This window comes from Paenibacillus macquariensis, from assembly GCF_900156375.1.
Lineage (GTDB): Bacteria > Bacillota > Bacilli > Paenibacillales > Paenibacillaceae > Paenibacillus_AQ > Paenibacillus_AQ macquariensis.
The window spans coordinates 1-57,671 of the sequence record NZ_FTNK01000022.1 but is presented as its reverse complement, the minus strand read 5'-3'; the positions used below and the strand labels follow the sequence as shown (position 1 = coordinate 57,671).

At 42.2% G+C, this 57,671-nt stretch carries 57 protein-coding genes, 1 rRNA gene and 1 riboswitch; of the genes, 57 read left to right on the top strand and 1 reads right to left on the bottom strand.

Annotated features, from left to right (window positions below):
• The first annotated feature begins 80 nt into the window (after positions 1 to 80).
• The 7 genes from BW961_RS25460 (at position 81) to rsmI (ending at position 5,069) form a co-directional block, all read left to right on the top strand.
• Positions 81 to 410, top strand: coding sequence for a cyclic-di-AMP receptor (locus BW961_RS25460; RefSeq protein ID WP_068592382.1), 330 nt, complete (start codon positions 81 to 83; stop codon positions 408 to 410).
• A gap of 74 nt (positions 411 to 484) precedes the next feature.
• Positions 485 to 928 (top strand): YaaR family protein, encoded by a 444-nt coding sequence (locus BW961_RS25455; RefSeq protein WP_068592380.1) that lies wholly within the window; start codon positions 485 to 487, stop codon positions 926 to 928.
• A 134-nt stretch (positions 929 to 1,062) separates the two neighbouring features.
• Entirely contained in the window at positions 1,063 to 2,037 is a 975-nt protein-coding gene (gene holB / locus BW961_RS25450; RefSeq protein WP_068592378.1) for a DNA polymerase III subunit delta', read from the top strand.
• 61 nt (positions 2,038 to 2,098) lie between these two features.
• A complete protein-coding gene (locus BW961_RS25445) occupies positions 2,099 to 2,899 on the top strand; it encodes a PSP1 domain-containing protein (protein WP_068592376.1) in 801 nt (266 codons plus the stop codon).
• A 30-nt stretch (positions 2,900 to 2,929) separates the two neighbouring features.
• Complete coding sequence (yabA, locus tag BW961_RS25440) at positions 2,930 to 3,289, top strand: DNA replication initiation control protein YabA (RefSeq protein ID WP_068592374.1); 360 nt, start codon at positions 2,930 to 2,932, stop codon at positions 3,287 to 3,289.
• Between the two features lie 120 nt (positions 3,290 to 3,409).
• Positions 3,410 to 4,177 (top strand): tRNA1(Val) (adenine(37)-N6)-methyltransferase, encoded by a 768-nt coding sequence (locus BW961_RS25435; protein ID WP_139331749.1) that lies wholly within the window; start codon positions 3,410 to 3,412, stop codon positions 4,175 to 4,177.
• Between the two features lie 13 nt (positions 4,178 to 4,190).
• On the top strand, positions 4,191 to 5,069 hold the full coding sequence (rsmI, locus tag BW961_RS25430) for a 16S rRNA (cytidine(1402)-2'-O)-methyltransferase (RefSeq protein ID WP_068592372.1): 879 nt from the start codon (positions 4,191 to 4,193) through the stop codon (positions 5,067 to 5,069).
• Positions 5,070 to 5,239: 170 nt separating this feature from the next.
• Here rsmI and BW961_RS25425 read toward each other — a convergent pair whose 3' ends face one another.
• Positions 5,240 to 5,494, bottom strand: coding sequence for an AbrB/MazE/SpoVT family DNA-binding domain-containing protein (locus BW961_RS25425; RefSeq protein ID WP_068592370.1), 255 nt, complete (start codon positions 5,492 to 5,494; stop codon positions 5,240 to 5,242).
• Between the two features lie 294 nt (positions 5,495 to 5,788).
• Here BW961_RS25425 and BW961_RS25420 point away from each other — a divergent pair, with 294 nt between their 5' ends.
• The 50 genes from BW961_RS25420 to BW961_RS25175 all read left to right on the top strand — a co-directional run.
• On the top strand, positions 5,789 to 7,075 hold the full coding sequence (locus tag BW961_RS25420) for an HD domain-containing protein (protein ID WP_068592368.1): 1,287 nt from the start codon (positions 5,789 to 5,791) through the stop codon (positions 7,073 to 7,075).
• Positions 7,076 to 7,117: 42 nt separating this feature from the next.
• Entirely contained in the window at positions 7,118 to 7,888 is a 771-nt protein-coding gene (locus BW961_RS25415) for a TatD family hydrolase (protein ID WP_170878611.1), read from the top strand.
• 201 nt (positions 7,889 to 8,089) lie between these two features.
• Positions 8,090 to 8,304, top strand: a riboswitch (cyclic di-AMP (ydaO/yuaA leader).
• Between the two features lie 276 nt (positions 8,305 to 8,580).
• The gene (locus BW961_RS25410) at positions 8,581 to 9,750 is read left to right on the top strand and encodes a resuscitation-promoting factor (RefSeq protein WP_068592366.1); all 1,170 of its coding nucleotides are present in this window, start codon (positions 8,581 to 8,583) and stop codon (positions 9,748 to 9,750) included.
• A 123-nt stretch (positions 9,751 to 9,873) separates the two neighbouring features.
• Entirely contained in the window at positions 9,874 to 10,416 is a 543-nt protein-coding gene (gene rnmV, locus BW961_RS25405; RefSeq protein WP_068592364.1) for a ribonuclease M5, read from the top strand.
• Positions 10,417 to 10,422: 6 nt separating this feature from the next.
• Positions 10,423 to 11,307: a 16S rRNA (adenine(1518)-N(6)/adenine(1519)-N(6))-dimethyltransferase RsmA gene (gene rsmA, locus BW961_RS25400; protein WP_068592363.1), complete on the top strand. Its 885-nt coding sequence runs from the start codon at positions 10,423 to 10,425 to the stop codon at positions 11,305 to 11,307.
• A gap of 77 nt (positions 11,308 to 11,384) precedes the next feature.
• Positions 11,385 to 12,281, top strand: a complete 897-nt coding sequence (gene yabG, locus BW961_RS25395) for a sporulation peptidase YabG (RefSeq protein ID WP_068592361.1) — start codon at positions 11,385 to 11,387, stop codon at positions 12,279 to 12,281.
• Positions 12,282 to 12,554: 273 nt separating this feature from the next.
• Positions 12,555 to 12,830: a biofilm formation stimulator Veg gene (gene veg / locus BW961_RS25390; RefSeq protein ID WP_068592359.1), complete on the top strand. Its 276-nt coding sequence runs from the start codon at positions 12,555 to 12,557 to the stop codon at positions 12,828 to 12,830.
• Positions 12,831 to 12,992: 162 nt separating this feature from the next.
• The gene (locus BW961_RS25385; protein WP_068592351.1) at positions 12,993 to 13,169 is read left to right on the top strand and encodes a small, acid-soluble spore protein, alpha/beta type; all 177 of its coding nucleotides are present in this window, start codon (positions 12,993 to 12,995) and stop codon (positions 13,167 to 13,169) included.
• A 272-nt stretch (positions 13,170 to 13,441) separates the two neighbouring features.
• Entirely contained in the window at positions 13,442 to 14,296 is an 855-nt protein-coding gene (gene ispE, locus BW961_RS25380) for a 4-(cytidine 5'-diphospho)-2-C-methyl-D-erythritol kinase (RefSeq protein ID WP_068592349.1), read from the top strand.
• Positions 14,297 to 14,374: 78 nt separating this feature from the next.
• Positions 14,375 to 15,202: a pur operon repressor gene (gene purR / locus BW961_RS25375; RefSeq protein ID WP_068592347.1), complete on the top strand. Its 828-nt coding sequence runs from the start codon at positions 14,375 to 14,377 to the stop codon at positions 15,200 to 15,202.
• Positions 15,203 to 15,409: 207 nt separating this feature from the next.
• On the top strand, positions 15,410 to 15,697 hold the full coding sequence (gene spoVG, locus BW961_RS25370; protein ID WP_068592345.1) for a septation regulator SpoVG: 288 nt from the start codon (positions 15,410 to 15,412) through the stop codon (positions 15,695 to 15,697).
• A 262-nt stretch (positions 15,698 to 15,959) separates the two neighbouring features.
• Positions 15,960 to 17,342 (top strand): bifunctional UDP-N-acetylglucosamine diphosphorylase/glucosamine-1-phosphate N-acetyltransferase GlmU, encoded by a 1,383-nt coding sequence (gene glmU, locus BW961_RS25365; RefSeq protein ID WP_169810369.1) that lies wholly within the window; start codon positions 15,960 to 15,962, stop codon positions 17,340 to 17,342.
• Positions 17,343 to 17,440: 98 nt separating this feature from the next.
• Positions 17,441 to 18,394 carry a ribose-phosphate diphosphokinase gene (locus BW961_RS25360; protein WP_068532679.1) on the top strand — a complete coding sequence of 318 codons (954 nt, stop codon included), beginning with the start codon at positions 17,441 to 17,443 and terminating at the stop codon, positions 18,392 to 18,394.
• Between the two features lie 141 nt (positions 18,395 to 18,535).
• A complete protein-coding gene (gene pth, locus BW961_RS25355; RefSeq protein ID WP_068592341.1) occupies positions 18,536 to 19,096 on the top strand; it encodes an aminoacyl-tRNA hydrolase in 561 nt (186 codons plus the stop codon).
• Positions 19,097 to 19,207: 111 nt separating this feature from the next.
• Complete coding sequence (locus BW961_RS25350) at positions 19,208 to 19,438, top strand: anti-sigma-F factor Fin family protein (protein ID WP_068592338.1); 231 nt, start codon at positions 19,208 to 19,210, stop codon at positions 19,436 to 19,438.
• A gap of 187 nt (positions 19,439 to 19,625) precedes the next feature.
• Complete coding sequence (mfd, locus tag BW961_RS25345) at positions 19,626 to 23,150, top strand: transcription-repair coupling factor (RefSeq protein ID WP_068592336.1); 3,525 nt, start codon at positions 19,626 to 19,628, stop codon at positions 23,148 to 23,150.
• Positions 23,137 to 24,192, top strand: coding sequence for a peptidylprolyl isomerase (locus BW961_RS25340; protein ID WP_068592334.1), 1,056 nt, complete (start codon positions 23,137 to 23,139; stop codon positions 24,190 to 24,192). Before mfd ends, BW961_RS25340 begins: the two co-directional genes overlap by 14 nt.
• Positions 24,193 to 24,450: 258 nt before the next feature.
• Positions 24,451 to 24,993 carry a stage V sporulation protein T gene (gene spoVT, locus BW961_RS25335; RefSeq protein ID WP_068592332.1) on the top strand — a complete coding sequence of 181 codons (543 nt, stop codon included), beginning with the start codon at positions 24,451 to 24,453 and terminating at the stop codon, positions 24,991 to 24,993.
• 136 nt (positions 24,994 to 25,129) lie between these two features.
• Entirely contained in the window at positions 25,130 to 26,830 is a 1,701-nt protein-coding gene (locus BW961_RS25330) for a putative polysaccharide biosynthesis protein (RefSeq protein ID WP_068592330.1), read from the top strand.
• Positions 26,831 to 26,920: 90 nt separating this feature from the next.
• Positions 26,921 to 28,420 carry a bifunctional methyltransferase/pyrophosphohydrolase YabN gene (gene yabN / locus BW961_RS25325; protein ID WP_068592328.1) on the top strand — a complete coding sequence of 500 codons (1,500 nt, stop codon included), beginning with the start codon at positions 26,921 to 26,923 and terminating at the stop codon, positions 28,418 to 28,420.
• A 163-nt stretch (positions 28,421 to 28,583) separates the two neighbouring features.
• Entirely contained in the window at positions 28,584 to 28,856 is a 273-nt protein-coding gene (locus BW961_RS25320; RefSeq protein WP_068532663.1) for an HU family DNA-binding protein, read from the top strand.
• Between the two features lie 2 nt (positions 28,857 to 28,858).
• The gene (locus BW961_RS25315; protein WP_068592326.1) at positions 28,859 to 29,131 is read left to right on the top strand and encodes an RNA-binding S4 domain-containing protein; all 273 of its coding nucleotides are present in this window, start codon (positions 28,859 to 28,861) and stop codon (positions 29,129 to 29,131) included.
• A gap of 166 nt (positions 29,132 to 29,297) precedes the next feature.
• Positions 29,298 to 29,582, top strand: a complete 285-nt coding sequence (yabP, locus tag BW961_RS25310) for a sporulation protein YabP (RefSeq protein ID WP_068592324.1) — start codon at positions 29,298 to 29,300, stop codon at positions 29,580 to 29,582.
• Complete coding sequence (gene yabQ / locus BW961_RS25305) at positions 29,579 to 30,148, top strand: spore cortex biosynthesis protein YabQ (RefSeq protein WP_068592317.1); 570 nt, start codon at positions 29,579 to 29,581, stop codon at positions 30,146 to 30,148. Before yabP ends, yabQ begins: the two co-directional genes overlap by 4 nt.
• A 13-nt stretch (positions 30,149 to 30,161) precedes the next feature.
• Positions 30,162 to 30,497: an FtsB family cell division protein gene (locus tag BW961_RS25300; protein WP_068592315.1), complete on the top strand. Its 336-nt coding sequence runs from the start codon at positions 30,162 to 30,164 to the stop codon at positions 30,495 to 30,497.
• Positions 30,498 to 30,621: 124 nt separating this feature from the next.
• Positions 30,622 to 31,158, top strand: coding sequence for a S1 domain-containing RNA-binding protein (locus BW961_RS25295; RefSeq protein WP_068592313.1), 537 nt, complete (start codon positions 30,622 to 30,624; stop codon positions 31,156 to 31,158).
• A 442-nt stretch (positions 31,159 to 31,600) separates the two neighbouring features.
• Entirely contained in the window at positions 31,601 to 34,111 is a 2,511-nt protein-coding gene (spoIIE, locus tag BW961_RS25290; RefSeq protein WP_068592312.1) for a stage II sporulation protein E, read from the top strand.
• A gap of 123 nt (positions 34,112 to 34,234) precedes the next feature.
• Positions 34,235 to 34,975 carry a vWA domain-containing protein gene (locus BW961_RS25285; RefSeq protein WP_068592310.1) on the top strand — a complete coding sequence of 247 codons (741 nt, stop codon included), beginning with the start codon at positions 34,235 to 34,237 and terminating at the stop codon, positions 34,973 to 34,975.
• Entirely contained in the window at positions 34,959 to 35,909 is a 951-nt protein-coding gene (locus BW961_RS25280; RefSeq protein WP_068592308.1) for a serine/threonine protein kinase, read from the top strand. Before BW961_RS25285 ends, BW961_RS25280 begins: the two co-directional genes overlap by 17 nt.
• A 39-nt stretch (positions 35,910 to 35,948) precedes the next feature.
• Positions 35,949 to 37,370, top strand: a complete 1,422-nt coding sequence (gene tilS / locus BW961_RS25275) for a tRNA lysidine(34) synthetase TilS (protein ID WP_068592306.1) — start codon at positions 35,949 to 35,951, stop codon at positions 37,368 to 37,370.
• 70 nt (positions 37,371 to 37,440) lie between these two features.
• Positions 37,441 to 37,980, top strand: coding sequence for a hypoxanthine phosphoribosyltransferase (hpt, locus tag BW961_RS25270; protein ID WP_068592304.1), 540 nt, complete (start codon positions 37,441 to 37,443; stop codon positions 37,978 to 37,980).
• A 94-nt stretch (positions 37,981 to 38,074) separates the two neighbouring features.
• Positions 38,075 to 40,138, top strand: coding sequence for an ATP-dependent zinc metalloprotease FtsH (gene ftsH / locus BW961_RS25265; RefSeq protein WP_068592302.1), 2,064 nt, complete (start codon positions 38,075 to 38,077; stop codon positions 40,136 to 40,138).
• 240 nt (positions 40,139 to 40,378) lie between these two features.
• Positions 40,379 to 41,317 carry a quinolinate synthase NadA gene (gene nadA / locus BW961_RS25260; RefSeq protein ID WP_068592297.1) on the top strand — a complete coding sequence of 313 codons (939 nt, stop codon included), beginning with the start codon at positions 40,379 to 40,381 and terminating at the stop codon, positions 41,315 to 41,317.
• Between the two features lie 39 nt (positions 41,318 to 41,356).
• The gene (gene nadB, locus BW961_RS25255) at positions 41,357 to 42,973 is read left to right on the top strand and encodes an L-aspartate oxidase (protein WP_068592295.1); all 1,617 of its coding nucleotides are present in this window, start codon (positions 41,357 to 41,359) and stop codon (positions 42,971 to 42,973) included.
• Entirely contained in the window at positions 42,963 to 43,838 is an 876-nt protein-coding gene (nadC, locus tag BW961_RS25250) for a carboxylating nicotinate-nucleotide diphosphorylase (protein WP_068592293.1), read from the top strand. Before nadB ends, nadC begins: the two co-directional genes overlap by 11 nt.
• Positions 43,835 to 44,602 carry a type III pantothenate kinase gene (locus BW961_RS25245; RefSeq protein ID WP_068592291.1) on the top strand — a complete coding sequence of 256 codons (768 nt, stop codon included), beginning with the start codon at positions 43,835 to 43,837 and terminating at the stop codon, positions 44,600 to 44,602. Before nadC ends, BW961_RS25245 begins: the two co-directional genes overlap by 4 nt.
• A gap of 80 nt (positions 44,603 to 44,682) precedes the next feature.
• Positions 44,683 to 45,564 carry an Hsp33 family molecular chaperone HslO gene (hslO, locus tag BW961_RS25240; protein ID WP_068592289.1) on the top strand — a complete coding sequence of 294 codons (882 nt, stop codon included), beginning with the start codon at positions 44,683 to 44,685 and terminating at the stop codon, positions 45,562 to 45,564.
• Positions 45,565 to 45,646: 82 nt separating this feature from the next.
• Positions 45,647 to 46,516, top strand: a complete 870-nt coding sequence (locus tag BW961_RS25235) for a peptidyl-prolyl cis-trans isomerase (RefSeq protein WP_169810368.1) — start codon at positions 45,647 to 45,649, stop codon at positions 46,514 to 46,516.
• 392 nt (positions 46,517 to 46,908) lie between these two features.
• Entirely contained in the window at positions 46,909 to 47,847 is a 939-nt protein-coding gene (cysK, locus tag BW961_RS25230) for a cysteine synthase A (RefSeq protein ID WP_068592288.1), read from the top strand.
• A gap of 344 nt (positions 47,848 to 48,191) precedes the next feature.
• Complete coding sequence (locus BW961_RS25225; RefSeq protein ID WP_068592285.1) at positions 48,192 to 49,823, top strand: anthranilate synthase component I family protein; 1,632 nt, start codon at positions 48,192 to 48,194, stop codon at positions 49,821 to 49,823.
• 102 nt (positions 49,824 to 49,925) lie between these two features.
• Positions 49,926 to 50,507, top strand: a complete 582-nt coding sequence (gene pabA / locus BW961_RS25220; RefSeq protein ID WP_068592283.1) for an aminodeoxychorismate/anthranilate synthase component II — start codon at positions 49,926 to 49,928, stop codon at positions 50,505 to 50,507.
• Entirely contained in the window at positions 50,504 to 51,391 is an 888-nt protein-coding gene (locus tag BW961_RS25215) for an aminotransferase class IV (protein ID WP_068592281.1), read from the top strand. Before pabA ends, BW961_RS25215 begins: the two co-directional genes overlap by 4 nt.
• Positions 51,388 to 52,236: a dihydropteroate synthase gene (folP, locus tag BW961_RS25210; protein ID WP_068592279.1), complete on the top strand. Its 849-nt coding sequence runs from the start codon at positions 51,388 to 51,390 to the stop codon at positions 52,234 to 52,236. The genes BW961_RS25215 and folP overlap by 4 nt, the downstream gene beginning before the upstream one ends.
• A gap of 40 nt (positions 52,237 to 52,276) precedes the next feature.
• Positions 52,277 to 52,639 carry a dihydroneopterin aldolase gene (gene folB / locus BW961_RS25205; RefSeq protein ID WP_068592277.1) on the top strand — a complete coding sequence of 121 codons (363 nt, stop codon included), beginning with the start codon at positions 52,277 to 52,279 and terminating at the stop codon, positions 52,637 to 52,639.
• A gap of 9 nt (positions 52,640 to 52,648) precedes the next feature.
• The gene (gene folK / locus BW961_RS25200; RefSeq protein WP_068592275.1) at positions 52,649 to 53,197 is read left to right on the top strand and encodes a 2-amino-4-hydroxy-6-hydroxymethyldihydropteridine diphosphokinase; all 549 of its coding nucleotides are present in this window, start codon (positions 52,649 to 52,651) and stop codon (positions 53,195 to 53,197) included.
• The gene (locus BW961_RS25195; protein WP_068592273.1) at positions 53,149 to 53,358 is read left to right on the top strand and encodes a helix-turn-helix domain-containing protein; all 210 of its coding nucleotides are present in this window, start codon (positions 53,149 to 53,151) and stop codon (positions 53,356 to 53,358) included. Before folK ends, BW961_RS25195 begins: the two co-directional genes overlap by 49 nt.
• A gap of 155 nt (positions 53,359 to 53,513) precedes the next feature.
• A complete protein-coding gene (gene dusB, locus BW961_RS25190; protein WP_068592271.1) occupies positions 53,514 to 54,536 on the top strand; it encodes a tRNA dihydrouridine synthase DusB in 1,023 nt (340 codons plus the stop codon).
• Between the two features lie 190 nt (positions 54,537 to 54,726).
• Positions 54,727 to 55,206 (top strand): transcription elongation factor GreA, encoded by a 480-nt coding sequence (gene greA / locus BW961_RS25185; protein ID WP_068592269.1) that lies wholly within the window; start codon positions 54,727 to 54,729, stop codon positions 55,204 to 55,206.
• A gap of 202 nt (positions 55,207 to 55,408) precedes the next feature.
• The gene (gene lysS / locus BW961_RS25180; protein WP_068592268.1) at positions 55,409 to 56,920 is read left to right on the top strand and encodes a lysine--tRNA ligase; all 1,512 of its coding nucleotides are present in this window, start codon (positions 55,409 to 55,411) and stop codon (positions 56,918 to 56,920) included.
• A gap of 627 nt (positions 56,921 to 57,547) precedes the next feature.
• Positions 57,548 to 57,671: ribosomal RNA gene (locus BW961_RS25175) — 16S ribosomal RNA — on the top strand; the annotation flags it as partial.

Genomic DNA, 57,671 nt, shown 5'->3' with positions numbered 1-57,671 from the left:
GACCTTTTGAAATCAAGTTGGTTGGTTCACAAATTATCAGTCCACATTAGGAAGCTATTTAAAATGAGGGGGAATGCAAGATGAAATTAATCATTGCGATCGTGCAAGACAAAGATAGTAACCGTTTGTCAGGAGAACTTGTAAAAGCGAACTTCCGAGCAACAAAACTTGCGAGTACAGGAGGATTCTTACGCGCAGGAAATACGACATTTATGATTGGTATTGATGATGATCAGGTTGAAGCTGTCATGACTGTTATCAATAAAAGTTGTAAGGTTCGTGAGCAATTGGTCACGCCAATTACACCAATGAGTGGTACAACAGATTCTTATCTGCCTCTTCCGGTAGAAGTTCAAGTCGGCGGAGCTACGGTGTTTGTAATGCCAGTGGAGCGGTTTGAACATTTCTAAACAAGAAAGATTCATTTGTTAGATCCTATTTTAGCTGAAGCTAACAAAGGCGATCATGAATGGGGAGATATCCTTTGAAAATAAACCCGGGTTATAGACCCATCAAAAGTGAATTGCCAAACGTGGACAGTGGCGCAAAACCACTTCTACAGAAATCATTCTCTGATGTGATTCAACAACAGAGTCAGATCGCTTCACAAGAAGAATTAGGTCGACGCCTTAAAGAAATCCAAATGCAGGGAGATCGTCTTGCACGCTCCATGACGATTCGTGAATTGAAAGCGTATCGCACGATGATTAAGCGATTCCTTGAAGACACGGTTCGTCGTGGTGTAAGCATGAAGGAAACAAGAGGCTGGGATCGACGTGGGCGTGGTAAACGTTACAAATTGATTGATGAGCTGGATTCTGCGTTATTAGCCATGGCTGATGAATTATTAGAAAGTGAAGAGGGTAAAATAGACCTTCTGCAACAAATGGGTGAAATTCGAGGTATGCTAATCAACTTAAGTTTTTAAATAGATAGATTGAGCTAAAGTTTGCGAACACAAGTTCAATCATTCTAAAGAGGATCATGAATATTGGGGTTCGTCTTTAGTTCAATCTATATAGATGACATCCTATGAGTAATTTACCCAGGAAAAGAGGATTTATGTCTTTTAATGATATTCTAGGGCAGGATGAAGCCAAGAAAATTCTTCGGAGTGGACTACGCAAAGATAGCGTGAACCATGCGTATTTATTTGATGGCCCTTCGGGCAGTGGTCAGATGAAGACGGCACTCACTTTTGCACAAGCGCTATTCTGTACTGAAATGAAGGATGACGCTTGTGGCAAATGTTTAGAGTGCCGCAAAGTCGAGCACGGTAATCATCCTGATCTAATTCTGATCAATCCTGACGGGGCATCCATCAAAATTGACCAGATCCGTGGATTACAGCGGGTCTTTTCCTATCGATCGGAATCGAACAATCCGAAAGTATATATTATTGATCATGCGGATACGATGACCAATCAGGCGTCTAATAGTTTACTAAGATTTCTTGAAGAACCGCCAATTCCTGCAGTAGCTATTCTGATTGCAGAGAATGTACAAGCACTCCTCCCTACGATTCAATCAAGATCGCAGCGTGTATCATTTCATCCGTTAAGTCCTACGATGATGCTTCAACTTCTCATTAATGAAGGGTATCCTTCGCCATTAGTTCGTTGCGCGGTCCATTTATCTTCTGGATTGGAAGGATGTAGGGAACTACTTGAGCAGAATTGGTTTGCAGAAATTAGAAACGTAGTGTTACAATTAGGGAAGGAGTCTATGGGTAGAGGGAGCACGTCTCTTATTACTGCGGGGACGAAGCTATTCAAAGCGGGACTCTCTGAACACCTAGATATCCTCTTTAACCTGTTTCATTTGTGGTTTAAAGATATGCTGCATGTTCAATACGAAAGGCACGAAAGTATCGTTTTTATAGATCAGCTAGAGTATTTGACATCACAGGCTTCTTCAAGAAGTGATGCGCAGTGGATCTCCTATATGGATCTGGCCGCAGAAGCGAAGAAGAAGTTACGTTATAATGTGAATGGACAACTCTGTCTGGAACAATTTTTGATGGGGTTAGAAGATTGAGGATGGATTGACCCCATAGATTTATAGGGAACACGAAGATGTGATGGTAGGGGGTTAGCTTTTGTACAGTGTAGTGGGTGTCCGGTTTAAAAAGGCCGGTAAGATCTATTATTTCGATCCATTGGACTTCCCTATTATGAAGGATCATAGCGTTATCGTTGAAACAGCGCGTGGGATCGAATACGGAAAAGTCGTCGTTGGAAAAAAAGAGGTGCAAGAATCGGATGTGGTCTTACCACTGAAGAAAGTTATTCGTATCGCGAGTGATTCCGACGCTAGTATTGTGGAAGAGAATCAACTGGCAGCAAAAGATGCGTTTGCTACCTGTTTAAATAAAATTCGGGACCACGAACTCAAAATGAAGCTTGTGGACGTAGAATTTACGTTTGACCGAAACAAAATCATTTTTTATTTTACGGCTGAAGGAAGAGTGGATTTCCGAGAACTTGTCAAAGACCTTGCGAGTATCTTTAGAACAAGAATTGAGCTAAGACAGATTGGTGTTCGCGATGAAGCCAAAATGTTGGGTGGGATTGGTCCGTGTGGACGAATTCTATGTTGCTCGTCTTGGCTAGGTGATTTCGAACCGGTATCTATTAAGATGGCGAAGGATCAACGATTATCGTTGAATCCAACCAAAATTTCCGGATTGTGCGGAAGACTCATGTGTTGCCTTAAGTTTGAGCATGATAACTACGAAAGTGTAAGAGAAGAACTGCCTGCCATTGGCAAAATGGTTGTAACTGCTTTAGGAGATGGCAAAGTCGTAGGAATCAATGCTGGTAGCCGTAGTGTTCATGTACAATTGTTCGAATTAGGCAAAGTTAAGGAACTTCCAATGGATGACGTTGTCATCAAGTAGACCAATGAGGTTACTGTTCGGGGTGGAAACATGGAAAAGAAAAATGTATTTCTACGCATGCAGGAAATGGAAGAACAAATGGAACATATGCACAGTGATTTAGGTGAGTTGAAGTTACTCGTTAAGGAACTCCTTGAAGAGAATAATCGACTTATCTTAGAAAATGAGCGACTTCGTATTATATTAAAAAGAGAAGCTCAACTCATGGAAGAAAGAGTCGCATCTTCAATACCACATCATCCTCATGAAGTTCTAGAAGATGTTGTTGGAGAGGGATATGATAACCTTGCAAGGTTATATCATGAAGGCTTCCATATTTGTAATGTCTATTATGGGCATTTACGAACCGAAGGTGACTGTCTATTCTGTCTGTCTTTTCTGAATAAATAGCAAAAACAAGCCGTAGGAGAAATTGCCTACGGTTTTTTGAAATATAAGAAAGTATAAGTTGCATTAGATAAGCTACTTCTTATATTAGATTGAATAATAAATCGTGTAAGGATTGGGTATATGAATATAGATAATATAATGCTTAAAGAGTCAGAACGAGTGGATGATTTATTAACACATGATCTTCGGATCATTCAGAGCGATGAGGTATTTAGTTTCTCGATGGATGCGGTATTATTAGCACGGTTCGCAAGTATCCCAACCACAACCAAAGGGCGTGTATTGGATTTATGTACAGGCAATGGGGTTATTCCGTTGTTATTAACATCTCGTACGAAAGCTTCTATTGAAGGTATCGAAATCCAACCAAGGCTTGCTGATATGGCACGCCGTAGTGTAGCACTTAATGGGCTAGAGGACTCCGTTGTTATTCGAGAAGGAGATTTGCGTGAGCTTTATAAGGAAACGGGACATGGTGTATATGATGCGATTACGGTCAACCCTCCCTATATGCCGATGAATGGCAGTGATATTAAGCTCAACGAACATCAAGCGATAGCTCGTCATGAAATCCATTGTACGCTTGAAGAAGTACTACAAGCCTGCTCACGTCTAGTTCGTACGGGTGGGAAAGTGAATATGGTGCATAAACCTCAACGCTTAGGTGAATTGATGACGTTGATGCGAGAGAATCGTCTAGAGCCCAAACGAATTAGATTTGTACATTCGCGTGCAGGTTCGGAAGCTAATATGGTATTGATCGAGGCGTTACGTGATGGGAAGCCAGAGGTAAGAATTCTACCTCCACTGATTGTATATAATGAGCAGAACGACTACTGCCAAGAATTATTAGATATTTATTATGGCTCCAAAGAAAAAAGAAATTAAAAGAGGGTGCAGTATGAGTATTCAAAAGCAAAGTAGCTTTCAAGGAGAAACAACAAGCGGTTCATTGTATCTTGTGGGTACACCCATAGGTAATTTAGAGGATATCACCTTCCGTGCAGTAAGAACATTGAAGGAATGTGACATTATTGCCGCTGAAGATACACGTCAGACGCGAAAATTATTAACTCATTTTGAAATAACACCTCAATTGTTATTTAGTTATCACGAGCACAACAAGGTCGCAAGTGGGCCAGAATTAATTCGATATATAATAGAAGGAAAAAATTTAGCACTTGTTAGTGATGCTGGTTTACCAGCCATTTCAGACCCCGGATCAGACCTTGTGAAATTAGCCATAGCCGCAGGCATTGCGGTGATACCCATTCCTGGTGCTAATGCGGCCCTTTCGGCGTTAATCGTGTCAGGCTTATCGACGGAACGGTTTACCTTTGCAGGATTCCTACCTCGTGACCGAAAAGATATTCAGAACGTCCTATCCTCTTTGCAGTATTCACAAGGGACTTTATTGTTCTATGAGTCACCACATCGGATTATCAAAACGTTAAGTTACATGTTAGAAACTCTGGGCAATCGGCAAGTTGTACTTGCACGTGAAATAACGAAGAGATATGAAGAAATGGTACGTGGTAGCGTTGAAGAATGTTTGACGTGGTTAGCTGAACATGCACCTATCGGAGAATATGTCGTTGTTGTAGAAGGGGCAAGTAAGGAAGAAGAACAGGCTCAGAAGGATGCATGGTGGCAGGACTTATCTTTAGAAGAGCATGTTTCACATTATGAGAAAGAGGGAGAAACACGTAAAGATGCGATGAAAAGAACAGCAACCGATCGTGGCGTTTCCAAACGAGATATTTATAATTCCTTGATTTAATGCGTTGTGTATGTAAAAAGGCAAAAAAATGCCTTCTCAGCTTTGTAACAAGCTTGAGAAGGCGTCAAGGAGATATTAAAAAGGTTTGAATTAATAAATTTATTATTTCTATTATAACCTATTTCACAATATAAGAAAGTATAAGTTTCACTCGATACATTTCTTCTTGATTAAATAGTTACTGGTGTTGGAATTTCTGAGATACATTCGTTACAAACAATTTTACCCTTGAAATAGATAACGTTCTCTGCGTTGCCACAGAAGATACAAGCTGGTTCATATTTCTTAAGTATAATGCGTTCGCCATCAACGTAGATTTCTAGAGCATCTTTCTCTCCGATGCCTAGCGTACGACGCAATTCGATTGGAATAACAACCCGTCCTAGTTCATCTACTTTTCTTACAATACCTGTTGATTTCATCATGTTTATTGTTGCTCCTCTCGAATATCCAATTAAAATGCCACGATTCGACATAATTCTTTCTTTAGTGATATTTATAATACCAACCTTTCCCAAATTAGTCAACCTATAAATCATATAAAATATAGGTATTATTATGGAAAAGTGTTGTAATATACGACGTTGTATATAAAATTAGTGATAGGAACAATTGCAAGAAATGTCGTTTTATAAAGAAAAAATATGACTCAATATGACATTATTCGACACGGTTCTATCGTATTGTGTAAACGAAATGATAAAGGAGTGTAAAATGATATGATGCGCCCCCTTAATGAAGAAAAGGTTTTTAAAGATCCAGTTCATAATTATATCCATGTACAGGATACGACGATTTGGCGATTGATCAATACAGCTGAATTTCAACGGCTACGTCGTATTCGTCAGTTAGGGACATCTTATTTCACTTTTCATGGTGCTGAACATAGTCGTTTCTCACACTCATTAGGAGTTTATGAGATTACAAGGCAGATCATTTCGTTGTTTGAAAGAAATCAGTATGCTGATTGGCCTAAGGAAGAGAAGTTACTGACACTTTGTGCTGCATTGCTGCATGATCTAGGACATGGACCGTTCTCTCATTCTATAGAAGAAGCTTTTGACATGAATCATGAAGACTGGACTTGCCGAATTATTCTGGGAGACACCGAAATACATAACATTCTATGTGAGGTGGATCCTGAATTGCCAGCAAAGGTTGCTTCTGTCATTGCAAAAACTTATGATAAACCCATTGTTGTTAATCTCGTATCTAGCCCACTTGACGCGGATAGGATGGATTACTTGCTCCGAGACGCATACTATACAGGTGTAAATTACGGTACCATCGACATCGATCGTATCATTCGGATGCTAAGACCCCATCATGGGCGAATTGTGGTGAAAGAATCGGGAATGCATGCTGTTGAAGATTATCTTATGTCAAGATACCAAATGTACTGGCAAGTGTATTTTCATCCTGTGACAAGAAGTTCAGAAATGGTGTTACGACTTATCTTTAAACGGGCTAAGGAATTGTATCATAATGGGTTTCAATTCGAGTTCATGGTGAAGCCAATCATTAGTTTATTCAAGGATCAATTAAACGTTGAGCAGTATCTGAAATTGGATGAGGCTCTCCTTCAGACTGCATTTATGCAGTGGACCACAGAGAATGACCCTATACTTAGTCAGCTTTGCGAGCGATTCATGCATCGGAGACTGTATAAATATGTAGAATTAGAACCGCAGGATATGGATAGGATTGATGAGATCCGCGAAGCATTTATTCAAGCAGGTTTGGATCCAGATTATGATCTGGTTGTTGATTTCCCAAGCGATCTTCCTTACGATATATTTCATCCAGGGGATGAGGTTAGTCAGAAACAAATTTTATTGTTAGACCGACAAGAAAGACTACAAGAAATATCTGAAGTGTCAGATATTGTACGTTCTATTAGTGGTCTACATCGAGGGAAAGTTCACCTTTATTTCCCGGAAGAGAAACTTAATATAGCATTATCGAAGTTTTCTCCTTCTATTACCCATATTTTCAAGGATTATTGACATAGGTTTTAATGTTTTTACTGACAAGAAGGGGGTTATATCATGATGTTGTTCGACACACATACGCATCTCGATGCACAACAATTCGACGAAGACCGTGAAGAGGTTATTGCACGTTGCGTCGAAGGTGGCGTAAGTAAAATGGTAAATGTCGGTTTTAATCGGGAGACGATCCCAACGACCATGGCTTTGGCTGAGAAATACGATTTCATCTATGCGGCAGTTGGTTGGCATCCACAAGATGCGATTACGATGAAAGAGGGAGATCTGGAATGGATCGCATCCCTATGCCAACATGAGAAAGTTGTTGCTATTGGTGAGATTGGGTTGGATTATTATTGGGATACATCTCCTAAAGATGTTCAACACAAAGTGTTCCGCCAGCAAATCGGACTTGCCCGTGAGATTAAGATGCCAATCGTAATTCATAATCGGGATGCACATGAAGATGTGGTTAGAATTTTACGAGAAGAAAAGGCACATGAGGTTGGTGGTATTATGCACTCTTACTCAGGTAGTTGGGAAACTGCTAAAATGTGTCTTGATATGGGGTTCCATTTATCATTTGGAGGTCCGATTACATTCAAAAATGCGAAGCAACCTAAAGAGGTACTTGCTCAGGTGCCAATGGACCGATTATTGATCGAAACAGACTCGCCTTATCTAACACCACATCCATATCGAGGAAAGCGAAATGAGTCTGCTCATGTTAGGTTGGTGGCAGAGGCTGCAGCCCAGATTAAAGGTGTTGATATCGAAGAAATAGCCCGAATAACGACCCGAAATGCACTGGATTTATTTGGGATATTATAAAAACAAGAGTAAATGTGGTGTAAAATCAAGTATGAGCGACCAATACATGTCTGACGGTGACCAAAAGCGAGGATATTACAAATATTTAACCATTTATTCAGAATTATGTGGTTGATTCATGCTTTACAACATGCATAGAAACGCGATATCATCTTTTCAGTGATATGAGCTGATCGGATTTTGATAGCTTATTATTTTCTTGAACCAGTCTCGCTGAATCTTCGAATGTTGGAGAACGGGGGAACCAATACGAAATGGAACTGATGAAGTTTTCAGCATATGTCGTATTTGATTTCTTTTATTGGGTCTTTGGGGTGAATTTAAAGGCATCCGCCATGAGCGGCTGACCTAAGATAGGGCGACTCTCTTTCGTCCGAACCCGACAGCTAACCTCGTAAGCGTTATGAAGAGAGGCAACCTCGTGCATGCATTTCCGTTTATTCAGATATCGGGAAGCCACGAAAGAGTTCCTCTAACTCTTTCTTATGGCTTCTTTTGTTTTTTGAATAAAGACAATGTTGTCATCATACTCTTGTTTAACAGGGGGTGACAAACATGACGAGCAGACTGGTACATGATGCAGGATACTCGTGCTTCTAAGTATCCTGTAAAAAAAATTTATAATAGTCACGTCAATCGCAGATTGCATATATGGTTACATAGACGGCGAGGCTATGAAGGAGGATCGGAAAGTGGGCATTTTGAAAGAAGAAACCCATGATTCATCATCATCCAGCATGACTTACGCAACGCGTTGGAAGTATGAAAATTTACGTAATATCTCTGTTGCAGCTATTGTCTTAATAGCGATTACCCTTTTGGTTCTTTTGTTAATCAGTATTCAAGGTCGTAAACAAGTGTATGTGGTCGTGGATGGTCAAGTAAAAGCCATTGAAACTCATCATGCCATGTTACGGGATATGTTGGATGAACAAGCGATTGTGTTGAGACCAGAAGATAAGGTTTCCATGGCGCTGAACAGCTCAATTAAAGACGGAGATAAGGTCCTTATAGAGCGTGCAGTTCAGGTTAATGTCGTTGTTGATGGACAATCCAAATCGCAGCTTACAACGAAAGGGTCTGTAAAGGCCGTTATTCAAGAATTAGGTGTAACGCTTAATGAACATGATAAAGTGTTTCCTGAATTAACGAGTAAGGTCTCAGATCAATTAGAGATCAAGATTGTACGGATCAAAAAACAGATTGTAGATCGTAGTGAGACAGTTCCGTTCCAGGTCATTAAGACTTCAGATCCAACGCTACTCAAAGGTAATGTTAAAGTGGCACAGAATGGACAGCATGGTACAATCGTTCATCATATCGAGAAAATATATCAAGATGGAAAGTTTGTATCGATGAAGATGGTTGGCACGGAAGTGCAGAGTAGCAGACAGGATAAGGTTGTTCTGGTTGGGACGAAAGTAGAAGCGAAGAAACCGGTCATTTTAGCATCCTCAGACGCAAGCAAAAAAGACACGAGCAAGAAGAACTCTGTTAAGCTAGTTAGTCAAACTAATAACAGAGCGAGTAAGGCTGGCGTCGACTTCACATATAAGAAGGTCCTTAAGAACGTGTCTATGACCGCTTATTCATCAGAAGAAGCAGGAATAGGTACACGGACAGCTTCAGGTACACGCGTAACAGAGGGTCGTACGATTGCTGTTGACCGCAATATTATCCCTATAGGTTGGTGGGTGTACATTGAAGGCATTGGATTCCGCCGTGCAGAAGATACGGGTGGTGCCATTAAGGGGAATAAGATCGATGTATATTACGAGTCCTTACAGAATGCACGTAATTTTGGACGTAAGTCCGGGAAAACAGTATATGTCATAGGACCGACTAAGCCTCAATTGAACTAAATCGGTTTTACAACAGTGATGTAATGCTATACTATTAGGGTCATATGGAAGTCATGCTAAAGAAGGGGATTTATCCTCTTCTTTTTGCTGTTGTTATAATGGATTTGAAGGGAAGAACTAGTCATGATCAAAGAAATTATTGTCGTGGAAGGCCGCGATGATACGACTGCTATCAAGAGGGCTGTAGATGCGGATACAATCGAAACGGGTGGCTCTGCAATTAATGCGCGTATCATCCAGCGGATTGCATTAGCACAAGAGCGAAGAGGCGTCATTATATTTACCGATCCAGATCATGCTGGAGAACGCATTCGCAAAATTATCGCTTCACGTGTTCCAGGGTGTAAGCATGCCTTCATTCCGGAAGCCGATGCGACGCGTAAAGGTGACATTGGTGTGGAGAATGCTTCGCCTGAAGCGATTCGTCATGCATTAGATCGCGTCCACACCTCCTACGAAGGTGTAGAGAGCCTTATCGAAATGGAAGACCTTGTAGACGCTGGGCTTATGGTTCACCCTGATGCAGCCGCTCGCCGTATGGCTATGGGTAACATTCTTGGTATTGGGTATTGTAATGGCAAGCAGTTTCTGAAGCGTCTCGCAATATTTCAAATTACGCGGGATGAATTCGTAAGTGCCCTCGCCCAAATTGAAGAGGGAGGATAATAAATAATGAATGATTTAGATAGCATTGCTACACCAAGACGAACGAAGGATATCATTAGACGACATGGGTTCTCTTTTAAGAAGAGCCTGGGTCAGAACTTTCTAATTGATCAGAATATTCTGAATAAAATTGTTGAAGCAGCAGAATTGGATTCCACAAAAGGGGCTTTAGAAATTGGTCCCGGTATTGGTGCACTAACAGAGAGATTGGCACAGACAGCAGGTAAGGTGACGGCAGTTGAGATTGATAGACGCCTTATTCCGATATTGGAAGAAGTGTTGGAACCTTATGAACATGTCCAGGTGGAACAAGCTGACGTACTTGAAGTAGATTTGCCTGCGCTCTTTGAGAGTCACTTTAAAGATGTATCTAAGGTTAGCGTTGTGGCCAATCTGCCGTATTACGTTACGACACCTATTCTGATGAAACTGTTAGAGGGCAAACTCCCTCTTGAGCATATTGTGGTAATGATCCAAAAGGAAGTTGCTCAGCGTATGGCTGCTTCACCAGGAAGTAAGGATTACGGTAGTCTTAGTATTGCAGTTCAATACTATAGTGAGCCTAAGTTAATCTGTATTGTGCCAAACACTGTATTTATCCCACAACCTAATGTGGATTCTGCTGTTATCCGTCTAACGGTTCGTGATAAACCACCGGTGGATGCAAAAGATGAGGCACATTTCTTTGACGTGGTACATTCCTCATTCGCTCAACGACGTAAGACCATTTCGAATAACCTGAAGACCCGTTATTCACCTGCTGAAGGACGTGAGCTGATTGATGCTTTATTGCTACAGGCAGGAATTGAGCCTTCGAGACGTGGAGAAACACTCAGTCTACAAGAATTTGCTACCCTTAGTAATGTGTTGTTAGAAGCGGGTATCGTATAGATCGAATGCGATAAATATGTTAAAAGATGAACCAATCCGGGTCACTGCCCATAACATGGGGTAGGGGTGATGTTCTGATGAATTTGGGTGATTTGGTCGTCCGCCAATCGTATGGCGGTGATATTGCGTTTCGTATTGAAGATATATACCAGGACTCTGCCATCCTTAAGGGAACTGATTTTCGATTGTTGGCCGATTCGCCCCTTAAGGATTTAACGAAGGTACCCTATTCGCCTGTGAGTGAAAAGACCCAGAAGGCACAAGTGAAAGCTAGTGAGTCTCTGTCGTCTCTTCAGCGTCATCGTGAAGAACAATCTGCCCGGAATCAAATGCAAACGGGTGGAGAGTGGGGTGCTGTCAAGGAGCCTACTTTTTTCGAAGTGCCTGGTAAAGTGCTACATCTCGACGGAGATCCGAATTATCTGAAGAAGAGTCTTCAGGCCTACGAACAGCTTCGTGTGCCTGCGGAGGGTCATTACGTAAGGGAATCTGGGATGGCAGACGCTCTTTATAGACTCTTGCCAAAGGTCCAACCAGATATCCTGGTCATTACAGGCCACGATGGTGTCTTGAAGTTCAGGAGGAACCACGATCTTTATAGCTTGAATAGCTACAAAAATTCTCAGAATTTCGTAAGTGCGATTCAAATAGCTCGTCAGTATGAACGCAACTTGGATGCCCTGACCATTATAGCAGGGGCCTGTCAGTCTCATTTTGAGGCCTTACTTCAAGCAGGGGCTAATTTCGCGAGTTCACCTGCTCGGATTCTCATTCATGCGTTAGATCCAGTGTACGTGGCTGCAAAAGCCTCATTCACATCGATCAAAGAAGTCATTAATATGAATGACGTATTAGGAAATACGATCAGTGGTACGGAAGGTGTAGGTGGGATTGAGTCACGTGGGAGCTACCGTATGGGTCTTCCTCGTCTTTATGATCTATCCACACTCAAAGTGACGCCAGCAGCAATTTAATGACGACTTCCAAACGTTGGAGTTATATGGCAATAAATGCTGTGTGACCTTGGATGTGGGGTATACAGTAGTTGTCAAAAAAAGAAATAAACCCCGAATTTGCTTCTTGAATTTGGGGTTTATTTGTTGAATTTAGGGATTTATTGAAATGGTTTGTAGGCTCAGAAAAAATTCGTTGACAAGATAATTTTAGTGCTGATATAATTATTGTTTTGATTTGACAACCACCCAAAAATTTGTTATAATGGACAAGGAAAGAGGTGGTCGTTAGACATGGCTAAAAACGCACTGTTAGAAATCAAGCACAGTCTCGATGCTCATGTAGGTAAAAATATTATGTTACGTGCCAACGGCGGTCGCCGAAAGACTGTTGAGCGAACTGGTGTTTTGGAAGAAACGTACCCTTCTGTATTTATTGTGAAACTAGATGAAGAACAACAGACTTTTAAACGTGTTTCATACAGCTACGCAGATATTCTTACTGCTTCGGTGGAAGTTACGATTTGCGAGAATAATGGTGAAATGCAGCTTGAGTATATCAAAGCATAAATCTTAACTATAAAGACTAGACAGTCCTTTTTGGAGGGCTGTCTTTTTGTATATTCTTTTTGTGGGTTATAAATCGGTGAACTTATTAGTGAATGAGATTAAGTGTACTGCGTCATACTAACAGCGACATTCATTTTCACTTATTGATAAGGGGGACTGTTCATGAGCCGTAAAAAAGTGATGTCTGAAGAACTTAAATATGAGCTTGCGAAAGATTTAGGATTTTACGACACCGTCCAGAATGAAGGATGGGGAGGCATTCGAGCTAAGGATGCAGGGAATATGGTCAAAAGAGCGATTGAACTTGCGGAGAAGGCAGCAGCTAGAAACCCTGATTAATGAGTAGTTAAAAGCGGAAGGCCATCTCAAGAGGTGGTCTTTCGCTTTTTTTTAAAAATATAAGTAAACTTAATACTCTATTCCTTATAATTCCGTCAAAACGGGTACTGTTCCTGAAAAGGACGGCAAAGCCGTAACCACTTGTTAGATTATTTATTTGCATATTGGATAATTAAGGGTATGATCATCATAATCTTAAATGACTTGAATGAGACAGTTTGGTATAATGTGTGAAGTTATTATGAGCGAAAAGTTAAGGGTGGGTGAACGCCTTGAAAATTTATGAAAAAGCACCAGCCAAGATCAACTTAATGCTGGATGTATTACATAAGCGGCCTGATGGTTTCCATGAGGTGGAAATGGTAATGACAATGGTCGATTTAGCTGACCGATTAGAAATGGTGGAGCTACCAAGAGATACGATCATTATCTCAAGCCAAGCAGGTTATATTCCGCTCGATGAGAAGAATCTGGCTTTCCAAGCTGCGAGATTAATTAAGGATCGGTATGACGTCAAGAAGGGCGTACATATTCATTTGGATAAAAAAATCCCCGTTGCTGCAGGGCTAGCAGGTGGTAGTAGTGATGCGGCTGCGACACTAAGAGGCCTGAATCGTCTATGGGAGCTTCATATACCAACTCAAGAGTTACAGCAATTGGGGGCAGAGCTTGGCTCAGACGTGCCTTTCTGTGTGACTGGAGGGACGGCTCTTGCTACAGGTAGAGGAGAGATGTTAACGCCAATCGAGAATCCTCCTCAATGTTGGGTTGTATTAGCTAAACCGCCCATCAATGTGTCTACAGCAGAAGTGTATACGCGATTAAAGAGCAATCAGATTACGAACCATCCATCGGCATCGGGTATGATTGCTGCGATCCAAGCAGGAAACTTCCACGAAGTCTGCGGGCAAATGGGTAATGTACTTGAAGATGTCACGCTGAAGTTGCATCCAGAAGTTCAACACTTAAAAGAAGCGATGATGAGGCTGGGTGCTGACGGAACATTGATGTCAGGTAGTGGTCCAACTGTATTCGGTTTGGTATCCAAAGAATCCAAAGTACCTAGGATTTATAATGGTCTTCGAGGATTCTGTCGTGAAGTTTATGCTGTACGTCTATTGACTTAGGATTATAGACACTTGTGAAAAGGCGTATAATGATGATATATTTTATATAAAATATTCGGATTTAGCGAGGAGCATTTCGTGAAAAAATTAAAACGAAGCGCACGTTTAGTAGAGTTAACGCAATATCTACTGAACAGACCACATACATTGATACCCCTTACGACTTTTGCTGACCGCTATGGTGCGGCAAAATCGTCCATTAGTGAAGATCTGGCCATTATTAAAGAAGTGTTTGAAGATGAAGGCATGGGAGATCTTCAAACATTCGCAGGAGCAACCGGCGGCGTAAGATTCATTCCTAAGATGACTAAGAAGCAAGCATTGATCTTTGCAGAGGATTTGTGCGCACAATTGGAACAAAGAGATCGGATTTTACCAGGTGGATATTTATATATGTCCGATTTACTGGGAGAGCCATCCCTTATGAACGAAGCGGGTAAAATATTCGCTACAGCATTCGCAGAAAAAGAAATCGATTGTGTGATGACTGTTGAAACCAAAGGTATCCCTTTAGCCTATGCAACAGGTGCACAACTTAATCTACCCGTTGTCCTCGTTCGTCGTGATCACCAGGTGACAGAAGGATCTGCGGTAAGTATTAATTACGTCTCGGGTTCCCATAAGAGTATTCATACCATGTCTTTGTCTCGTCGAGCTTTGAAGGAAAAGTCCAGAGTACTGATTGTGGATGATTTCATGAAAGCAGGAGGCACGATTCAAGGCATGGTCGATTTACTAGCCGAGTTTAATGCTGAAGTCGCTGGCGTCGGTGTATTGGTGGAATCAGGAGCTGTGGAGACGGAAGAACGTTTGCTTCATGATTATGTATCGCTTGCAAAATTGACAGAAGTTGATTTCAAGAGTAAACAGATTCTTGTGAGTCCGGGTAATTATTTCGAATCATAGGATGCTCTCGGGTCTCGAAATCCTTGTCGATTTAAATGTGTGAAATGGGTAGGATACCAACGAATAAGCAAGAAGATTGTCGAATAATATTTTTATTTAATAAATTCCTGTTTTTAGGATATTTTATTGAAGTAAAAAAAAGGATTTAAGCGTGTTGTGTGGAATTATACACCAAGTCTCTGATGGGAAAAGGTGGTGAACACACACATGCAAATTACGGATGTCAGACTTCGTCGGGTTAATTCTGAAGGAAGAATGAAAGCTATCGCATCCATTACCATTGATAACGAATTTGTTGTTCATGACATTCGGGTTATTGATGGAAACAACGGAATGTTTGTTGCTATGCCTAGCAAACGAACTCCTGATGGAGAATTTCGCGATATTGCTCACCCAATCTCTTCCGGTACTCGGGAGAAGATTCAATCTGCTGTATTAGCAGAGTACGAAAGTGCAGCTAATGAAGAAGAAGAAGTGATTGAAGAGGGCGCTTAAGTTCGCCTAATAGGGTTTGAAGAAAAGGGAGCCATCACATGGCTCTCTTTTCTTTTTTCGTAGAATGAGATATATTCAGTAGTGAGCAAGTGGAAACGGCTGTGCCGTCCTTTTTCAAAGACAGCATCCGTTTCAGCGGAAATATAAGGAGTAGAGTATCAATATAGAATGAACTAAAGACGTAAACTTTAGTTCATTCTATCAAGTGAAACTTATACTTTCTTATATTTTAAAGAGCAGGAGGTTAAATCCCTTGAAAAGAATGGCTATAGTTCTTGCCGCAGGTCAGGGCAAGCGGATGAAATCCAAATTATACAAAGTACTTCATCCTGTATGTGGGAAACCCATGGTAGGACATGTACTTGACACCGTTAAACAAGTCAACAGTGAACGAGTAATTGTGATCGTTGGACATGGTGCGGAAGCCGTACAATCTTATCTTGGGGATGCCGCAGAATATGTGCTTCAACCACAACAGCTAGGAACTGGGCATGCTGTTACACAGGCTGCACCGTTACTTAGGAATGAGGCTGGCTCTACGATTGTTATCTGTGGAGATACTCCCCTAGTTACGCCAGAGACGCTAGAAGGGCTCATGCAGCTGCATGAGAGCAATAACGCTGCTGCAACGGTCTTAACTGCCCAACTGGATAACCCTAAGGGTTACGGACGTGTTATTCGCGGAGAAGATGGTAGCGTACTTCGGATTGTGGAACAAAAGGATTGCACACCACAAGAAGATGCTGTACGCGAGATTAATACAGGTACGTATTGTTTTGACAATCTCAAATTGTTCGAAGCACTTGAGAAGGTGACGAACCATAATGCCCAAGCGGAATACTATTTGACAGATGTGATTGGTATCCTTGTGAATGCGAGTGAAACGGTTCTCGGGTATATCACAGATGATAGTTCCGAATCTATAGGTGTAAATGATCGGCTAGCGCTTTCCGAAGCTGAACAATTTATGAGAGAAAGAATTGCAAAACGTCACATGTTGAATGGTGTAACGATGATTGATCCATCTTCAACGGTCATTGGTGCAGATGTTACCATTGGTTCCGATACGATTCTGTATCCAGGAACGATCATTAAAGGATATACTGTTATAGGTGAAGACTGTATCATAGGTCCTAATAGTGATATTGATTCATCGATTATTGCTAATAACGCAATCATTAGTCATTCAGTTCTCGACCATGCTGAAGTAGGTTTGCGTACAACGGTTGGACCATTTGCATATTTACGTCCCGGAGCTAAGCTTGGAGAGGACGTCAAGATTGGCGACTTCGTAGAAGTGAAGAATTCCGTCATTGATAATGGCTCGAAAGTGTCACATTTGAGCTATATTGGAGATGCTACCGTCGGGAAAAACGTTAATGTAGGTTGCGGTGCGATAACTGTGAACTACGATGGGTATAATAAATCTGTGACAGAGATTGAAGATGACGCCTTTATTGGTAGTAATGTCAATCTTATTGCGCCGGTTAAAGTAGGAAAAGGTGCATTTATCGTAGCAGGTTCAACGATTACACACTCCGTTGGTGAGAATGAGATGGCCATCGCGAGACAACAACAGGTGAACAAACCTGGATATGCAGATAAAATTCGTAATAAGGCTAAAGCAAAGAAGAATAAAGGCTAACAACCCTATTTGATGATAAATTCAGTCAGTTATGTGAATGAATCAGTAGGTATTATCAGACATGAATTCAATGAATCCGCACGGAGGGTTTTTATTTTATGACTTATTGTGATTCCAAATTAAAATTATTCACTTGTAACTCAAATCCAAAGCTTGCCAATCAAATCGCTGATTATATCGGCATTCCTATGGGAGATTCTCATACGACGAGCTTTAGTGATGGCGAAATTCAAGTCAAATTGTCCGAAAGTGTTCGGGGATGTCATGTCTATATCGTACAGTCCACTTGTGGTCCGGTTAACGATAATTTGATGGAGTTATTGGTGATGGTTGACGCATTGAAACGCGCTTCTGCGAAAAGTATCAATGTCGTGATTCCTTATTACGGATATGCTCGTCAAGATCGTAAGGCACGTTCTCGTGATCCAATTACTGCGAAGCTCGTAGCTAATCTGATCGAAAAGGCGGGTGCTCATCGTTTAATCACGATGGATTTACACGCTATGCAGATTCAAGGATTCTTTGATATACCTGTAGATCATATGCTGGGTGTTCCAATAATAGCCCAATACTTCCGTTCTATGCAGATTGAGAATCCTGTCGTGGTCTCTCCAGATCATGGTGGCGTAGTCCGTGCTAGAAAATTGGCTGATTTCCTCAATGCACCGCTTGCTATTATCGATAAGCGTCGTCCTGAGCCAAATGTCAGTGAAGTCATGAACATTATCGGTCATATTGAAGGTAAAACGGCCATATTGATTGATGATATCATTGATACTGCAGGTACGATTGTGTTGGGTGCAAATGCGTTGATGGAGGGCGGAGCGAAGGAAGTCTATGCATGCTGTACACACCCTGTATTATCGGGACCAGCGATGGAACGACTTGAGAACTCCCCGCTGAAGGAAGTTATCGTAACGGATACAATTCCGATTACACACCCTAATCCAAGTAACAAGATTAAGGTACTTTCAGTAGCTCCGTTGATGGGTGAAGCTATTATTCGTGTTCACGAAGAATTATCAATTAGTAAACTTTTCGAGATCGAGTAGGATTGTAGAACTTAAATAAAGGGTTATATCTCCTCGGCATGAGGAGATATAACCCTTATCGTGCATCCTATAATATCTTAGAGTCATTCAATGGCTCAATTTACAGTATCAAATAACATCTGATGGAGGATATATATATCAATGAAATGGATTGTAGGGCTTGGGAACCCAGGTTCCGCTTATGACAAGACACGCCATAACGTAGGATTTATGACGCTAGATGCCTTTGCGGCACGCCATGGGATTGTCTTTGGACCTAGTAAATGTAAAGCTCATATAGGAGAAGGCAACATTGGTGGGACCAAAGTTACACTCATTAAACCGTTGACCTATATGAATCTTTCAGGTGAATCTGTACACGCATTTATGAGTTATTATAAAGCCAATCTGGAAGATCTTATTGTTGTCTATGATGACTTGGATACGGAAGTAGGTAAAGTTCGACTTCGATATCAAGGCAGTGCGGGTGGACATAATGGTATCAAATCCATCATTCAACATACTGGTACACAGACATTCAACCGAATTCGTCTGGGAATATCGCGTCCAGCCCCTGGACTTGCGGTTGTGGATTATGTACTATCTCCTTTTGCTAAGAAGGAGAAAGAGTATGTACAACAGATGATAGATAATAGTTGCGATGCTATTGAATATAGCCTGGACCATTCGTTTGAGCAAACGATGGCGAAGTATAATGGCTAAGATACCTAAGTAGAAACTTACGCTCTCTTATATTTTAAAAAAGACTTAAAGGGCTAAACTCTGTGGGGTCAGGGCATAATGAGGGTATAAATGACCCTCAGGAGGCATAAAATGGCTATAAAATACATCTGCCGACACTGTAACACGGTACTAGGCACGATTGATTCAAGTGTGATAACCGAGGCACAACTAGGCTTCCATTCCTTGACCCCTGCAGAACGTCGAGATATAATAGCCTATGATTTGAGCGGGGAAGTGACAGTTCGAGTCACTTGTGAATATTGTAATGAAGCGTTAGCATATCATCCGGAATTGAGCTTGATATCTAACCCACTTCAGTAATAAGAGTGAAGCCTAAGACTAATCTTTGATCGTCTTTACGATGGGTTCACCGTCGTTACATGGCCTTGGCAGTTTGCTGAGGCTTCTTTTGACGATATATCATTTATGTTGTTGTGTACGTAAGGTATGGATAAAAACATGGAGTCAAATCTATTGTTTACTAGTAAGTATAAGAGAGGTGCCACTTTTGCTACAAGCACTTATAGAAGCTTTTTCTAAGGACCCTGATTTAAAATCGATTGCATCTGGAATATCTGTTGGTATGAAGGAACAGCTCATTTCGGGATTATCTGGATCGGCAAGGCAGATCATGATGGCGTCATTGCATGAAGAGGTCAAGCGACCGTTACTAATTGTGACCCATAATATGTTCTCAGCTCAGAAAATGGCAGAAGACTTACAGGAAGCGCTTTCTCCAGATCAGGTGTTGCTCTATTCTGCAAATGAGTTAGTGGCTGCTGAATCGGCTGTTTCTAGTCCCGAAACGCTTGCTCAACGTATTGATGTATTAATGAAATGCGCACAAGGATTTAAGGGGATTGTTGTAGCCCCTGTAGCGGGTGTTCGGAGACTTCTTCCTGCGCCAGAAGTCATGGCTAATGCACAGATAACAATCCAGTATGGCAGCACATTACAACTGGATTCTTTCCTCATGCGCATGATTGAAATGGGGTACGAACGCGTTGAGCGTGTAGAAAGCAAAGGCGAGATGAGTATACGTGGTGGCATTATCGACTTTTATCCAATGACATCTTTACTTGCCTATCGGGTAGAGTTGTTTGATGATGAAATTGACTCCATCCGTACATTTGATCCAGCCGATCAACGTTCCATTGATAAGGTCAACAAAGTTGTGATCACACCATGTAAGGAAATTATTGCGGATCACGCAAGATTAGAGAGAGCAGCTGATGCAGCAGGCGTTCTATTGCAAGCCCAGCTTGATAAAATGACCGATCGCCAGGCTAAACTTCGACTTCAAGAGGAAATACAGCGAGAGATGGAAATGCTGCGCGAGCATGTATATTTCCCAGAAATCTACAAATATATTTCTTTACTATATCCAGAACAGTGTCACTTATTTGATTATCTTCCAACAGACACGATTCTGATTCTTGATGAACCTACAAGATTAGTTGAAACCGCGAAACAACTTGAACGCGATGAGTCTGAGTGGAATTTACACCTATTGCAGAATGGTAAAATGTTACCACAAATGCCTTTGTCAGTTGATAACGAAATGGTCTTATATGAACGTCGTTTCCAGACGTTATTTCTTTCCATCTTTTTACGTCAAGTTCCTCATACTCAGCCTCAAAACATACTTAATATTACTAGTCGAGGAATGCAAGATTTCCATGGTCAGATGAATGTTCTCAAATCTGAAATGGAACGTTGGCAGAAATCCAGCGTTCGCGTCATGATGCTTGCTAGCAATGAAGAACGTATGGAGCGTATGAGACGCGTATTGCTGGATTACGGTATTGATGAGCCGATTATGCTCCAAGGTAATTTACAGACTGGATTTGAGTTACCTTCCATTCATTTAGCTGTCATTACAGAGGGTGAAATGTTCTCCCAGAAGCAACGTAAAGTTCGTAAGCTTACGAAGAATATTGATAACGCTGAACGTATCAAAAGTTATACCGAACTTAAAATTGGCGATTATGTCGTACATGCAAACCATGGTATAGGTAAATATGTGGGGATTGGCACACTCGATATTAACGGTATTCATAAGGATTATTTACATATTCTTTATGCCGGAGGCGACAAGTTATCCGTTCCGATTGAGCAAATAGACCTCATTCAGAAATATGTGGGTTCCGAGGATAAAGAGCCGAAGATTTATAAGCTTGGTGGTAATGATTGGGTACGTGTGAAGAATAAGGTTCGCTCTACGGTCCAGGATATCGCCGATGATCTCATCAAGTTGTATGCTGAACGGCAATCGACGACCGGCTATGGATTTGAGAAGGACTCTGCAGAGCAGCAAGAATTCGAAGAGATGTTCCCGTATGATGAGACTCGAGATCAGATCAGAGCGATTGAAGAGATCAAGAAGGATATGGAGCAGGGCCGTCCAATGGATCGCCTACTCTGTGGAGATGTGGGTTATGGGAAAACAGAAGTCGCTATTCGTGCCGCGTTCAAGTCTGCCATAGAGGGTAAACAGGTGGCGGTCTTGGTACCAACAACGATCTTAGCTCAGCAACACTATGAGACATTCCGGGAGCGGTTCTCAGGTTATCCAATTAATATCAAGGTTCTAAGTCGCTTCCGTTCTCGTAAAGAGCAGAATGAATCCATTAAGGGAATTCGTGCTGGAACGGTAGACATTATTATTGGGACGCATCGATTGTTATCACAGGATCTCATATTCAAAGATCTTGGTCTTCTGATCGTGGATGAAGAGCAACGATTCGGTGTAACACATAAAGAGAAGTTGAAGAAGTTGAAGACGAATGTTGATGTTCTTACGTTAACAGCGACACCAATTCCACGTACGCTCCATATGTCTATGTTGGGTGTTCGGGACTTGTCTGTTATTGAGACACCACCAGAGAATCGGTTCCCTGTGCAGACTTATGTCGTCGAACACAGCCAGACGCTTGTAAGAGAAGCTGTGGAACGAGAGCTTGCCCGAGGTGGGCAAGTGTATTACCTATACAATAGAGTACAAGGAATTCAAGAGATGGCGAGTCAGATTTCTGCACTTGTACCGGAAGCTAGAGTTGGTATAGGCCACGGACAAATGAATGAGTCGGAACTTGAGAAGACTATTCTTGATTTCTTAGATGGTGAATACGACGTGTTGGTGAGTACCAGCATTATCGAGACGGGTGTAGATATTCCTAACGTGAATACGCTAATCGTACATGATGCTGATAAGATGGGGTTGTCTCAGCTTTATCAGCTGCGTGGTCGTGTGGGCCGCTCCAATCGGATTGCCTATGCCTACTTTACGTACCAGAAAGATAAGGTGTTAACCGAAGTGGCGGAGAAACGTCTTCAGTCGATCAAGGAATTCACCGAACTTGGATCGGGATTCAAGATTGCCATGAGAGACCTTTCTATTCGTGGTGCGGGTAACCTACTTGGAGCCGAGCAACATGGATTTATTGCATCCGTTGGGTTCGATCTATATTCACAAATGCTGGCTGAAGAAATTCAGAAACGTAAGGTCACGGTATTGGGCGAAGAGCTTCCTCCACAGAAGGTTTGGAACACACTTATCGATATCGCTATAGACGCCTATTTGCCTTCTGATTATATTTACGATAGTATTCAAAAGATCGAAATTTATAAAAAGGTAGCAGCTACCACTTCATTTGAAGAGGTTTCTGAGATCGAAGACGAGTTAATGGATCGTTTCGGTGAACTACCTGAGGCGGTCGTGAATTTGCTTGCTGTAGCACGTATGAAAGTATATGGTAAAATGTACGGCATTGAGTCATTTGTGAAGCGTGGAGACGACGTGGCACTTAAATTTTATGCAGGTCAAGAGAAGGCAGTTGACCATGCTAAATTAGCCTCCATTGGAAATTCGTTTCAAAGACGTGTACAATTTGAACAAGAGCTTGTCATGACCATACGCGTGAAGGGCAAGGGACTTGAGGAAAAGCAGCTGTTGGATCTTCTGGAACAATTTCTTGAAGCCATCCGAGAGCCGTTCAAATCGAAAGGGGAACTTCAGGATGTTGTTAAATAAGAAATCATGGAAATTAGTATCTATTACGCTAGTGGCGGTATTAACGCTATCTTTGCTATCTGCATGTGGTAAAAGTAATGAAGACGTTGTTGCAACCTATAAGGGCGGCGAACTTACGCTCGCAGAATACAATCTCGAGAAAAAAGTGCTTATCTTTTTATCACCACAGTATGAGCAACTAGCAGAAATGGAAGATTTCAAGACATATCTTGTAAACCAACAAGTGGCTTTTGAGTATTTGAGCGATAAAGCAACTAAGGAAGCTAAAGAAGCAGGTAAGAAATTAGCGGCTGATCAATTGAATCAAATGAAGCAGCAGGTTACTGCAGAGCAATTCAAAACCATGTTGGAAAAACAAGAACTGAAGGAATCCGATTTGTTGGGCTACTTGGAACAAGTCATGATCTCAATGGAGGATATGACTCGTAAGGTAACAGATGAAGAAGTGAAGAAACAATATGAAGCTACGAAACAGGACTTCACGGTCGTCTCGCTTAGACATGTTCTGATCTCTTTAACTGATGCTAATCAGAAAGAGCGTACCAAGGAAGAGGCTTTGAAGATTGCCAAAGAAGTGAAGTCTAAGTTGGATAAGGGTGAAGACTTCGCGACCATTGCGAAGAAATATTCCGAGGATCCAGGTTCTGCGGAAAATGGCGGTTTGTACAAAGATACACCTGCAGGTAAGTGGGTAGAAGCTTTCAAACAAAGCGCAGTGACCCTTCCACTGAACACCATTAGTGATCCTGTGGAGACCGATTATGGATATCACATTTTGAAGGTGGAGTCACGTACAGAGACACCTTTTGATAAATTAACACAAGTACAAAAAGATGCGATTAAGAATTCGATAGGTTCAAGCAAAATCGATGAATTTATGAGTAAAGACTTGAAAGATATTATCAAAAAGGTGAACTTGCCGAAATCTCCAGAAGTGAAGACGGATGAGAAAACGACTCCTGAAGCAGGAAAAGACTCCACGGGAACAGATAATAAGGCTACAAAAGATGATAAAACAAAGACTGACGTCACAACACCTTAATATCACGATTAGCACTGTTCGTGGGACAAGCAGGGGTATGGGACAAGTAGGATTTGTTGAATTGTCAATGAATAACGGAAATGAACGATTGGTTATGATGAATTAGCATAACTATTATGTGTATTGTATGTATAAGGAAGTGGATAGAGTTAAATACTATGGTCAGATATCACACTTATAACTGATCTGGGGGCTCTCCATTTCCCTTTTGAAACAGTAGTTGAAAAATCTTCTTTAGAAAGTGGGGCAACATGTGAAATGAAAGCTACTGGAATTGTACGCCGTATTGATGACTTAGGCAGAGTTGTTATCCCGAAAGAAATTAGACGAACATTGCGAATCCGCGAAGGAGACCCGCTTGAAATTTTCGTAGACCGTGATGGTGAAGTGATATTGAAGAAATACTCACCAATCGGAGAGCTTGGTGATTTCGCTAAGGAATACGCTGAATCATTATTTGAGGGAACAGGACATATCACAATCATCTCGGATAGAGATACCTTTATTACTGTGGCTGGAGGCTCCAAAAAGGAGTATCTAGATAAACAGGTGGGGATACTTATTGAGAATTGTATGGATAGTCGTAAATCGTTGTTGGAAACGAACAGCGGAAGTTACGAACTCAGTAAAGACCATCAGGAGACACTTTCATCTTATGTCGTAGCACCAATCATTTCGGGTGGAGATCCGATTGGATCCGTCATTCTTATGAACAAAGATGAATCCGTGAAAATGGGCCAGATGGAAGTGAAGATGGCTGAGACAGCCGCTTCATTCCTAGGCAAACAAATGGAACAATAAGAAATCCAAGACCATTCCCGTTATTCTTTCGTTCCTTATACACGGAGCAAAAGAAGCGGGAGTTTTTTTGTGACACTGATCGCGGTTATAATAGAGTAAATCATCTCAATTACCGCGAAAAGTAGGGAAGTAAATGATGAAGGATAACGTGAGCGTAGCTTCAAGAATGCTACATGGTGCATTCATATTAACGCTAGCCACTGTGCTCTCGAAGTTGATTGGCACTTTGCAAAAAATCCCTCTGCAAAATATGGGCGGGGATGTCGTGTTCGGCATTTATAATACCGTTTATCCATTTTATTCATTGGTAATCACGTTAGCTATTGCTGGATTCCCTATTGCGATCTCTAAGTTCGTGGCAGAGAACGATGTTACTGGTAACGACAAGGAGAATAGACGGATATTACGTCTATCTTCTTGGTTTATTGGATTATTGGGTGTCCTCCTTGGGCTCTGCACCTATGTGGGTGCGCCATTAATCGCAAGATGGATTGACAATGCTCATGTGGTGTCGGCTATTCGGTACGTCTCCATCGCTTTTTTGTTTGTTCCCTTGATGTCTTTGCTTCGAGGATTCTTTCAAGGTCATCAGAATATGATTCCTACGGCTATCTCACAGATTGTGGAACAGAGCGTTCGCGTAACCGTGATGATTGTGCTGTTACTCTATTTAACCTCTAGACAAGCTGGACCAGAGGATATTGCTGCAGGTGCGCTTTTTGGTTCTGCTGCCGGTGGGGCTGCCGGGTTACTGGTGATGCTGTTCTATTGGCGCAGGTATCGTACAAAGGTAAACAAGAAGATGATTCCCGTGGAGGTAACGATAAGACGTGAGACAGCTACAGTAATCCATGTAGATGTAGCAGCTGCAGTGAATGGTGACCCTATAGGATCGGAAAGTTCATGGAGGCTGTTGAGAAATATAGTGGTGTACGCTATTCCTATTTGTCTTGCTTCATTGGCTCTGCCATTAATGAATTTGGTCGATACCTTTACGGTTCCTAAGCTACTCAAGGCAGGTGGCATTGGTGATTCGGGTGCGATGATTCAGTTCGGGATTTATAATCGTGGCATACCTCTTGTCCAACTGATAACGATGTTGGCCACATCACTATCCGTACTGTTCATTCCGGCGTTAGCTGAGGCAAGGTTTAAGAGAGATAACTTATTGATGCAGAATCAATGTCGCTTAGCGCTTCGTTGGTTTTGGATGATGGGACTTGCAGCCTCCGTAGGGCTATGTGTATTGGCAGAACCGATCAATGTGATGTTGTATCAGGATACAACAGGTACAGACACGATTCGCTGGATTGCCTTTACAGCTGCGTTCAGCTCGATTAGCTTGATTTCAGCAGCGCTACTACAAGGCATCGGCATGGTGAAGGCACCGGCTATGAACTTGCTGATCGGCGCGTTAGCAAAGACGCTGCTCAACTTGTGGCTAGTGCCCAAGTTGGGCATCACTGGCGCGGCGATCGCTTTCGTGGCCGCGCAACTGTTGGCCGCAGCGCTGAACGTTGCGCTGCTCGTCCGCAGCACCGGTCTGCGCCTTGGCGCCGGTGCCATGCTGCTTAAGCCGGCGATTATTCTCGCCGGCCTTGCTAGTGCCGCAGTCGGCGCTCAGTGGGCGGCTGCGGCTGTGCTCTCTGCGCTAGGGATACGCGCAGGGCGAATGGTTGCTTTAGTAGAGAGCCTTAGCGGTGTAACCGCAGGGGCCATCGTATTCGTCATCCTAGTGGCACTAACGAAGCTGATCCGTGAGGAAGAGCTACGTATGTTACCTAAGGTTGGCAATGGACTTGCGAGGCTACTCCAAAAGCTACGCGTGCTACGCTAGGCTTAGTGCGCTACAATAGTCTATGGTGTAGTAGTATTCTATTCATGATCCCTTCGTCATCATGGGCGAATAAAGAGTGGAGGTAGGCGTATGAGCTCAACATTAACAGTCGTAGGTCTTGGATCGGGAAATCCCGACCAGCTCACGGTAGGTATTGTGAAGACATTACAAAAGGCTACAAGTATATACGTTAGAACGAAAGAACATCCGGTCATGTCCGCGATTGATGAATGGAACTTGTCTATTGAGTCATTTGACGGAATATATGAGACGCATGATTCCTTCCCAGAGGTATATAATACGATTGCTAATCAATTAATAGATAAGGCTCGTGCAGGTGAGGTGGGCACAGAGATTGTGTATGCTGTGCCAGGTCATCCCATGGTGGCAGAGTCAACGGTCCAGCTACTTCGAGAGCGGTGTCCAGAACAAGGTATTACATTGCGTGTGCTTGGCGGAGAGAGCTTTCTAGATGAAGCTTTCACAAGACTTGGCTTTGATCCGATTGAAGGCTTTCAATTGTTGGATGCAGCGGGACTGAATAGTACACTCATACAGCCGCAGTTACATACTTTAATCGGACAAGTCTATGATGTGTATACCGCTTCAGAGGTGAAGTTAAGTCTGATGGAAATTTATCCGGATGATTATACGGTGATCGTGGGACATGCTTTGGGTGTACAAGGACAAGAGGATATTGTGAGCGTACCTTTATATGAGTTGGATCGTGTAGAGGGGTTTGGAAATCTATCCTTGGTATATGTGCCTAGAAGTGATGAAGATCATTTGCGACAACGGACATTTGCCCGACTGCATGAAATTGTAGGTATCCTTCGTAGTCCAGAGGGATGTCCTTGGGATCGAGAACAAACCCATGATTCCATACGCAAGAATCTCATTGAAGAGACCTACGAAGTGGTAGAGACCATCGATGAGGACGACCCAGAGCATATGCAGGAGGAATTAGGAGATCTATTGCTACAAATCCTACTTCACTCTCAAATGGAGGAGGAGAATGGTTCCTTCAACATATATGACGTCATACAAGGCCTGAATGATAAGTTGATCTTCCGTCACCCCCATGTTTTTGGAGATGCGTCTGCTAAAGATTCGGAAGCGGCTCTACAAAGCTGGGATAAGATGAAGATGGAGGAGAAACGTCTTAAAGGGCTAAGCGCTGAGAAGACATCTGTATTAGATGGCGTACCACGTGAATTCCCGGCATTGATGAAAGCCTACAAATTGCAGAAAAAGGCCGCTAAGGTCGGTTTTGATTGGGATGATATCGAGGGTGTATTTTCCAAGATAGAAGAAGAATTGCTTGAGTTGCGTGAAGCTATTGAACAAGAGCAGAGTCACGAGGATCAGGTGTTAGAGCTTGGTGATTTATTGTTTGCTGTTTCTAATATAGCTCGTTTTATTCATGCTGATCCTGAAGAAGCGCTATCGAAGACGAATCACAAATTCATATCGCGGTTCCACTTTATTGAGGAACATTTACGGTTACAAGGACGATCCATTACGGATAGTAAGTTAGAAGAAATGGATGAAATATGGAACCTGGCCAAAACACAAATCGTCAATAAATAGCAAAATTCGAACAAAAAATTAAAAATTACATCGGAAAAGCAGGATTTTGTATCTAAATCAAGAATATCCATATAGTGCAATTCCGGTGTGATGTCGGTTTTGTTAGCCGAAGTCCCATACCGATGGTAATAACAACTTATATATATATTAGGAGGAACTAATGATGAACAAGACAGACCTTATTAACAATATTTCCGAAAAAAGTGGATTGACTAAGAAAGACGTTGAATCCGTTTTGAATGGTTTTCTAGGTGAAGTAACAGATGCATTGGCAGGCGGAGATAAAGTACAATTGATCGGTTTCGGTACATTTGAAACTCGCAAACGTGCAGGACGTACAGGTCGTAACCCACAAACAGGAAATACGATCGAAATCCCTGAATCTACAGTTCCAGCTTTCAAAGCGGGTAACAAACTTAAAGAAGCTGTAAAATAGTTATGAGAATTGATAAATTCCTTAAAGTATCAAGGTTAATCAAGCGGCGTACCGTAGCGAAGGATATTTCGGATCAAGGTCGGGTACTTATCAACGGTCGAGAGTCAAAACCTAGCAGCGCGGTGAAAGTGGGCGATGAAATTACCGTTCAATTTGGCCAGAAGCTGGTTACAGTTCGGGTTGAGAGACTTGTTGAGAGCACCCGTAAGGAAGAGGCCACAAGCCTTTACACCTTGGTCAAGGAAGAACCTATTGCTAGAGAGACAGGTATCTAACTAGTCATAGGGGAAAGATTTATCATGGAGCGTCCTCTTCTTAAATGAAGAGGACGCTCTTTCTTTTGCGCTATTTTGAGATAAGAGAATATATTTGTTTAGGATCATGAGGTTCTAATGGACCAATACCCACCATAAGCTATCTGTAGAAGGAGGGGTACATGCTATGATTGAGCAAGGAAAAACGAAGGTACATGATCTTCATATGCAAAACCGTAGACAAATTCATATGACAGGCGTTATCAATGTGGAAAGCTTCGACAGCGAGGAGTTTCTGTTGCAAACAGAACTCGGACATTTGACCATTAAAGGTCAGAACTTACATATCAAAAATCTCAGCTTGGAGGATGGTCTCCTCTCCATCGATGGGCTTGTGCATTCGCTTGTATATTTGGATCCCGGATCCCACCATAGTAAAAATAAAGGAATGTTGGGCAAACTATTCAAATGAGTCCCTACGTTCAGTGGATTACGCTGTTCTGGATGATATTCTCAGGGGCAGCCATGGGACTGGCTTATGACAGCTACCGGGTGCTGTCCAATCAGTTCCACTTTCCCAAGTGGACAATCCATGTGCTCGATTTGATGTATTGGTGTGGAATGGCCTTCTTCATATTTAGAATGCTTTATATTAGCAATCAGGGGCAGTTGCGGTTTTATGCATTTGTTGGGTTGTTTATAGGCGTGTGGGGCTATTTTTTAATCTTAAGTGTTACAACACAGCGATTTGTGGTAATGTTAATAAAGGTAGTACAATATGTATTATATTTGCTGAAGCGGTTATTCATAGTCGTCATTTGGTTGCCCATTAGAACTCTATATCGGTTAATAGTGAGTATATTAGGCATCATGTGGACATTGATTACGTTCATTTTTGGCATTGTATTGCGATGCTTACATCCTTTTTGGAGACTGTTCAAATGGATGCTTCATCCGTTAACAACCAAGCTGAGAATACCAGAGCGGATCAAGAGGGTTAAACAGATTTGTATGAAGTTGTGGGATCGATGGGTTTAAGGAGGTTTCATTCATGGGCAAGTATGCCTCGCAGACAACAGTTAATCAAGGTTCAACTAAATATGCAGGCGGGCGCAGACGATTGGCTTTATGGATGTGCTTTATGGTTCTCTTTATGAGTTGGGCAGGATATACTCTATTGAGTCAGAACTCTCAAATCGCAGCGACGAACGCTGAATTAATCGAGAAACAAGCGGCTAAGGCAGCAACGGACAAATCTGTATTAGAACTGAATTATGACGTTAACCGATTACAGGATCCCGAATATATCGGGCAATTGGCACGTAAGGATTATGGTCTATATAGACCAGAAGAAATTCCAATTCGTCCGGACGTCTCAAGCCCGTAATATAGGCGCAGGTGCAGGTCATTCGTTGGTTGACCTTACTTTGCGCATTATGTATAATCAAATCACCACAGCCAAGATTTATAAATCTTGCTGTATATTTTTTAGGGGAGGATCATTTTATTCTATGGCAATCGAAGTAGGCACCAAGTTAGAAGGCAAAGTGACAGGCATAACCCATTTTGGAGCATTCGTGGATCTGTCAGGAGGTGTCACGGGTCTCGTTCACATCTCAGAAATCGCTGATAATTATGTTAAGGATGTCAATGATCATTTGAAGATCAATGACGTCGTAACGGTTAAGGTGATCAATGTCGACAAGGACGGCAAGATCGGACTATCCATCAAACAAACTGTTGACAAGCCACCAGAAGCAGCAAGACCACCAAGAAGTCCAAGACCTGAACGTAGCGGTAGTACTGGAGGCAGTGCTGGCGGTAGAGAAGGCGGCGGAGAACGATTCAGTGGCGGTAGAGAAGGTGGCGGCGGAGGCGGCGGTGGTAGTTACAATCGTGAACGAGGCGGGCGTTCGTTTAAGCCTGCTGTCAAAGCTACATTCGAGGATAAAGTGTCACGCTTCCTAAAAGATAGCGAAGAACGGGCATCGTCCATCAAGAAAAACACGGAATCCAAACGTGGCGGCCGTGGCGCTAAGCGCATGTAATAGTCAATATCATAAGTCGAAACGGCTATGCCGACCTCTTTCAAAGACGGCAGCCGTTTTAGCGGAAATATAAGGAATACAATATCAAGTACAACATATACTTTCTTATATTTTAAGATAACCGTAGTAGGCAGATGCCTCTACGGTTTTTTTGTCGCATACCCTAAGTTACCGACAACTTCCAACTGATTTCCAGATATCTCATGTTCAATCGCTAGGTGAAAAAGAACATAAGACTTCCAATTTTAGCAAAGTGAAAATCATGATGGCAGTTTTAAAACGTTGTGTGAGAAGCGATTGAAGCCCATTCCCGACATTCCGCAACGGTGGCTTTTTTGTCGGAAATTTCTTAAGAGCCTGTCCGCTGTTATGACAAACTTTCTCGCACGCCCCACTCTATAATGGGTACCAACAAACATTATTAAGGGCGGTGCTTAAAATTATGGAAAAGAGAAATGTAATTAACTTCCCTGGGGTACATATGGCAGAAAGAGCGAAATCTGCTTATCCATCAGGATCCTGGATTGCACGTATGACACAGGGGAGTGTCGTTCGGCGAATGCTACATCTTGTTGCAGCTAAGAAATGGATGATCGTGCTGACGTTTATGGGGTTCCTGTTAGGAAAGGCGATGATACTAGATCAGTTATCCCCTTTTGCATTAGCATTTTTCGCTGTTATTTTATTCATGCGTCGAGACTATCTTCCCATCGTCACAGTCGCCATCATTGCAGGTAGTCTTCTCGCACCTTTCCCAATTGCCATTATTATATCATCAGAATTGTTAATCTTCTTTCTCATTCATAAGGGCTTAGAGGCCTTTGAACACGCAGAGTTATCCTATGCTCCTATCATGGTATTTGTCTCCACATTCTGTGTGAATCTATTCCATATTCTCTTAGGTACATCGCTAACGTGGTATTCTCTACTCATGATGACATTGGATGCGGTACTAAGCTTTGTGCTCACAATGGTATTTATCCAAGCGATTCCGGTATTTACCTATCGCAAAAAGAACTATCAACTTAAAAATGAAGAGGTTCTTTGTTTAATTATATTGTTAGCTTCTGTCATGACGGGAGCTGTAGGTTGGAGTATCTATTCATTATCGATTGAGCACATTTTATCTCGTTACTTGATTCTGTTGTTCGCTTTCGTAGGTGGAGCATCTTTAGGCGCTTCGGTTGGTGTAGTAACGGGATTGATTCTAAGTCTGGCGGATATTACAGCCATTTATCAAATGAGCCTTCTTGCATTTTCTGGGATGCTTGCTGGTATGTTGCGTGAAGGGCATCGAGCGACGGTTGCGATGGGTATGCTTATAGGTTCATCTATTCTTTCAATCTATTTCATTGGTCCGGGTGATGTATTGACTTCTACTTGGGAGACTTGTGCTGCCGTTGTTCTCTTTATGCTGACACCTAAGACGGTTATAGGCATGATATCAAAATATGTACCGGGTACGCAGGACCATACGAAATCTCAGCATGAATATGCGAAGCGGGTACGTGATTTGACTGCAGATCGGGTGACGCAGTTCTCACAAGTATTTAGACAATTATCCCAAAGTTTTGGTCAAGTTTCGGGTGCGGGCGAAGTTAGTAAGCGTACGGAAGAGATGGATCATTTCATGAATTCTGTGACACAAGGTACTTGTTCGGGATGCTTCAAGAATGAACACTGCTGGGATGCGAAGTTCTACCAAACATATAAATATATGACGGAAATGATGAGTGCAGTGGAAGAGAATCCAGATCTCTCACCTGATAAAGTACCGCATGAATGGAATAGAGTCTGTCACAAGACCGGAGATGTGCTTGCGGTTATGAAGAAACAGTACCATCTCTATCAACATGATATGCAGTGGAAACGTCAAATATACGATAGTCGTCATTTAGTGGCTGAACAATTGTCAGGTGTATCGCAAGTGATGGACGATCTAGCGCGTGAGATCAAAAGAGAAGGACAAGCGATGTACCAACAAGAAGAGGAAATTCGAGAAGCGCTCGAGAAGATGGGACTATCTGTTCATGGCATTGATATTATCAATCTAGATTCTGGACAAGTAGAGATTGAGATTATTCATGCGTATACACGAGGATATGATGAATGTCGTAAAATTATTGCTCCACTTCTCTCGAACATCCTAGATGAACACATTGCCGTGATGCAGGAAACAGTCTCCGGTGCACGGGACGGTCTAGCAACAGTCGTATTTGGATCAGCCAAAACATTTGAAATCACAACAGGGGTTGCTGGAGCTGCCAAGGGAGGAGATGTATTCTCCGGGGATAGCTTCAGTACGGTGGAGTTAGGTAATGGAACCTTCGCAGTTGCCTTGAGTGATGGTATGGGTAATGGCGAACGCGCACGCCAAGAGAGTAGTACTGCACTTAATATATTGGAGCAACTTCTGCAGTCGGGTATGGATGAGAAATTAGCTATTAAATCCGTTAATTCAATTCTCTTACTCCGTTCACCCGATGAAATATATGCAACGGTGGATATGGCATTAATCGACCAATATACGGCCGAGACAACATTTATGAAGATTGGATCGACCCCAAGTTTTATTAAAAGAGGACAAGAGGTCATCGTTGTCTCTGCAAGTAACCTTCCGATTGGGATCATCCAAGAAATTGAAGTGGATTTGGTCACGATTCAACTTCAAGCAAGCGATATCCTCATCATGATGACAGATGGTTTATATGATGCGCCAGGTTATGCGACGAACAAAGAATTGTGGATGAAACGAATTATTCAAGAGATTCAGAGCGATGATCCACAATATATTGCAGATTGTCTACTGGAAAAGGTCATTCGTTATCAGCAGAATCAGATTCATGATGATATGACGGTCGTCGTAGGAAAGGTGGAACGTTTTCAGCCGAAATGGGCTACACTGCACGTGCCCGGAATAGCACGTATGGATCGACCACGCACGGTTAGTTAACTTTTGAATCGGAAATAGGTATATTGAAAAATATGGATCACATAGAAACTCCTTGTTTGAATTCTCTTAATTGTGGAAATGATAGAGAGAATAAAACTTTTGCCATTGGGAGGGTGATCGGACATGAAACAAATTTTGTTAATTACAGATGGATGTTCAAATATGGGAGTCAGTCCAGTTCTAGCAGCAACACATGCGCTAGAAGACGGTATAACCGTGAATGTGGTAGGTGTCGTAGATTACGGTACTATTGGCGAACTGGGTAGTATTGAAATTGCTGATATTGCCAAAGCAGGCGGGGGAATTAGTCGAATTGTTGGTACCCAGAAATTAGCACAAACGATGCAAATGATGACTCGGAAGACGGTTGTGCAGACCATACAACAAGCCGTTAATAAAGAGTTGAAACATATATTAGGAGGATCAACCTTAGAGGATTTACCTCCAAATCGCCGTTCGCAGGTCGTTGAGGTGGTGGATGAATTAACGGAGACGACACCACTTCAAGTTGCGTTGATCATTGATGCTAGTGCGAGCATGAAGCCCAAACTATTCGCTGTCGAGGAAGCTATCCGCGATTTAATGTTAAGCTTACAGGCTCGGGAAGGCTTTAGTGAATTAGCTGTATTTCATTATCCAGGGCGTCACAGTGGAGAAGATGCCATTATGAATGTGAATTGGACTTCTGATCTTGGGAAATTAAAGTCGCTGTTCAATCGTATTAGCATGAAAGGAGCCACTCCGACGGGACCAGCGATCATGAAGGTGATTGATTTCTTCCGTTATGGTACACTAGATGAACATCAAGCATGGCGGGGGAATTCCGATGAGGGAGAAGGAAAACGCGGTGATTACGTCGTCTAATCCCAATTACCCAGCGGGTACGGTGATCACAGGGAAATGGCGTAACAGTCGTTTTGTGATTCAAAGTGTACTCGGAAGTGGCGCTAATGGAACCGTTTATTTGGTTCAGAAGGCAGGTTACCGGGAGCGTTATGCGCTGAAGATGGGAAATGATACTTTGGAGTTACAGTCAGAGGTTAATGTTCTGACTTCACTACAGATACAGCGGAAACAAAAAGATAAGCAAGAAGGTATAGCGCATCGTCCCTATCTACTTGAAGTAGACGATTATTCAGAACGCCAACGCGAGATTCCTTTTTACGTAATGAGATACGTGGAAGGAAGCCCTCTACACTGGTTCATACGTAAACGTGGACAAGAGTGGATGGGTATCGTAGGATTACGACTCTTAGAGAAGCTTCGCGATTTACATCAATTAGGATTCGTGTTCGGAGACTTGAAACCTGAGAATGTGATGGTATCTGAATACGGAGAAGTGGAGCTCATCGACTATGGTGGCGTAAGTTCAATAGGTCGTAGCGTGAAGCAATTTACAGAATGGTATGACAGGGGATATTGGAATGCCGGTACTCGTGGAAGCGATGAAGGGTATGACCTGTTCGCCTTTGCTATTCTCTGTATTCACCTCATTCATGGAGAAGGTTTACGGGCTGCGGCTACACAGCATCTCCCTCAGACTCGTAGCGTGTCGGACCTGCTTACCCTTGTTCAACGAAGTCACAAGCTTAAGCCTTACGCGGATTGGTTGACCAAAGCAATTCGTGGAGAGTTTGAAGGGTCAGATCAAGCTTGGAAGCTGTGGAAGCAACAAATAAATAAACCTGTATTCGCTCAAAACAAGCCCTCACATAAGACACCTCGTTGGTTAAGATATGCTTTCACATTTTCATTCTTACTGTTATGCGGTGTCGTATGCTTGGCGGTTTGGTTGTAAGGGAGTATATGAGTTTAAGGTAAAAGGAGCATACGAAACATGAGAATGCACCTCTTGGTAGAGCATGTTCTACGCACGGCGGAAGAACAGGGCCTATGGCTCCCTCACGATACCATTATAGTCGCAGTCTCCGGTGGTCCGGATTCTGTGGCTCTTTTGCATATTATGCATGAAATATCACAACATCATGTGCCGTTGAAGCTCATATGTGCTCATGTCCATCATGGATTTAGAGTGGAATCGGATGAAGAGGCTCTGATGGTGGAGCGCATGGCAGCTAAGCTTGATATTCCATTTGTGATGGAGGCTGTTGATGTTCCTGCTTATATGATAGAAAGTGGTAAAGGTACGCAGGAAGCTGCAAGAGATAAAAGATATGAGTTTCTTATTAAAACAGCTGTGAAATATGATGCTCGTTCTATCGCGACGGCCCATCATGCGGACGATCAAGCAGAAACCGTCCTTCTTCATCTGTTACGAGGAAGTGGCCCATCTGGTCTTACTGGCATGAAGTTTAATAGAACGATAAAAAATGTGGAACTTATTCGTCCGCTTTTACGTATATACAAAACAGCCTTGGTTGATGTATGCGAAAGCGAAAGCCTTGTGTATGCGATTGATGAGAGTAACTTGCAATCGAAGTATCGACGCAATGAGATCCGTCTGGATATACTCCCTTTTTTAGGGCAATATAATGGACAGATTACACAGGCTTTAAATCAATTATCCAGTGTAATGACTGCTGAGGACGATTATGTGGAGCAAGCAGCCGCGAAGATGTACCACGAATTGGTGCATAAAGCCGACGAAAGGTTCACCTTTAGCGTATCTTCCTTTTCGGGCTTACATGTCGCTTTACAACGGAGGTTGATTAAACTAATATTAAATTACATGTCAGCGGACTCTGAGCTCGCTGATTATAACAAGATCGAGACCCTTCGCGATGCCATAACACAGAAAGCTCCTTCAACGTGGAGCCGAGACCTAGGTGGGGGATTCATCTGTATACAGGAATATGATGTCGTTACATTTCAGCCTAAGTCATTTGTGCAGAGAGTAAGGTATACATATCAAGTTAATGCAGTGGTACCCGAACTTAAGGTAAGCGAAATTGGGAAGATCTTGAGAATGGTAGTCTATTCGAGAGAGCAGAAGTCATGGTCACGAGCTGAATTACATGGTCACGAAGCGGTGTTTGATGCAGATCAATTATCTTTGCCCTTGACCTTGCGATGTAGACAGGATGGGGATACCATGAAAGTGATGGGATTAAACGGTAGTAAAAAGGTGAAGGATATCCTTATGGATGACAAAATACCTCCATCAATACGTGCTCAAATTCCTATGATTGTTGATGGTAATAACCAAATGGTTTGGATACCGGGAATACGACGATCTATCCATGCTCCTGTCAATCAGCATACGACTTCTATTCTTCATATGTCTCTTGAAGATGCATAAGCGCAAGAAATTGGTTAATAGTAATGGTTGGTGTAATACTTTCATAGTTTAACGTAGGGGGTTCAGTCAGTTGCAGAATGATATACTAGAAGTACTCATCAGCGAAGAAGACATCCGGGAGAAGGTTGCAGAACTCGGACGCAAGTTAAGTGCCGAATATGCAGGTCGTAATCCTCTTGTGATATGCGTTCTAAAAGGTGCATTTATTTTTATGGCAGATTTGGTTAAGACGATAACGGTGCCGATTGAACTTGATTTTATGGCAGTGTCTAGTTATGGGGCAGCCACTAAATCAACGGGCATTGTCAAAATCATTAAAGATCTAGATGTTCCTGTTGAAGGACGGGACGTATTGATCGTTGAAGATATTATCGATAGTGGACTTACACTAAGTTACCTCATTGAGATGCTAAATAATCGTAATGCAAAATCTACACGAGTGGTTACTTTATTTGACAAACCAGTTGGCCGTACGGTAGATTTACAAGCAGATTATACAGGATTTATACTACCTGATGCTTTTGTAGTTGGTTACGGTTTAGATTTTGCAGAGAAATACCGGAACCTACCTTATGTAGGGGTACTCAAGCCGGAAATTTACACAACTTAATACAGTTTATTTATAACTTCTTGTCAGATGCCTCTATTGAGACTGACTGGCAGGTTATGGTAAAATAACTTAGTGTCTTGAGAGGAGGTAGGGGATGAATCGGTTCATCCGTAATTCTGGTTTTTATTTGATTCTATTTTTAGTCGTGGTGGGTATTGTACAATTCCTCAGCAATAGTAGTGAAGCCGCTGATGCCCCTAAATATAACCAGTTACGCCAGCAGATTAAAGCTAATAATATTGCTGAAATGGAGGCGCAATTTGATAATTACGCCTATCTAGTGACTGGTAAGTATAAGAAGGCACCGGATGGTGTGAAGTCTGATAGTTTCATGACTTATATTCCTGGAACTGACTTTGCAATGGATGAAATCACTCAAGCGAGTGCGGATAACGGTTTCAATTTTGAAGTGAAGCCGATGGAAGGTCAGAGTATCTGGTTAACATTACTGTCCTCCTTTGTTCCATTGATTCTTATGTTCGTTCTCTTCTTCTTCATATTCAATCAATCGCAAGGCGGCGGCGGCAAAGTGATGAACTTTGGCAAGAGCAAAGCCCGGTTATATAACGAAGAGAAGAAGAAAGTCTCATTTGAGGACGTTGCAGGTGCTGACGAAGAGAAACAAGAACTCGTTGAAATTGTTGACTTCTTGAAGGATCCTCGCAAATTTGCTGCTGTAGGTGCTCGTATTCCTAAAGGGGTATTACTTGTAGGACCTCCGGGAACAGGTAAAACATTGTTAGCCCGTGCAGTTGCAGGGGAAGCAGGCGTACCATTCTTCAGTATTTCAGGTTCTGACTTTGTAGAAATGTTTGTTGGGGTAGGGGCTTCACGTGTTCGCGATTTGTTCGAGAATGCGAAGAAGAATGCGCCATGTATCATTTTTATTGATGAAATTGATGCTGTAGGTCGTCAACGTGGCGCTGGTCTAGGTGGCGGACATGATGAACGTGAACAGACACTTAATCAGTTACTTGTAGAAATGGACGGATTTGGTGGTAATGAGGGTATTATTATCGTTGCTGCAACCAACCGTGCTGACATATTAGATCCAGCATTGTTACGTCCAGGACGTTTCGACCGTCAAATTACGGTAGATCGCCCAGATGTTAAGGGTCGCGAAGCAGTATTGAAAGTACATGCACGTAATAAACCAATGACAGAAGACGTAAGAATGGATGTCATTGCTAAGCGTACGACTGGATTCAGCGGTGCAGATTTGGAGAATTTACTTAATGAATCTGCCTTGATTGCTGCACGTCGTAATCGTAAAGATATTTCCATGGATGAAGTAGACGAAGCAATTGATCGTATCATTGTAGGAACGCAGAAACGTAGCCGTGTCATTAGTGATCGCGAGAAACGAATTGTTGCCTACCATGAAGCAGGTCATACGATTGCAGGTTATTTCTTAGAACATGCCGACACGGTTCACAAGGTTACTATCGTCCCTCGCGGACGTGCAGGTGGATATGTCATCATGCTTCCGAAGGAAGATCGTATGCTTGTTACGAAGAATGAATTGCTGGATAGAGTTACAGGGCTCCTTGCTGGACGTGTGGCAGAAGAAATTTTCATAGGGGAAATTGGTACAGGTGCTTACAGTGACTTCCAACAAGCCACAGGCATTGTACGTAGCATGATCATGGAATACGGAATGAGCGATAAGCTCGGACCAATGCAGTTCGGTTCCTCTCAAGGTCAAGTATTCCTTGGAAGAGATATTGGACACGAGCAGAATTATAGTGATTCTATCGCATACGAAATTGATCAGGAAATGCAGTATTTCACCAACTACTGTTACAACCGTTGTAAGGACTTGTTAATCAAACACTCGAAAGAAATGCATCTTATTGCAAATACCCTATTGGAAGTAGAAACATTGGAAATTGATCAGATTAAACAACTGATTGAAACCGGATCTATTTCAGATAAGGTTGCTAAGTCTACTGAGACGACACCAACCGAAGAGGGTACACCAACAGTAGAAACTGTGGGTGATGTTACAGTTCGCATTCTTCCTAAGAGTGATGAAACAGACGTAACTCCGACAGGAGATATTCCAAACATGACTTCCATACCGAATCCAGTTGATCGTGACTCTAACGATCCTAGTGACTCAGGTAATGAAGGCGGAACACCACCAGAAATTAAATAAAGATTAGTGTATTTCCTAATCAGATGAGAACCCCGTATTAACACGCTCGTGTTATACGGGGTTCTTTTTTTTGTAGGGTCAGTGGAGTTGATTGACAGAGTGGTGAACGTTGTGTAAATTAGTTGTTAAACAACAAAGGACATTCTTGGTTGGACTTGATTGGTAAGTAAGAGAATATATTAGTTTAGTAGGACATATGTGATTGATAAATGATGGGTACATATAGAGGGGGAAATACGTATGGAAGCTCTCGCACTAGAGCGTAAGGCGGAACAGAATAGAGAACTGCGCGAACGACTCATGGAATTAAAGAAAGAACGGAATGCTATTATTTTAGCTCATTATTATCAACGTGATGAAATACAAGAAGTAGCAGATTTTCGGGGAGATTCATTTCTACTTGCACAAAAGGCTGCTCAGACGGATGCAGAAGTTATTGTATTCTGTGGTGTACATTTCATGGGGGAAAGTGCCAAAATTCTTGCGCCAAATAAGACGGTATTAATACCTGATGAACGTGCAGGTTGTCCTATGGCTGATATGGTTAATGTAGATGGACTTCGGAAGCTGAAAGCTCAACATCCCAATGCCAAAGTAGTTACATATATTAATTCTTCAGCAGAGATCAAGGCGGAGACCGATATTTGCTGTACATCAGCCAATGCAGTTAGAGTTATTCAATCCGTCGATTCGGACGAAATTATTTGGGTTCCCGATAAAAACTTAGGTCACTATGTGCAGCAGCACACAGACAAGAAGCTGATTATATGGGAAGGTTATTGCAATACGCATGATATGTTAACCGTCAAAGATGTTTATGAAATGAAGGCTAAGTATCCAGATGCTCCTTTTGTCGTTCATCCGGAGTGCCGACCTGAAGTGGTTGAATTGGGAGATTTCGTAGGGAGTACTACAGCTATTCTAGAATATTGTAAGAAATCAGATGTGAAACAATTTATTGTAGGTACTGAGGATGGAACAGGATTCCAGCTTCGACTAGATAGTCCTGACAAGACATTCCACTTCGCAACTAAGTTTCTAGTATGTCCTAATATGAAGGTTAATAATCTTAAAAAATTGGTGAAATGTCTAGAGACGATGAAGCCACAGATCTATGTACCACCGGCTATTGCTGATAAAGCACGGATTTCCCTAGAGCGCATGTTACAGGTCAAGTAGCATGCGCTACTCTTTCTCTTAAGACAGGTGAACAACGTTATGATTCCACGGTATTTGGTAGATTTCGATCTGGAGTCTCTTCCAAAAGTTAAGACAGACGTTATTGTGATTGGATCTGGTATTGCTGGATTATTCACAGCCATTAAGGCGGGTAAGGATCGTCAAGTATTAATGATCACTAAGAATGCTTTGCTTGAGAGTAATACTCGTTATGCACAAGGAGGAATAGCCGCTGTTATATCAGAGGATGATTCACCAGCCTTCCACCGAGCGGATACACTGCTCGCGGGGGCTGGTCTTTGTTCTTCTGATGCGGTTGATATCCTGGTGAATGAGGGACCGTTAGGGGTTAAAGAACTCATTGCATTAGGCACGACATTTGATGAGGATAATGGAGAGTTGGCGCTGACGCAAGAAGGCGCACATAGTCACCGACGTATATTACATGCCAACGGAGATGCGACTGGGTTTGAGATTGTTAGGGCTTTATCTGAGCAAGTCATCAAAAAGGACAATATTGAAGTGTGGGACAACCATTTCGTCTTGGATATTATTACAGATGATGGCGTATGTATTGGCGTACTCGTTCAAGGGCCTGATGGAAAACGTATCTTCGTTCAGGGAGATGCGACAATTCTATGTTCCGGAGGGACGGGTCAGTTGTACCGGTATACAACGAATCCTGAAGTTGCAACAGCTGATGGTGTCGCGATGGCCTACCGAGCTGGAGCTAAGATACGTGATATGGAGTTCCTTCAATTTCATCCAACGTCACTTTGTTACCCAGGAGCTCCGAGGTTTCTTATATCGGAAGCTGTGCGTGGTGAAGGGGCTATCCTGCGTAATATTAAGGGTGAGCGTTTCATGAGCAAATACCATGAAATGCTTGAACTTGCACCAAGGGACATCGTAGCTCGGGCGATCGTAAGTGAGATGGAGGAAACGAAGTCTACCTTCATTTATTTAGATATAACGCATGAAACAGCGGATATGATCAAGCATCGTTTTCCAACGATTGTTGAGACTTGTATGGTATATGGTTTAGATATGACAACAGACTGGATTCCCGTCGCACCTGCTGCACATTATATGATGGGTGGCGTGCAGACAGATTTGAGTGGTGAAAGTAACATTTCACGTTTGTTTGCATGTGGAGAGGCATCATCGACGGGAGTTCATGGCGCTAATCGATTGGCAAGTAATTCATTGTCAGAAGCGATTGTGTTTGGTAGCCGAATAGTGAATCGAATTAGGGAACTTCCGCCTCTGAATTGGTCCGGAGGCTCACTCGTGGTAGACTGTAATCGGGTGGATGTTCCAATGCAGGCGATGGTCGAGAAACGTTTGAAGCTACAAAAGGTCATGGTACGTTATGTAGGTCTTCGTCGTGATGAAGAGTTATTATCGAAGGGACTTGAGGAACTAAGTCGTCAGCTACCTATTTTTCAATCGGCGTTGTTTAAGAAAGAAGAATTCGAATTTGCTAATATGTTAACGTGTTCGTTGCTTATTACGCAGGCTGCTTTGGCGCGTAAAGAAAGTCGAGGTGCACACTATCGGTTTGATTATCCTGAACGGGATGATTTGAATTGGCGTAAGCATCTGTTACAGCAACGTGAGCATGAGATCGTGGGGGAATTCAGTGATGATGTTTAATGGATACAATGAAAATTTGGTGGAATCGATACGTCATTGGTTGAGAGAAGATGTTGGATCAGGCGATATTACTTCTCTAGCAACGATATCTATAGATCATGAATCTAAAGGAATAATTCATGCCAAAGAGGATGGTATTATCGCCGGAATTCCGGTGTCAGAGTTGGTGTTTGAAGTCGTTGATCCAGCACTCACTTTTGTGTCCCATGTGCAAGAGGGTCAGTCTGTCACAAAAGGAACCATTATTGCAGAGGTTGAAGGAAGTACACATAGCATTCTGACGGGTGAACGGTTAGCTCTGAATTTGTTACAGCGTTTGTCTGGTATTGCTACAAAGACAAGTCAGTTCGTTGATGTGATAGAAGGGTTACCTACGCGACTTGTAGACACACGTAAGACGACACCAGGTCATCGTATGCTTGAAAAGTATGCTGTGAGAGTTGGCGGCGGGGCAAACCATCGATTTGGCTTATATGATGCTGTCATGATTAAGGACAATCATATTAAGGGCGCGGGTGGTATTACACAAGCAGTGAGTCGTGCTCGGGCTTATATTCCACATACGATGACTATTGAAGTTGAGGCTGAGAATCTGGAACAAGTAAATGAAGCCATTTCCGCTGGGGCTGATATTATTATGTTAGATAATATGAGCCATAATCTTATGAGGCAGGCTGTTGAAATTATTCGTTCACAGGTGCCTCATGTCAAAATAGAGGCGTCTGGCAACGTATCTTTACAGACGATTCGGGGAATTGCTGAGTGTGGAGTGGATATCATCTCGGTTGGACAGCTGACATATTCTTTTAATAGTTTGGATATTAGTTTGGATCTTAACGCGAAGAAGGAGGACCAGACTTCATGATTCTTGTAGTAGACATAGGCAATACAAATATCGTATTAGGGATCTATAAGAATCGGGAGTTGGTCCATCATTTCCGACTTAGTACGACTCGTCAATCTACAGTAGATGAGTACGGCGTTATGATCTTTAATCTATTTCGGATGTCCGACATTTCAGTTAAAGATATTGAAGGTGTGATCATATCTTCGGTAGTTCCACCTCTAGTCAATGTTTTTGAAGAAATGTGTCAGAAATTCATTCATAAAATACCATTGGTGGTTGGACCAGGGATTAAAACAGGCTTGAATTTGCGCTACGAAAACCCACGTGAAGTGGGTGCAGATCGTATTGTAAATGCTGTTGCTGCGGTCAACCAGTATAAAGGACCTTTAGTAGTTGTTGATTTCGGTACAGCGACTACATTTGATTGTATCGATGCTAAGGGCAACTATCTTGGCGGAGCCATTGTACCTGGGATAGGAATAGCCACAGAAGCGTTATATCAACGTGCGTCGAAGCTTCCGCGAATTGAGTTGGAGAAGCCAAAAAAAGTTATTGGTCGCAATACGATTCACGCTATGCAGGCGGGTATTATTTTTGGATATGCCGGGCAAGTCGATGGTATCGTCGAACGTATAAAGGTTGAGATGGAAGCGCCGGATCTAAAAGTAGTCGCTACAGGCGGATTGGCTGAACTAATTGCAAGTGAGACGAAGTGCATACAAGAGGTCAATTCAATGCTTACGCTCGAGGGACTTCGTTTAATATATGAACGTAACCAATAGGCAAAGCGATGTAATATGTACAAATGATAATGGAATACACATGATGATATAAACAAATAGGCAGAGGAGGCCATAAGAACATGGACCACAAAAAAGATCGATTAATCCGAGGGACAGCTATGAATGGCCATGTTCGCGCTTTACTGGTGCGTACAACATCTTTAGTAGAAGAGCTTCGTCAAAGACATGACACTTGGCCAACGGCTACTGCAGCTATGGGGCGTACCTTGACGGCGGCAGCGATGATGGGTGCAATGCTTAAAGGTAAAGAGAAATTAAACATTCAGATAAAAGGCGATGGACCGATAGGTCAAGTCGTAGCAGAGGCGAATGCAAATGGAGAGATCAGTGGGTATGTAGCCAATCCACATGTTCATCTACCAAGTAACAGTCTAGGCAAGCTTGATGTAGCAGGAGCTGTAGGACGCAGTGGTTTCGTCAATGTGACTAAAGATCAAGGGTTAAAAGATGTGTATACAGGTAGCTCCCCGATCATTTCGGGTGAGATCGCCGAAGATATGACCTATTACTTCGCAGTGTCAGAACAGACACCGTCTGCGGTTGGGTTAGGTGTCTTGGTAGGAACAGAGAATGAGGTTCTCGAAGCGGGAGGTTTCATTATTCAGTTGTTGCCAGGATTAAGTGATGATGAAATTAATGCGATCGAGCATGCGGTTAGTGGGCTTCCACCAATCACGACCTTAATGGATCAAGGCATGGATTTGGAAGAGATGCTTCAAAGGTTACTACCGGATGCGGTAGTTCTAGATGAAATGGATCTTCAATTTAAGTGTCAATGTTCTAAGGAACGCGTGGAGAATACACTTGTTAGTCTAGGACAAACCGATCTTGAAGAAATCATTGAAGAAGACGGCAAGGCAGAGGTAGTATGCCATTTCTGTAATGAAAAGTACTCTTTTGATAAAGCAGAACTTCAGCATATTTTAGAACAAGCCAAGTAATGGCATCCATATGACGAGGATCAAGAGAGAGAAAAGGACGCTGTGGGTCGTCAATATTATCTTAACGATGGGGTTCCTTTTCATGGGTTGCTTGATTATGTTTCGTGGTCTAGGACCAGTAGATGAGGAATCCAAGCTTCCAGATGGGGAGTTGTCGGTAGCTTACTTCAAAAAAGAACCGATTTCCAATAGTGAATGGGAGCAGGAGCTAAAGCGTAAGTATGGTCAGGAAGTATTACTTCATATGTTGAACCGCAAAGCGGTATTTGAGGAAGCTAATGTACGGGATATTCATATCACTTCTGATGAAGTCAATAGACAATTAAAGAAGGATATGATGGGTTATGACTCGGTAAAGTCGTACTATGATGAGATGGAGACACAATTGGGTCTTTCACCTGAAGATGTTGCGGAAGAGATGAGCTACAGATTAACTCTGGAACAAATTGCGACAGCAGATATTCACATTTCGGATGAGGACATTGACAATTATCGTGAGGAGAATGAAGATCAATTCGAGGCACGTAAACAGTTTCAACTCTCGGTCATTAAAGTAGCTAGTCAAGGGGAAGCTGAGGATGTACTAGATCAACTCGAAAAGGGTGCTAACTTCACGGAAATGGTTAAGGAACATTCAATAGACGTAAGTAGTCGTGACCAAGAGGGAAAGATTGCCCCGGTCGAGTCGGATGATCCATTCTTACCCAAGGAAATGCTAGACGCGGTGGCTTTGCTCCAAATTAATGATATCTCTGGACCTTTTCAGTGGGATAAGGATTATGTTGTTATCCAATTAATGGATATCATCATAGAAGAACAAGAAGATACACAACATATTCGCGAATCTATTCGTAAACGCCTTGCGCTTAATGAAGCAATGCCACTTACTGAGTTAGAGAAGCTTCTTAGGGACAAATACGAAGTTAGAATAGTCGCTTTTAATGGGCTATAATTCTTTTGAATAAATACTTTTGGGCACCCATGTTGAATATACATGAGATATGGTGATGCAAGTCTAGTGAGATGTAGCGGGATACATTGATGAACAGTGGATGTTAGTTGTGAACAGCAAATGGGGGCTGTTATCAATGTATCGGGATGCTTTGATGAACAGCAAATGGCTGCTGTTATCAAAGTATCCTTTTTTTGTATGAGCTCTGTTGACAAGGTGCGTCGAGGTTTGATAATATGAAGATACAAAAACCAACTGAAATACTCGGATATATCAGGGAGCATAGACACTTTTTAAACTGTCGAAAGTTTGTTTCCTTATCATACAACTAGATGAAATGACTCTAGAAATGCTCATATTATATAACCATTATCCTAGGGAGGGCTTTAATCATGGCAAAGGTCGTTAATAATGTAACTGAGTTAATTGGAGGAACGCCGCTTGTCCGTTTGAACCGCTTAGCATCTGAAGATAGCGCAGAGATCTACCTTAAATTGGAGTACCAGAATCCAGGTTCAAGTGTTAAAGACCGTATCGCAATAAGCATTGTAGAAGAAGCAGAGAAAGATGGTAGTCTTAAACCGGGCGGAACGATTGTTGAAGCAACGAGTGGTAACACAGGAATTGGCTTAGCGATGGTAGCAGCTGCTAAAGGTTACAAAGCTATTATTGTTATGCCTGAGACGATGAGTTTAGAGCGTCGTAACTTATTGCGTGCTTATGGTGCTGAACTTGTTCTGACTCCAGGATCGGAAGGTATGAATGGAGCTGTTACAAAGATGGAATCTATTGTAAAAGAAAACCCTGACTACTTCAAGGCAGAACAATTTAAGAACCAAGCCAATGTGAAGATTCACCGTGAAACGACAGGTCCAGAAATTGTAGAGGCGATCGACTCTATTGGCGGTACGCTAGATGCCTTCGTAGCTGGAATTGGTACAGGCGGAACGATCTCTGGTGCTGGTGAAGTATTGAAGAAACAATATCCGAACATTAAGATTTATGCTGTAGAACCTGCTGCTTCACCAATCTTGGCAGGTGGTAAACCAGGTCCTCATAAGATCCAAGGATTAGGAGCTAACTTTATTCCTGAAATTCTGAATCAAGATATATACGATGAAATCATTCACGTAGAGAATGAGGAAGCTTTCGAAGTTGCGCGTCGTGTTGCAACAGAAGAAGGTATTCTATCGGGTATTTCTTCAGGTGCTGCAGTATCTGCTGCGCTTAAAGTAGCTAAACAATTGGGTAAAGGCAAACGTGTAGTCGTTATTATCCCTAGTAACGGAGAACGTTACCTTAGCACGCCATTATACAATTTCGAAGGCTAATATCTATTATTAATATATTTATGAGCCAGACCCCTATTGCCATTGATATTGGCAATAGGGGTCTTTATATAATGTAATGCATCGGGTCTTTTCAAAATAGCTATAACTAAAGTATACTGACAAGCAGTTTAAGAATCCTTTTATGAAGTGAAGTATGAGGTAATGCTTTATTCATATGATATAGCTTTTGAAGTGAGTTTTTACGAAGATATCCTTCCGAAGCAAGTCTTTTTACGAAGATAATCATGAAGTGATGCTATAAAAAGACTAAGTATATGCTTTCGAAGTGAGTTTTTACGAAGCATATCATGTAGTAATGCTCAAAACTTTCAGGAGGTAACAACATGACAACAAATGTGTTAACTTCACTTGCGCAATGGGAACAGTGGGCGACTAATGGGTGGAGCGTACTGCCTTATCTTGTGCGGATGGAGGGAAAGGGTTTACCGCTAGCATGGACACGTGCGTGGGAAGCATCATCGCCTTATGCCGTAGTATTGGAAAGTGGTAAGAGCGGTCGTTATACGTATCTGGGGCTTAATCCTACTTCTGTTATATCGGGAAAAGGAAATGAAGCGAGCTTACGCAATCCTCGAACGGGTGAGACGGAAATTGTGAAGGGGGCTCCTCTAGAGGTATTGGAGCAATGGATGGCTCCTTATCGCACTCCTCAAATGGATAAAGAGGACTATCCTCCTTTTCTAGGGGGATGCGTTGGATTTATGGGGTATGATGTTGTTCGTTCTTTAGAGAGGCTTCCTTCATGGGCAGAAGATGAGCCGGCATTCCCTGATTATATGTGGATGAGAATGGAAGAGATATGGATTTATGATAATAAGGATCAGGTTGTTTACTGTGCAGTTCATATGCCTTTAAATAACGTAGATCCATCGTTAGCGGAGGGGACGTTACCTTTGAATGGTGGTATCGACTTCACGTTGGAAGCATTGTTTAAGGAAGCACAAGATAGAGCTGTTGGCATGATGACGTTATGGGCTTCTTTTAGCGAGGTTGGACCGGATGGCGTTCCAGTTGGGGAGGCAGAGAAGAATCATCGCTTGAACCAATTGGACAAGTTGGAGGAACAAGAACGGATTCCGCAAGGGAGTAACTCCCCAAATGAGACATGGCCAGGAATGACAGCCCACTTTTCCCAAGAGTCTTTTGAGAAAGCTGTGGTGCGTATTCAGGAATATATTCGTCAAGGAGACGTCTTTCAAGTTAATCTGTCGCTTCGACAGGAGAAAGAATTACACTCATCTCCAGAACAAATTTATGAATGGCTTCGCTTATTGAATCCTTCGCCATATATGGGTTTGCTTAGATCACCAGGGTTCTCCCTCGTTAGTGGTTCGCCGGAATTGTTAGTGAAGGTACATGGGGACAAGGTGAGCGCTCGTCCTATTGCGGGTACAAGACGGAGAGGGATCACAACTGAAGAAGACGCTGTAATGGCAGAAGAGCTATATATGAATGAAAAAGAACGCGCAGAGCATATCATGCTAGTTGATCTAGAACGAAACGATATTGGTCGTATAGCGGCTTACGGTTCAGTGCATGTTCCTGAGCTCATGACGATCGAATACTATTCGCATGTGATGCACCTCGTCTCTCAAATAGAGGGTAGCTTGGCATCTGGGAAAGATGTTTATGAGGTCATCGCAGCTCTTTTCCCGGGGGGAACAATAACAGGTGCACCTAAGATTCGAACGATGGAAATTATAGAGGAACTTGAGCCAGTTCGTCGTGGACCATATACCGGATCTATGGGGTGGATTGACTATAATGGTAATATGGAATTAAATATTATTATTAGAACATTAGTCGTACAAGACGGAAAAGGATACATCCAAGCTGGAGCAGGTATTGTGGTGGACTCTGATCCTTATCGTGAATACCGTGAGTGCCATAATAAAGCTAAAGCAATGATTAAGGCAGTGTTATGTAGTGAAGAGGAAACAGCCGTAAGTAGATAGATTGAGCGATTAGTATATTGTCTACATGTTACTTTTGGATAGCGTGTTAAGCATTTACTCGTAAGCTCAATTTATATAGCGGCGAACAAGGGGGATATACACATGATATTAGTGCTCGATAACTATGATTCTTTTACTTACAATTTGGTTCAGTACTTGGGTGAATTAGGTCAGGAGGTAAAAGTATATCGCAATGATGAGATTGATATCGATGGTATTAAGAAACTTGCACCAGATCATATCTTGATCTCGCCAGGGCCTTGTACACCTAACGAAGCAGGTATTAGTCTTGAAGTGATTCAGGAATTCAAGGGAATCATTCCAATCTTCGGCGTATGTTTGGGTCATCAAGCGATTGGCCAAGCTTTTGGAGGGAAGGTTATTCGTGCAGAGCGGTTAATGCATGGTAAGACTTCACCGATGCATCACCAGGGTACCTCTGTATTCGAAGGACTACCGTCACCTTTTACAGCTACAAGATACCATTCGTTGTTGGTAGAGCGGGAAAGCTTGCCTGATTGTCTGGAGATCACAGCTGAGACGGAAGAAGGCGAGATTATGGGTCTACGCCACAAGGAATACCCAATTGAGGGTGTACAATTCCATCCTGAATCCATCATTACCGACCACGGTCATCACATGCTCCGTAACTTTCTTCAGCAGTCTCAAGTAAAGAAAGCATGACCTTTATAGGAATTAATTACGATATTGTAGATGCTTTAGACGCAAAGGTGTCTGTGATGGATCACGGATTTCTTTATGGGATGGGACTATTCGAGACGTTTCGTACTTATAATGGAGTACCATTTCTGTTAGATAAGCACCTAAAGAGGCTCTCTGAAGATTGCCGTTATCTAGGTATTCCTTATGAAATTGATGTAGAAGCTACATCTGCATGGATTGCTAGGGTTATGAAAGCCAATAACTTGGAAGAGGCGTATATCCGATATACAGTTAGTGCGGGTGAGGATGTACTGGGATTGCCTACAGAGGATTACCATAGCCCTAATCACTTCCTTATCGTTAAGGAGCTCCCTAAGATGCCTTCTGAACTTTATCACGATGGAAAAGGTCTACAAAGACTGCATACCCGTCGGAATACACCAGAGGGGCCAATCCGCTTTAAATCGTTGCACTATATGAATAATATATTAGCGAAGCGGGAGCTGATGACCTATTCTGCGACAACACGATATTCATCGGAAGGTATCATGTTGAATGGACAAGGTTTCGTGGCGGAGGGGATCGTCAGTAACTTGTTTTTTGTTCGACAAGGTTCTCTGTACACGCCCCATTTGGATACTGGCATATTACCGGGAATCACTAGAGAACTTGTGATGGAGCTGTCCTTGGACATTGGTCTACGATGTGAAGAGGGTTGGTATACATGGGACGATTTGGCGAATGCCGAAGAAATATGGATGACTAGCTCTATTCAGGAGCTGGTACCTGTGACTACACTTCTGTTGGAAGACGGCTCCCATATCGTGATAGGTAATGGCACTGCTGGGCCTACAACAACTAGACTTCTACAATTATATCGAGAGAAAGCAGGCATTACCAAATGAAGACAATGATCTATGAACGGACTTACGCTTGCGGGGAAACGGAATTAAGATTGGGCCAATCCACCCTTATTATGGGGATATTAAATGTTACACCGGATTCTTTTTCTGACGGTGGACAATATACGAATACGGAACGTGCTGTTCAACATGCACTTCAGATGATGGAAGATGGGGCTGACCTAATTGATATAGGTGGGGAGTCCACTCGACCTGGATCGGTTGAGGTTGGGTTAGAAGAGGAGCTGGCACGAGTTATTCCTGTTATTGAGGCTATACATCGCGCAGCTCCACATATCCCTATTTCTGTAGATACGTATAAAGCAGAAGTAGCCCGGCAAGCCGTTCATGCAGGTGCTCATATCATAAATGATATTTGGAGAGGTATAGGCGACCCTCAGATGTTAACTACGGCAGCGGAACTTTCCGTTCCTATTATTCTGATGCACAACCGCCATGATCGAAATTATAACAACCTGATCCCAGATATGATTCATGATTTGAAAGAAAGCATCACGCTAGCACTTCAAGCGGGTGTGAATGGGGATAACATCATTCTCGATCCTGGGATTGGTTTTGCAAAAGATTATGTCGAGAACATGCGTGTTATGGTTGAACTTGATGAATTGGCGCAACTAGGATACCCAATACTGCTCGCTACATCTCGGAAGAAATTTATCCGAACAGCGCTCGATCTACCTGTAGATGATGTCATTGAAGGGACAGCGGCAACAGTAGCCTTCGGCATTGCACAAGGTTGTCAAATCGTAAGGGTACACGATGTATCTTCTATAAAACGAACGGTCCAAATGTGCGATGCGATGTTGTATGGATCCAAAAGGGAATAATCTAGTCATAGATAGAACATATAGAGGAGTGGCTGTGAAAATGGATAAAATGGTTATGCACCGCATGGAGTATTACGGATATCATGGGGTCTTCGAAGAAGAGAGAAGACTTGGACAACGTTACTATATTGATTTGGAGCTAGACATGGATCTTCGCGAAGCGGGAGAACAGGATGATTTAACGAAAACCATTAATTATGCTGATATTCATTTTCAAGTAAAGGAAATCGTCGAGAACAAATCTTTCCAATTAATCGAAGCTTTAGGAGAAGCCATTGCATCCTCGTTATTAGACACTTATACTAGAATCAATGCATTAACGGTCAAAGTGACCAAACCGCATCCTCCGTTTGACATTCATTTTCAAGGTGTTACGGTGGAGCTGTCCAGAACAAGAAAGTGAGAATCCATCATGAAGTCACATTCCACCTCTGAGTTATCAGAGGCTTATATTGCTTTAGGGGCTAATTTAGGGGATCGCGAAGGAACCTTAATGGAAGCCGTAAATCGTCTTCATACGCATCAACAAATTACCGTCCTCCGGGGCTCAAATCTTTATGAGACTGAGCCTGTAGGATATTTAGATCAGCCTCATTTTCTCAATATGGTGGTTGCCGTAAATACCGATCTAAATCCTCATGCTCTTCTAAAAGTCATGCAAGAGATTGAACGAGAACTTGGTCGTGTTCGACACACACATTGGGGACCACGTACGGTAGACTTGGATCTACTATGGATGGAGGGACTGGTTGAAGATACACCCGACCTCATCTTGCCCCATCCTCGGATGGAAGAACGGGCCTTTGTTCTTGTTCCATTACATGACATTTTACCTTCTGAAGAAACCTCTGGTTTGCATAGCGTAGTTAAGGCAGCACTTGAGAGACTGGATGGAAAGGAAGGGATACAACTATGGAGAACTTACAACTGGCAGCCCGAATCCGTGCTTTCAGAAAACTAAAAGGTTACACGCAGCAACAATTAGCTTCTAAGATGGGGATATCTCTTGCCATATTAGGAGAAATTGAACGGGGTAATCGTTATGTGGATGATCAAATTTTAAATAAAATTTCAGAGGTTTTGGATATCTCGATTCATGAACTGATGAATATTTCGTCATAGTAAGTCAATAGAACCTAGGATTATCCCTTCGATGTGAGTTTATATCGAATTTTGTTCAAGAAGTTACACAAAAAAACTTAGGATTACGCTTCCGATGCAGTTATTATCGAAGTGAATCTAAGAAGTAACACAATAAAAACTTGGGGGTTCATTACATGCTAAAGATTGGCGATATTGAAATGAAGAACCAAGTCGTGCTTGCCCCCATGGCGGGTGTATGTAATCCAGCATTCCGCTTGATCGCCAAAGATTTTGGCGCGGGACTCGTATGCGCGGAAATGGTTAGTGGCAAGGCCATTGTCCATGGTAATAAACGTACCCAGGATATGTTGTTTGTTGACGAACGGGAGAAGCCGCTAAGTTTGCAGATTTTTGGGGGAGACCGTGAATCGCTGGTAGAAGCAGCAAAAGTCGTAGATAAAGAAACCAACGCTGATATTATTGACATTAATATGGGGTGCCCTGCTCCAAAAGTAACTAAGATTGACGCAGGAGCTCGTTGGCTTTTGGATCCGAAAAAAATATATGAGATGGTATCTGCTGTTGTGGATGCGGTTGATAAACCGGTTACGGTGAAGATGCGTACAGGTTGGGATAGCGAGCATATCTATGCTGTAGAGAATGCTCAAGCAATCGAACGCGCAGGTGGTAAGGGAGTTAGTATTCATGGCAGAACAAGAGAACAACACTATACGGGACACGCCAACTGGGACATCATTAGAGATGTGAAACAATCTGTAGGCATTCCAGTGATAGGTAATGGTGATGTTGTTACGCCTGAAGACGCCCGTCGTATGCTAGATCAGACTGGATGCGATGGCGTTATGATTGGTCGCGGAGCACTAGGGAACCCTTGGATGTTATATCGCACGATTCAGTATTTGCAGACAGGTGAGCTTGTGGCAGAACCGGCAGCTGGAGAGAAAATCAAAATCGCTGTTATTCACATGGACCGCTTAATAGCTATGAGAGGTGAGCATATCGCGGTTCGTGAAATGCGTAAACACTTAGCTTGGTATTTGAAGGGTCTGAAAGGTTCGGCTCGGATCAAAGACCTTATCATGGAAGAAACTAAACGTGATGAAATGGTGAAAATGCTAGAAGATTTCGTCGGAGGATTGGATCAAGAAGGCGAGACTAATGGCGATTTATCGGCGGTCTTCGCAGCTATGCAATAATCTTAAACAGGTTACGAGGGAACTGCATTGACATTTTGAAATGGTTACCATATACTTTTGCAGTATAAATTCGACTCAATTGTTAATCTCAGCAGCAGAGGAATGTTCTGATTCCTCAAGATTTGCATATAGTGGTTTTCATAAGTATAGGTAATCATTTAAAATATTCACATGACAGGAGAATCGGTTAATGAGCGATAAAGAAGTCATTCTTACACAAGAAGGTCTTAAGAAGTTAGAGGATGAGCTAGAGCAACTCAAATCTGTGAAGCGCCGTGAAATCGCTGAACGGATCAAGGTAGCGATTGGTTATGGCGATATCAGTGAGAACTCGGAATATGAAGATGCGAAGAATGAACAAGCCTTTATTGAAGGACGCGTAATTACGCTTGAGAAATTACTGCGTAATGCTCGTATCATTAACAACGATGATGTTAATACGGATTCTGTAGGTGTTGGTGTTACGGTAACTGTTGAAGATGTGGAGTTTGGTGACAAGATGGAATACCTCATTGTAGGTACAGCCGAGTCTGATCCACTAAACAACAAAATCTCGAACGAAAGTCCAGTTGGTAAAGCTATTCTTGGTAAACAAAGAGGGGCCATTGTTGATGTCAATGTTCCAGCTGGTGTTGTTCAATATAAGATTATCGACATCCGCAAGGTATAATGAGTGAGGATTGTTTTAAAAGGCTTCCCATGGGAAGCCTTTTTTAAGATATATGAATAGTAAAAAATGTCGTTACCTCGTCCATTATGGGATTCAAAGTTTTTTCTAATTGGATGAAACAGGACCTATGGATGATAAACAAGGATTTAGAACAGTCATAACAATGGCTAAATCGTAAGGGATACGAAGGAGATGGAGTTAGATGTCGGAAGAGATCGTGAATCAGGAGAACGAACTTAGTGAATTGCTACAGATTCGTCATAACAAATTGGACGAGCTACGTGGAATGGGTTTAGATCCATTTGGTAAAAAATATAACAGAACACACAATGCAGGTGAGTTGGTAGCTGAATATGATTCATTTACCAATGAAGAATTAGAAGAAAAGGCAGTTCAAGTTAGTATTGCGGGCCGGATCATGGCTAAACGTGGAATGGGTAAAGCTATTTTCGCTCAGATTCAAGATCTTAGTGGAAAAATCCAAATATACGTTCGTCAAGATTCTATACCTGAAGTAAAATTCAGTGCGTTCCGTTTATTTGATCTTGGGGACATTATCGGTGTAACTGGACAAATGTTCAAAACAAAGACTGGAGAAACTTCAATCAAAGTAGATGATGTGGAGATCCTCTCGAAGTCACTATATCCATTGCCTGATAAATACCATGGTCTTAAAGATGTGGAGCTTCGTTATCGTCAACGTTATGTTGATTTGATGATTAACCCAGAAGTACAACAGACATTCATTTTACGCTCTAAAATTATTCAATCGATGCGTCGTTATTTAGATTCACTTGGTTATTTGGAAGTGGAGACACCGACGTTACACACGATTGCTGGTGGTGCAGCTGCAAAACCATTTACAACACATCACAACGCGCTTGATATGGATCTATATATGCGTATCGCGATTGAACTTCATTTGAAACGCCTTATCGTTGGTGGATTTGAAAAAGTATATGAAATCGGACGTGTATACCGTAATGAAGGTATTTCGACTCGTCACAACCCTGAATTCACTATGATCGAGTTGTACGAGGCGTACGCGGATTATAAAGATATCATGAATTTAACAGAGACAATGGTTGCCCATATTGCTCAAGAAGTATTGGGTACAACAGTTATTGATTATCAAGGTGTAGAAGTCGATTTAACGCCATCATGGCGTCGAGTGTCTATGGTGGATGCAGTTAAAGAAGTAACGGGTGTAGACTTTAGCGTTCATATGACAGATGAAGAAGCACGTAATCTGGCAAAAGAACACAAAGTACCTGTAGAAGCGCATAATAAGTTTGGTCATATCCTAAATGCTTTCTTTGAACAATTCGTCGAAGAGACATTGATTCAACCAACATTTATTACAGGTCATCCGGTGGAAATATCACCACTTGCTAAACGTAATGAAGAAGATCCGCGTTTCACGGATCGTTTTGAATTATTTGTGGTTGCAAGAGAGCATGCCAATGCATTTACGGAGTTAAATGATCCGATTGATCAACGTCAGCGGTTTGAAGCTCAAATGACGGAGCGTGAGCAAGGTAATGACGAAGCTCATGAAATGGATGATGACTTCATCCGTGCACTTGAGTATGGTATGCCTCCAACAGGTGGACTTGGAATTGGTATTGACCGTTTGGTGATGTTGTTGACCAACGCAGCGTCTATCCGTGATGTTCTTCTCTTCCCTCATATGCGTACTCAAAAAGATAACTAAGATCGAGTGTGCTAAGAGTTCGGCAGACAAATAGTATGTGAAGTACCGGCTTAACTTTCCATTGGGAAGGTTGGCCGGTTTTCTTTTTATAAATATAAGAAAGTATAAGTATCACTTGGTACGCTACATATTAGTTCTGTAGAGTCGCATACCCATTCTTAAGGTTTGAAGTGGTCCTTTCTCCATGTGTAGCTATATATTGAGCTGCCCGTATTTAGTGTTCTCTTAAGAAATACTTGAACTTATGAGCACAAACTTTAGTTCTATATTATATAGAAATGCTTCAATTTTAATTAATTCATAAAAAGACTTGCATTCTTTTGTATGCCGTGATATATTATTAGTCCGGCCAACAAATAACACATTGGTTGAATCGGCAAGCCAATATCGAATGAAACTTAAATCGAAAAAAAAGCTTGCATAAACGAACCGGACATGATATGATATGAAAGTTGTCACCGAGACACACTGGTAACGACAAAACGAAATAATTGGTCTTTGAAAACTGAACAACGAGTGAGTAGATTTCGCGAAAGTGAGGTCAAAACAAATGAGAAATCATTTGATAGAGAATGAAAATTCTCGCCAGTTTGTTTCAAAATGAGCATTTCGCTCTTTCTAAATACCAATTTGGAGAGTTTGATCCTGGCTCAGGACGAACGCTGGCGGCATGCCTAATACATGCAAGTCGAGCGGAGTTGTTTTGAAAGCTTGCTTTCAAAACAACTTAGCGGCGGACGGGTGAGTAACA

Bases quoted from the DNA above. Each gene is read 5' to 3' on its own strand.
- greA (WP_068592269.1), top strand. From the start codon at position 54,727: ATGAGCGATAAAGAAGTCATTCTTACACAAGAAGGTCTTAAGAAGTTA.
- rsmA (WP_068592363.1), top strand. From the start codon at position 10,423: ATGAATGATTTAGATAGCATTGCTACACCAAGACGAACGAAGGATATC.
- ftsH (WP_068592302.1), top strand. From the start codon at position 38,075: ATGAATCGGTTCATCCGTAATTCTGGTTTTTATTTGATTCTATTTTTA.
- BW961_RS25285 (WP_068592310.1), top strand. From the start codon at position 34,235: ATGAAACAAATTTTGTTAATTACAGATGGATGTTCAAATATGGGAGTC.
- BW961_RS25415 (WP_170878611.1), top strand. From the start codon at position 7,118: ATGATGTTGTTCGACACACATACGCATCTCGATGCACAACAATTCGAC.
- cysK (WP_068592288.1), top strand. From the start codon at position 46,909: ATGGCAAAGGTCGTTAATAATGTAACTGAGTTAATTGGAGGAACGCCG.
- rsmI (WP_068592372.1), top strand. From the start codon at position 4,191: ATGAGTATTCAAAAGCAAAGTAGCTTTCAAGGAGAAACAACAAGCGGT.
- BW961_RS25340 (WP_068592334.1), top strand. From the start codon at position 23,137: ATGTTGTTAAATAAGAAATCATGGAAATTAGTATCTATTACGCTAGTG.
- BW961_RS25245 (WP_068592291.1), top strand. From the start codon at position 43,835: ATGATTCTTGTAGTAGACATAGGCAATACAAATATCGTATTAGGGATC.
- BW961_RS25235 (WP_169810368.1), top strand. From the start codon at position 45,647: ATGGGTTGCTTGATTATGTTTCGTGGTCTAGGACCAGTAGATGAGGAA.
- spoIIE (WP_068592312.1), top strand. From the start codon at position 31,601: ATGGAAAAGAGAAATGTAATTAACTTCCCTGGGGTACATATGGCAGAA.
- yabA (WP_068592374.1), top strand. From the start codon at position 2,930: ATGGAAAAGAAAAATGTATTTCTACGCATGCAGGAAATGGAAGAACAA.
- BW961_RS25195 (WP_068592273.1), top strand. From the start codon at position 53,149: ATGGAGAACTTACAACTGGCAGCCCGAATCCGTGCTTTCAGAAAACTA.
- BW961_RS25300 (WP_068592315.1), top strand. From the start codon at position 30,162: ATGGGCAAGTATGCCTCGCAGACAACAGTTAATCAAGGTTCAACTAAA.
- spoVT (WP_068592332.1), top strand. From the start codon at position 24,451: ATGAAAGCTACTGGAATTGTACGCCGTATTGATGACTTAGGCAGAGTT.
- BW961_RS25435 (WP_139331749.1), top strand. From the start codon at position 3,410: ATGAATATAGATAATATAATGCTTAAAGAGTCAGAACGAGTGGATGAT.
- nadC (WP_068592293.1), top strand. From the start codon at position 42,963: ATGATGTTTAATGGATACAATGAAAATTTGGTGGAATCGATACGTCAT.
- yabP (WP_068592324.1), top strand. From the start codon at position 29,298: ATGATTGAGCAAGGAAAAACGAAGGTACATGATCTTCATATGCAAAAC.
- nadB (WP_068592295.1), top strand. From the start codon at position 41,357: ATGATTCCACGGTATTTGGTAGATTTCGATCTGGAGTCTCTTCCAAAA.
- lysS (WP_068592268.1), top strand. From the start codon at position 55,409: ATGTCGGAAGAGATCGTGAATCAGGAGAACGAACTTAGTGAATTGCTA.
- veg (WP_068592359.1), top strand. From the start codon at position 12,555: ATGGCTAAAAACGCACTGTTAGAAATCAAGCACAGTCTCGATGCTCAT.
- folB (WP_068592277.1), top strand. From the start codon at position 52,277: ATGGATAAAATGGTTATGCACCGCATGGAGTATTACGGATATCATGGG.
- yabQ (WP_068592317.1), top strand. From the start codon at position 29,579: ATGAGTCCCTACGTTCAGTGGATTACGCTGTTCTGGATGATATTCTCA.
- BW961_RS25315 (WP_068592326.1), top strand. From the start codon at position 28,859: ATGAGAATTGATAAATTCCTTAAAGTATCAAGGTTAATCAAGCGGCGT.
- BW961_RS25350 (WP_068592338.1), top strand. From the start codon at position 19,208: ATGGCTATAAAATACATCTGCCGACACTGTAACACGGTACTAGGCACG.
- folP (WP_068592279.1), top strand. From the start codon at position 51,388: ATGAAGACAATGATCTATGAACGGACTTACGCTTGCGGGGAAACGGAA.
- tilS (WP_068592306.1), top strand. From the start codon at position 35,949: ATGAGAATGCACCTCTTGGTAGAGCATGTTCTACGCACGGCGGAAGAA.
- folK (WP_068592275.1), top strand. From the start codon at position 52,649: ATGAAGTCACATTCCACCTCTGAGTTATCAGAGGCTTATATTGCTTTA.
- spoVG (WP_068592345.1), top strand. From the start codon at position 15,410: ATGCAAATTACGGATGTCAGACTTCGTCGGGTTAATTCTGAAGGAAGA.
- BW961_RS25225 (WP_068592285.1), top strand. From the start codon at position 48,192: ATGACAACAAATGTGTTAACTTCACTTGCGCAATGGGAACAGTGGGCG.
- rnmV (WP_068592364.1), top strand. From the start codon at position 9,874: ATGATCAAAGAAATTATTGTCGTGGAAGGCCGCGATGATACGACTGCT.
- pabA (WP_068592283.1), top strand. From the start codon at position 49,926: ATGATATTAGTGCTCGATAACTATGATTCTTTTACTTACAATTTGGTT.
- pth (WP_068592341.1), top strand. From the start codon at position 18,536: ATGAAATGGATTGTAGGGCTTGGGAACCCAGGTTCCGCTTATGACAAG.
- glmU (WP_169810369.1), top strand. From the start codon at position 15,960: ATGGCTATAGTTCTTGCCGCAGGTCAGGGCAAGCGGATGAAATCCAAA.
- dusB (WP_068592271.1), top strand. From the start codon at position 53,514: ATGCTAAAGATTGGCGATATTGAAATGAAGAACCAAGTCGTGCTTGCC.
- BW961_RS25425 (WP_068592370.1), bottom strand. From the start codon at position 5,494: ATGATGAAATCAACAGGTATTGTAAGAAAAGTAGATGAACTAGGACGG.
- hslO (WP_068592289.1), top strand. From the start codon at position 44,683: ATGGACCACAAAAAAGATCGATTAATCCGAGGGACAGCTATGAATGGC.
- BW961_RS25295 (WP_068592313.1), top strand. From the start codon at position 30,622: ATGGCAATCGAAGTAGGCACCAAGTTAGAAGGCAAAGTGACAGGCATA.
- yabG (WP_068592361.1), top strand. From the start codon at position 11,385: ATGAATTTGGGTGATTTGGTCGTCCGCCAATCGTATGGCGGTGATATT.
- BW961_RS25460 (WP_068592382.1), top strand. From the start codon at position 81: ATGAAATTAATCATTGCGATCGTGCAAGACAAAGATAGTAACCGTTTG.
- BW961_RS25330 (WP_068592330.1), top strand. From the start codon at position 25,130: ATGAAGGATAACGTGAGCGTAGCTTCAAGAATGCTACATGGTGCATTC.
- yabN (WP_068592328.1), top strand. From the start codon at position 26,921: ATGAGCTCAACATTAACAGTCGTAGGTCTTGGATCGGGAAATCCCGAC.
- nadA (WP_068592297.1), top strand. From the start codon at position 40,379: ATGGAAGCTCTCGCACTAGAGCGTAAGGCGGAACAGAATAGAGAACTG.
- BW961_RS25385 (WP_068592351.1), top strand. From the start codon at position 12,993: ATGAGCCGTAAAAAAGTGATGTCTGAAGAACTTAAATATGAGCTTGCG.
- BW961_RS25215 (WP_068592281.1), top strand. From the start codon at position 50,504: ATGACCTTTATAGGAATTAATTACGATATTGTAGATGCTTTAGACGCA.
- BW961_RS25420 (WP_068592368.1), top strand. From the start codon at position 5,789: ATGATGCGCCCCCTTAATGAAGAAAAGGTTTTTAAAGATCCAGTTCAT.
- BW961_RS25320 (WP_068532663.1), top strand. From the start codon at position 28,584: ATGAACAAGACAGACCTTATTAACAATATTTCCGAAAAAAGTGGATTG.
- holB (WP_068592378.1), top strand. From the start codon at position 1,063: ATGTCTTTTAATGATATTCTAGGGCAGGATGAAGCCAAGAAAATTCTT.
- BW961_RS25360 (WP_068532679.1), top strand. From the start codon at position 17,441: ATGACTTATTGTGATTCCAAATTAAAATTATTCACTTGTAACTCAAAT.